This is a genomic window from Fervidibacillus halotolerans (assembly GCF_026547205.1).
Taxonomy (GTDB): Bacteria; Bacillota; Bacilli; order Bacillales; family Caldibacillaceae; genus Fervidibacillus; species Fervidibacillus halotolerans.
In genome coordinates, this window is sequence record NZ_CP106877.1 from 2468502 (window position 1) to 2526172 (window position 57671).

53 protein-coding genes (2 of these 53 cut by a window edge) are annotated in these 57671 nt (G+C 39.7%); 16 read left to right on the forward strand and 37 right to left on the reverse strand.

The genetic code is table 11. The features are described from left to right. A protein-coding gene (locus OE105_RS11575; protein WP_275420332.1) for a class II fructose-bisphosphate aldolase crosses the window boundary here: on the reverse strand, positions 1 to 638 show its 5' portion. It extends 220 nt beyond the left edge of the window; only the first 638 of its 858 coding nucleotides appear in the window; the start codon lies at positions 636 to 638; the stop codon falls past the left edge of the window. A gap of 182 nt (positions 639 to 820) precedes the next feature. Then, complete coding sequence (locus tag OE105_RS11580) at positions 821 to 1183, reverse strand: response regulator (protein WP_275420333.1); 363 nt, start codon at positions 1181 to 1183, stop codon at positions 821 to 823. A 174-nt stretch (positions 1184 to 1357) separates the two neighbouring features. Between OE105_RS11580 and OE105_RS11585 the strand changes: the two genes are divergently transcribed. Continuing rightward, positions 1358 to 1882 carry a DUF2529 family protein gene (locus tag OE105_RS11585; protein ID WP_275420334.1) on the forward strand — a complete coding sequence of 175 codons (525 nt, stop codon included), beginning with the start codon at positions 1358 to 1360 and terminating at the stop codon, positions 1880 to 1882. A gap of 231 nt (positions 1883 to 2113) precedes the next feature. Here OE105_RS11585 and OE105_RS11590 read toward each other — a convergent pair whose 3' ends face one another. The 11 genes from OE105_RS11590 to OE105_RS11640 all read right to left on the reverse strand — a co-directional run bounded on the left by OE105_RS11590 (position 2114) and on the right by OE105_RS11640 (position 18538). After that, positions 2114 to 3721: a CTP synthase gene (locus OE105_RS11590; RefSeq protein WP_275420335.1), complete on the reverse strand. Its 1608-nt coding sequence runs from the start codon at positions 3719 to 3721 to the stop codon at positions 2114 to 2116. 272 nt (positions 3722 to 3993) lie between these two features. Then, a complete protein-coding gene (gene rpoE / locus OE105_RS11595) occupies positions 3994 to 4590 on the reverse strand; it encodes a DNA-directed RNA polymerase subunit delta (protein WP_275420336.1) in 597 nt (198 codons plus the stop codon). Positions 4591 to 5330: 740 nt separating this feature from the next. After that, positions 5331 to 8609, reverse strand: a complete 3279-nt coding sequence (gene icmF, locus OE105_RS11600) for a fused isobutyryl-CoA mutase/GTPase IcmF (RefSeq protein WP_275420337.1) — start codon at positions 8607 to 8609, stop codon at positions 5331 to 5333. A 40-nt stretch (positions 8610 to 8649) separates the two neighbouring features. Then, positions 8650 to 9282, reverse strand: coding sequence for a TetR/AcrR family transcriptional regulator (locus tag OE105_RS11605; RefSeq protein WP_275420338.1), 633 nt, complete (start codon positions 9280 to 9282; stop codon positions 8650 to 8652). Between the two features lie 56 nt (positions 9283 to 9338). Beyond that, positions 9339 to 10472, reverse strand: a complete 1134-nt coding sequence (locus tag OE105_RS11610) for an acyl-CoA dehydrogenase (protein ID WP_275420339.1) — start codon at positions 10470 to 10472, stop codon at positions 9339 to 9341. A 35-nt stretch (positions 10473 to 10507) separates the two neighbouring features. Next, positions 10508 to 11608 carry an acyl-CoA dehydrogenase gene (locus OE105_RS11615; protein ID WP_275422178.1) on the reverse strand — a complete coding sequence of 367 codons (1101 nt, stop codon included), beginning with the start codon at positions 11606 to 11608 and terminating at the stop codon, positions 10508 to 10510. 71 nt (positions 11609 to 11679) lie between these two features. Continuing rightward, complete coding sequence (locus tag OE105_RS11620) at positions 11680 to 12525, reverse strand: 3-hydroxybutyryl-CoA dehydrogenase (protein ID WP_275420340.1); 846 nt, start codon at positions 12523 to 12525, stop codon at positions 11680 to 11682. Between the two features lie 58 nt (positions 12526 to 12583). Further along, entirely contained in the window at positions 12584 to 13771 is a 1188-nt protein-coding gene (locus OE105_RS11625; protein WP_275420341.1) for an acetyl-CoA C-acetyltransferase, read from the reverse strand. A gap of 311 nt (positions 13772 to 14082) precedes the next feature. After that, positions 14083 to 16188 (reverse strand): heterodisulfide reductase-related iron-sulfur binding cluster, encoded by a 2106-nt coding sequence (locus OE105_RS11630; RefSeq protein ID WP_275420342.1) that lies wholly within the window; start codon positions 16186 to 16188, stop codon positions 14083 to 14085. Between the two features lie 245 nt (positions 16189 to 16433). Further along, a complete protein-coding gene (gene argS, locus OE105_RS11635) occupies positions 16434 to 18104 on the reverse strand; it encodes an arginine--tRNA ligase (RefSeq protein WP_275420343.1) in 1671 nt (556 codons plus the stop codon). Next, a complete protein-coding gene (locus tag OE105_RS11640; protein WP_275420344.1) occupies positions 18101 to 18538 on the reverse strand; it encodes a YwiB family protein in 438 nt (145 codons plus the stop codon). The genes argS and OE105_RS11640 overlap by 4 nt, the downstream gene beginning before the upstream one ends. 306 nt (positions 18539 to 18844) lie before the next feature. Here OE105_RS11640 and OE105_RS11645 point away from each other — a divergent pair, with 306 nt between their 5' ends. After that, the gene (locus OE105_RS11645; protein WP_275420345.1) at positions 18845 to 20908 is read left to right on the forward strand and encodes a transglycosylase domain-containing protein; all 2064 of its coding nucleotides are present in this window, start codon (positions 18845 to 18847) and stop codon (positions 20906 to 20908) included. Between the two features lie 140 nt (positions 20909 to 21048). Here OE105_RS11645 and OE105_RS11650 read toward each other — a convergent pair whose 3' ends face one another. The 5 genes from OE105_RS11650 to OE105_RS11670 all read right to left on the reverse strand — a co-directional run bounded on the left by OE105_RS11650 (position 21049) and on the right by OE105_RS11670 (position 24761). Next, positions 21049 to 21573 (reverse strand): YwhD family protein, encoded by a 525-nt coding sequence (locus OE105_RS11650; protein ID WP_275420346.1) that lies wholly within the window; start codon positions 21571 to 21573, stop codon positions 21049 to 21051. A gap of 110 nt (positions 21574 to 21683) precedes the next feature. Beyond that, on the reverse strand, positions 21684 to 22364 hold the full coding sequence (locus OE105_RS11655) for a site-2 protease family protein (RefSeq protein WP_275420347.1): 681 nt from the start codon (positions 22362 to 22364) through the stop codon (positions 21684 to 21686). A gap of 130 nt (positions 22365 to 22494) precedes the next feature. Beyond that, entirely contained in the window at positions 22495 to 23004 is a 510-nt protein-coding gene (locus tag OE105_RS11660) for a YwgA family protein (protein WP_275420348.1), read from the reverse strand. A gap of 47 nt (positions 23005 to 23051) precedes the next feature. Then, entirely contained in the window at positions 23052 to 24356 is a 1305-nt protein-coding gene (locus OE105_RS11665; protein ID WP_275420349.1) for an HD domain-containing protein, read from the reverse strand. A 183-nt stretch (positions 24357 to 24539) separates the two neighbouring features. Next, entirely contained in the window at positions 24540 to 24761 is a 222-nt protein-coding gene (locus tag OE105_RS11670; RefSeq protein ID WP_275420350.1) for a YuzB family protein, read from the reverse strand. 277 nt (positions 24762 to 25038) lie between these two features. Here OE105_RS11670 and OE105_RS11675 point away from each other — a divergent pair, with 277 nt between their 5' ends. Continuing rightward, on the forward strand, positions 25039 to 25746 hold the full coding sequence (locus OE105_RS11675) for an RsfA family transcriptional regulator (RefSeq protein WP_275420351.1): 708 nt from the start codon (positions 25039 to 25041) through the stop codon (positions 25744 to 25746). A gap of 125 nt (positions 25747 to 25871) precedes the next feature. On the opposite strand, the gene lipL is transcribed toward OE105_RS11675, so the two are convergent. Both lipL and pta read right to left on the reverse strand, forming a co-directional pair. Then, positions 25872 to 26723, reverse strand: coding sequence for an octanoyl-[GcvH]:protein N-octanoyltransferase (gene lipL / locus OE105_RS11680; RefSeq protein ID WP_275420352.1), 852 nt, complete (start codon positions 26721 to 26723; stop codon positions 25872 to 25874). A 121-nt stretch (positions 26724 to 26844) separates the two neighbouring features. After that, complete coding sequence (pta, locus tag OE105_RS11685) at positions 26845 to 27819, reverse strand: phosphate acetyltransferase (protein ID WP_275422179.1); 975 nt, start codon at positions 27817 to 27819, stop codon at positions 26845 to 26847. Between the two features lie 219 nt (positions 27820 to 28038). Between pta and hemQ the strand changes: the two genes are divergently transcribed. The 3 genes from hemQ (at position 28039) to gerQ (ending at position 29976) form a co-directional block, all read left to right on the forward strand. Beyond that, the gene (gene hemQ / locus OE105_RS11690; protein ID WP_275420353.1) at positions 28039 to 28794 is read left to right on the forward strand and encodes a hydrogen peroxide-dependent heme synthase; all 756 of its coding nucleotides are present in this window, start codon (positions 28039 to 28041) and stop codon (positions 28792 to 28794) included. A gap of 181 nt (positions 28795 to 28975) precedes the next feature. Next, on the forward strand, positions 28976 to 29398 hold the full coding sequence (locus OE105_RS11695) for a cell wall hydrolase (protein WP_275420354.1): 423 nt from the start codon (positions 28976 to 28978) through the stop codon (positions 29396 to 29398). A gap of 113 nt (positions 29399 to 29511) precedes the next feature. Next, entirely contained in the window at positions 29512 to 29976 is a 465-nt protein-coding gene (gene gerQ / locus OE105_RS11700) for a spore coat protein GerQ (RefSeq protein WP_275420355.1), read from the forward strand. Between the two features lie 47 nt (positions 29977 to 30023). On the opposite strand, the gene OE105_RS11705 is transcribed toward gerQ, so the two are convergent. Both OE105_RS11705 and OE105_RS11710 read right to left on the reverse strand, forming a co-directional pair. After that, positions 30024 to 30395 (reverse strand): DUF423 domain-containing protein, encoded by a 372-nt coding sequence (locus tag OE105_RS11705; RefSeq protein ID WP_275420356.1) that lies wholly within the window; start codon positions 30393 to 30395, stop codon positions 30024 to 30026. A gap of 25 nt (positions 30396 to 30420) precedes the next feature. Then, positions 30421 to 30774, reverse strand: a complete 354-nt coding sequence (locus OE105_RS11710) for a YwdI family protein (protein WP_275420357.1) — start codon at positions 30772 to 30774, stop codon at positions 30421 to 30423. Between the two features lie 40 nt (positions 30775 to 30814). Between OE105_RS11710 and speE the strand changes: the two genes are divergently transcribed. Continuing rightward, positions 30815 to 31675: a polyamine aminopropyltransferase gene (speE, locus tag OE105_RS11715; protein ID WP_275420358.1), complete on the forward strand. Its 861-nt coding sequence runs from the start codon at positions 30815 to 30817 to the stop codon at positions 31673 to 31675. 127 nt (positions 31676 to 31802) lie between these two features. On the opposite strand, the gene OE105_RS11720 is transcribed toward speE, so the two are convergent. The 5 genes from OE105_RS11720 to OE105_RS11740 form a co-directional block, all read right to left on the reverse strand. Further along, positions 31803 to 32552, reverse strand: a complete 750-nt coding sequence (locus OE105_RS11720) for a DUF4230 domain-containing protein (protein WP_275420359.1) — start codon at positions 32550 to 32552, stop codon at positions 31803 to 31805. A 441-nt stretch (positions 32553 to 32993) separates the two neighbouring features. Beyond that, positions 32994 to 35270 carry a glycoside hydrolase family 65 protein gene (locus OE105_RS11725; protein ID WP_275420360.1) on the reverse strand — a complete coding sequence of 759 codons (2277 nt, stop codon included), beginning with the start codon at positions 35268 to 35270 and terminating at the stop codon, positions 32994 to 32996. A gap of 84 nt (positions 35271 to 35354) precedes the next feature. After that, positions 35355 to 36188: a carbohydrate ABC transporter permease gene (locus tag OE105_RS11730; protein WP_275420361.1), complete on the reverse strand. Its 834-nt coding sequence runs from the start codon at positions 36186 to 36188 to the stop codon at positions 35355 to 35357. Between the two features lie 21 nt (positions 36189 to 36209). Beyond that, on the reverse strand, positions 36210 to 37424 hold the full coding sequence (locus OE105_RS11735; protein ID WP_275420362.1) for a carbohydrate ABC transporter permease: 1215 nt from the start codon (positions 37422 to 37424) through the stop codon (positions 36210 to 36212). A 156-nt stretch (positions 37425 to 37580) separates the two neighbouring features. Continuing rightward, complete coding sequence (locus OE105_RS11740; RefSeq protein ID WP_275420363.1) at positions 37581 to 38831, reverse strand: extracellular solute-binding protein; 1251 nt, start codon at positions 38829 to 38831, stop codon at positions 37581 to 37583. Between the two features lie 102 nt (positions 38832 to 38933). Between OE105_RS11740 and OE105_RS11745 the strand changes: the two genes are divergently transcribed. The 4 genes from OE105_RS11745 to bshB2 all read left to right on the forward strand — a co-directional run bounded on the left by OE105_RS11745 (position 38934) and on the right by bshB2 (position 41880). Then, the gene (locus OE105_RS11745) at positions 38934 to 39683 is read left to right on the forward strand and encodes an AraC family transcriptional regulator (protein WP_420842534.1); all 750 of its coding nucleotides are present in this window, start codon (positions 38934 to 38936) and stop codon (positions 39681 to 39683) included. A gap of 130 nt (positions 39684 to 39813) precedes the next feature. Beyond that, complete coding sequence (gene pdxK / locus OE105_RS11750) at positions 39814 to 40653, forward strand: pyridoxine/pyridoxal/pyridoxamine kinase (protein ID WP_275420365.1); 840 nt, start codon at positions 39814 to 39816, stop codon at positions 40651 to 40653. Positions 40654 to 40825: 172 nt separating this feature from the next. Continuing rightward, positions 40826 to 41173 (forward strand): YojF family protein, encoded by a 348-nt coding sequence (locus OE105_RS11755; protein WP_275420366.1) that lies wholly within the window; start codon positions 40826 to 40828, stop codon positions 41171 to 41173. Between the two features lie 35 nt (positions 41174 to 41208). Next, on the forward strand, positions 41209 to 41880 hold the full coding sequence (gene bshB2 / locus OE105_RS11760; protein WP_275420367.1) for a bacillithiol biosynthesis deacetylase BshB2: 672 nt from the start codon (positions 41209 to 41211) through the stop codon (positions 41878 to 41880). 223 nt (positions 41881 to 42103) lie between these two features. On the opposite strand, the gene OE105_RS11765 is transcribed toward bshB2, so the two are convergent. Beyond that, positions 42104 to 43153, reverse strand: a complete 1050-nt coding sequence (locus tag OE105_RS11765) for a M42 family metallopeptidase (RefSeq protein ID WP_275420368.1) — start codon at positions 43151 to 43153, stop codon at positions 42104 to 42106. 156 nt (positions 43154 to 43309) lie between these two features. Between OE105_RS11765 and OE105_RS11770 the strand changes: the two genes are divergently transcribed. After that, positions 43310 to 44662, forward strand: coding sequence for a YjiH family protein (locus OE105_RS11770; protein WP_275420369.1), 1353 nt, complete (start codon positions 43310 to 43312; stop codon positions 44660 to 44662). Between the two features lie 45 nt (positions 44663 to 44707). Here the strand turns inward: OE105_RS11770 and OE105_RS11775 are convergent, their stop codons facing one another. From OE105_RS11775 to OE105_RS11795, 5 genes are all read right to left on the reverse strand, one after another. Continuing rightward, positions 44708 to 45058 (reverse strand): SCP2 sterol-binding domain-containing protein, encoded by a 351-nt coding sequence (locus OE105_RS11775; protein WP_275420370.1) that lies wholly within the window; start codon positions 45056 to 45058, stop codon positions 44708 to 44710. A gap of 420 nt (positions 45059 to 45478) precedes the next feature. Then, complete coding sequence (locus OE105_RS11780; protein WP_275420371.1) at positions 45479 to 46570, reverse strand: DUF1648 domain-containing protein; 1092 nt, start codon at positions 46568 to 46570, stop codon at positions 45479 to 45481. Positions 46571 to 46572: 2 nt separating this feature from the next. Beyond that, a complete protein-coding gene (locus OE105_RS11785) occupies positions 46573 to 46962 on the reverse strand; it encodes a GntR family transcriptional regulator (protein WP_275420372.1) in 390 nt (129 codons plus the stop codon). Positions 46963 to 47106: 144 nt separating this feature from the next. Then, a complete protein-coding gene (locus OE105_RS11790; RefSeq protein WP_275420373.1) occupies positions 47107 to 48060 on the reverse strand; it encodes an L-threonine 3-dehydrogenase in 954 nt (317 codons plus the stop codon). A gap of 103 nt (positions 48061 to 48163) precedes the next feature. After that, the gene (locus tag OE105_RS11795; protein ID WP_275420374.1) at positions 48164 to 49357 is read right to left on the reverse strand and encodes a glycine C-acetyltransferase; all 1194 of its coding nucleotides are present in this window, start codon (positions 49355 to 49357) and stop codon (positions 48164 to 48166) included. 247 nt (positions 49358 to 49604) lie between these two features. Between OE105_RS11795 and OE105_RS11800 the strand changes: the two genes are divergently transcribed. From OE105_RS11800 to OE105_RS11810, 3 genes are all read left to right on the forward strand, one after another. Beyond that, positions 49605 to 50255: a LytTR family DNA-binding domain-containing protein gene (locus OE105_RS11800; RefSeq protein ID WP_275420375.1), complete on the forward strand. Its 651-nt coding sequence runs from the start codon at positions 49605 to 49607 to the stop codon at positions 50253 to 50255. A gap of 193 nt (positions 50256 to 50448) precedes the next feature. Continuing rightward, positions 50449 to 51903, forward strand: coding sequence for a succinyl-CoA:acetate CoA-transferase ScpC (locus OE105_RS11805; protein WP_275422180.1), 1455 nt, complete (start codon positions 50449 to 50451; stop codon positions 51901 to 51903). A gap of 156 nt (positions 51904 to 52059) precedes the next feature. Then, a complete protein-coding gene (locus OE105_RS11810) occupies positions 52060 to 52242 on the forward strand; it encodes an SE1832 family protein (RefSeq protein WP_420842535.1) in 183 nt (60 codons plus the stop codon). 73 nt (positions 52243 to 52315) lie between these two features. Here OE105_RS11810 and OE105_RS11815 read toward each other — a convergent pair whose 3' ends face one another. Further along, positions 52316 to 53644 carry a hemolysin family protein gene (locus tag OE105_RS11815; RefSeq protein WP_275420376.1) on the reverse strand — a complete coding sequence of 443 codons (1329 nt, stop codon included), beginning with the start codon at positions 53642 to 53644 and terminating at the stop codon, positions 52316 to 52318. 342 nt (positions 53645 to 53986) lie between these two features. Between OE105_RS11815 and OE105_RS11820 the strand changes: the two genes are divergently transcribed. After that, complete coding sequence (locus tag OE105_RS11820; RefSeq protein ID WP_275420377.1) at positions 53987 to 54412, forward strand: universal stress protein; 426 nt, start codon at positions 53987 to 53989, stop codon at positions 54410 to 54412. A gap of 115 nt (positions 54413 to 54527) precedes the next feature. On the opposite strand, the gene OE105_RS11825 is transcribed toward OE105_RS11820, so the two are convergent. From OE105_RS11825 to OE105_RS11835, 3 genes are all read right to left on the reverse strand, one after another. Further along, a complete protein-coding gene (locus tag OE105_RS11825; RefSeq protein WP_275422182.1) occupies positions 54528 to 55400 on the reverse strand; it encodes an ABC transporter permease in 873 nt (290 codons plus the stop codon). Positions 55401 to 55479: 79 nt separating this feature from the next. Beyond that, entirely contained in the window at positions 55480 to 56484 is a 1005-nt protein-coding gene (locus OE105_RS11830; protein ID WP_275420378.1) for an ABC transporter permease, read from the reverse strand. Between the two features lie 132 nt (positions 56485 to 56616). Beyond that, a protein-coding gene (locus OE105_RS11835; RefSeq protein ID WP_275420379.1) for an ABC transporter substrate-binding protein crosses the window boundary here: on the reverse strand, positions 56617 to 57671 show its 3' portion. The gene runs 568 nt beyond the window's last position; 1055 of the gene's 1623 nt are visible here — the last part of the coding sequence; its start codon lies off the right edge, out of view; the stop codon is at positions 56617 to 56619.

Genomic DNA, 57671 nt, shown 5'->3' on the forward strand with positions numbered 1-57671 from the left:
CCCGTACCTCCGTGAAGGACGAGAGGAAGTCCCGTTAATTTGCTAATTTCTTCCATTTCCTTGAACCCGAGTTTCGGTTCGCCTTTATAAGGACCGTGTACGGAACCTAAAGCAGGAGCCAATGCGTCAATATTCGTACGTTTTGCCATTTCCAAGCATTCTTGTGGATCAGCATAGATGATTCCATCGGATACGACATCATCTTCCTGTCCACCGACCCTACCTAATTCAGCTTCAACAGAAACTCCATGGATATGGGCAAGTTCAACCACTTTCGATGTAATGGCAACATTTTCTTCAAAAGGATGGTGGGATGCGTCGATCATAACGGAAGTGAAACCTGCGTGAATTGCTTTTGCACAAGTTTCAAAGCTGGACCCGTGGTCTAAATGAATCGCAACAGGAACGGTTATTTGATACTCTTCCATCAGTGCTTTAACGATAGCTGTAATAACTTTAAAACCGCCCATATATTTTCCAGCACCTTCAGACACACCGAGGATTACCGGTGATTTTTCTTCTTCAGCCGCTTGGAGAATCGCTTGGGTAAACTCTAAATTGTTTAAGTTGAATTGACCGACTGCATATCCTTCAGATTTTGCCTTTTGCAGCATTTCAGTCATGGAAACTAATGGCATGATTGTTCCTCCTTGAAAGTCAAAATTTTACCATAACAATATGTATAGAAATGGTATCGAACTATTTAGTATGATACCAAATTCATTATTATTTTACCATTACTCGTCAAAATATATTAGATATGAATAGGAAAAATTATGTACAAAATGAAAACTTCTAGTCCCTTTAACCAACATCTTGCCTATGATTCTAAATATTTTTTCACCGTATCTTTAATCTCATCAATATCAAAGGGCTTGGTAAAATAGGAAAGGGCCCCTAACTCCATCGCTTCCTGAATCATATCCAGTTCACCATAAGCTGTCATCATAATCACTTTAATATTTGCATCGATTTCCTTCAGCTTTTTTAAAATATCAATCCCATCCATCCCAGGTATTTTTATATCGAGTAAAACGAGATTCGGTCGGTTATTTTTTACATATTCAATCGCCTTTGCTCCGTTTGACGCTTGAAACGTTTCGTATCCTTCCTTTTGGAACAGTTCATTTAGTAAAATCCGAATACCAAACTGATCATCGACGATTAATATTTTATTTCCCAATTTTTATCCACCTTTCTTTTTCCTTAACATGACCAAGTAGAAAAATGCGTACCTGTATTAAATTATTCGCTCTTTATTATGTAATCCCTTCTTAAAATTCAGACTATTTATGTCAATATGTCTTTTGTCAATTTCATTTCCTTTGTTACAATAGGAAAGAAAGGAGGAAATTCGTTGGAAAAAATATTTACGACCCAATTGATTGGAAAATTAAAGAAAATAGAACAAGAGGAACAAGACGCTGTTGAAGACGGTGCAAGGTTACTTTCACAAGCGCTCGTCGGTGACGGAAACGTATACATATATGCTCAACAAGAAATGACTGGTATTTTTCATGTGGCTGCTTTTGGGGAAGAACCGTTACAGCGGGTAAAATCGTTATCTAATGAAACGATCGATGAAATCTCCTCTTCTGATCGGGGAATTTTATTTTCTAAGACAGCGGATGATGAACAGTTGCTTCATATTGCTCGTATATTAAGAAAAAAGCACGTGCCCTTTGCCGTTGTTTGTTCCACTCATGAAAAGGAACATGAAATCGAAGACCTCGCTGACGTGCTTATTAACTTGCATATCGATCAAGGACTCGTCCCAACCTTTGATGGAAAAAGGGTCGGGTATCCCCATACGATCGCAGCCTTATTCGTGTATCACCATATGAAACTGTTAATCGATGAAATGTTGGAAGACTACGAATAATGGATGTTTCGTACGTTTAAACTTCGATTTTTAGTACAAATACCTCTACAAAAAAGACAGTACAGATCTAATTTTTTACCCATTGTAAGGGGTTAGAGGCCATTCAGCCTTCGATTCACTTTTCCTATATTTAAAATGAAATGGCTTTAGCCCCGTTGAATACAGGACTAAAGCCGCTTTAATAAATTCCACTACCTAGCCAAGGGGCAGGTTATTTTTTATTCAATCTTTTTATTCTTCATTTTTGTTCGTCAAGGATGCTTGGATAAAATCCCTAAATAAAGGATGGGCATGGGTTGGTCTCGATTTAAATTCGGGATGGAATTGGCAAGCAACAAACCACGGATGATCTTTCAATTCAATGATTTCTACTAAGCGATTATCCGGACTAAGGCCTGAGAAGACTAAACCCTTTTGTTCCATCATTTCCCGATATTCATTATTAAATTCATAACGGTGACGATGTCTTTCAAAAATAACCTTTTCCCCATAGGCTTTATAGGCTTTCGTTTCTTCTTTTAATTTACACGGATACAAACCGAGCCTTAAAGTGCCACCCATATCTTCCACGTCCTTTTGTTCCGGTAGCAGGTCGATAATCGGATGTTTTGTATCCGATACGATTTCAGAACTATGGGCATCTGGTAAATGTAATACGTTCCTAGCAAACTCGATAGATGCTAATTGCATTCCAAGGCAAATGCCGAGGAAAGGAACGTTATTTTCACGGGCATATTCGATCGCATTGATCTTACCTTCAATTCCTCTGTCGCCAAATCCGCCGGGTACAAGGATACCATCTGCTCCCTTTAACAAATTAACTGCATTTTCCCTCGTAACATGTTCCGCATTGATCCAGTCAATTTCAATATCCGAATCAAATACATATCCAGCATGTTTCAATGATTCCACAACGGAAATATAGGCATCTTGTAATTCCACATATTTTCCAACGAGAGCGATTTTTACCTTTTTGGACAAGTTCCGAACCTTGTTTACTAAATTTTCCCACTCGTTCATATCCGGTTCATGACTAACGATTTTCAGATGATTACATACGATCTCATCCAACCCTTGTTCTCGCATCGCAAGGGGAACTGCATATAAGGTGTCCGCATCCCGGGACTCGATTACCGCCTCCGATTCAATATCACAAAAGAGGGCAATCTTTTCCTTTAAATCTTGTGAAATTGACTTTTCTGTGCGAACGACGATTACATTCGGTTGAATTCCAAGACTTCTTAATTCCTTCACGCTATGTTGGGTCGGCTTTGTTTTCATTTCCCCTGCTGCTTTAATATAAGGAACGAGGGTACAATGAATATACATAACATTGGAACTGCCAACATCACTTTTCAACTGACGGATTGCTTCCAAAAATGGTAACGATTCGATATCTCCAACCGTACCACCGATTTCAGTAATAACCACATCTGCTCCCGTTTCCCTGCCAGCACGGAACACCCGATCTTTAATTTCATTCGTAATATGGGGAATCACTTGAACCGTTGCGCCTAAATAATCCCCCCGCCGTTCCTTTTTCAACACACTGGAATAAATCTTACCAGTTGTCACATTGGAATACTTATTTAAATTAATATCGATAAATCGTTCATAATGTCCTAAATCCAAATCCGTTTCTGCACCGTCATCGGTCACAAACACTTCCCCGTGCTGATATGGACTCATCGTCCCTGGATCCACATTAATATACGGATCAAATTTTTGAAGGGTTACGTTTAATCCACGGTTTTTCAACAGTCTACCTAATGATGCGGCAACGATTCCTTTTCCAAGGGAAGATACGACCCCACCTGTTACAAAAATATATTTTGTCATGAAAAATCCCTCCAATTATTCTTTCAAATTCCATAGTCAATCATTGGAATATTTAATGTACGAAATGAATGAAAACATCATCCGATCGCCAAATCGTTACCAAAAACGATCATCTGAAAAAGTGTAGTATTTTCAAAAAAATAAAAAATAAAAAAATAAAACTCCGCTTACAGATGTAAGGGAGCGTATTCGTTTCTTTTCATTATTTATAATTTTATTGAGCCCAAAAAGAATAATACAAGTTTCTTGAAAAAAAGTCAAGAAGAGAGTAATTATTCTCTTTTTCCTTTCGGATCATCTTCGAACTCATCATCTAATTCATCGCTTTCCCCATCGTCAACGAAATCTTCGTCGATCAATAAATCTTCGTCATCAATTAATTTATCATCTTCAAAATCATCATCGATTAGTTCATCATCTTCAAAATCGTCATCCTCTTCATCTAAATCTTTTTCTTCATCTTCATCGAGAAACTCATCCTCATCCAACTCTTCAAATTCATCGTCGAAGTCCAAACTTTCTTCATCCATTTCATCAATATCGTCCAAATCATCCACAGGTTTTGCCTTTTTCTTCTTAGGACGAACATTTGGTACAATTTCATCTTCAATTTTGTCCATCGGATACCAGGCTTTAATTCCCCAAGTGTTCGCACCAACATTCATAAAACGCCCATCAAAATTCAAATCCGTATAAAATTGGGCAATTTTTTCATTCATTTCTTCTTTAGATATGTTTTTTATGGCTACAATTTCATCTACCAATTGTGAAAAGGGAAGCGGTTGTTTTTTCTGTGATAAAATTTCATAAGCAATTTCAATTAAAGACAGCTCTTGCAATTGTTCTAAAGATAATTGTTCCAAACTCACTTTCGCACGTCCTTTCTGTTTTTCGAAAACAGTATACTAATTTTATGAGTCCTTAGCAAATCGATTGATGAGCTTTAATCTTTACCGTTTGGATACTAACCATTATAAACAATACCAGTCACTTTATGCCAGTCTGTTGTACAATTTTGTACATCATTATTTTATTGTATACAAATCATTCTCATCGACCCCGTTGTTTCCAAACTTTAATCGCACGGTATAAAAAAAATATTGATAAGAGAAGGAAAGGAATGGCTCCTAGCTGAATGTTGTAAAAGTAAGTGATGATGAAAAAGGACAATAATACGATTCCAATGATGAATAAAATCTTTAAAATAACGATCACTTCCCTTACTAGGAATATAGCCTACTTGCAATATATAATAGTACACATTTCATGACAATACATATTTTTCGACCTTCATCAAAGGCGATCTTTATGAACCGGCCGTCGCCCTTTGACGAGTAAAATGAAAACGTAGAAAAGGTAGGTTGTTTTACTGATACTGTAGAGTTCTAATATTATTATAACAAAAAGGGACTGTCCAACCAGTCCCTAAGTTGATGAAATGCAAGGTGGAGGCGACCCGAGCGGCAACAGCACGAGCTGAAGACCCAGCAGACGAGCTTCCGAGATTAGGGGCCTTAGATCGTACCTGCGGAAAGCACCACAACCGAAATGAAATCAACCGAATTTCATGAATTGGGGCTGTGCTTCTTTGACAGCCCCTTGAAAGGATTTAAATATTTCTTCGATATTGTCCTCCAACTTCATACAGAGCTTTCGTAATCTGACCGAGGCTTGCTACTTTGACGGTTTCCATCAATTCTTCAAAAATATTTCCTCCACTTTCGGCTACTCGTTTCAATCTCTCTAACGCTTCCTCCGCCTTTCCTTCATTGTGTTTTTTAAATTGTTGTAAATTGCGAATTTGCGTTTCCTTTTCCTCTTTTGTCGCCCGTACCAGTTCCATATTATTGATTTCTTCTTCCTTCGGTGGATTCGGATTTAAAAACGTATTGACTCCGATAATCGGTAATTCACCGGAATGTTTTTTCATCTCATATTCCATCGATTCATCTTGTATTTTTCCTCGCTGATATTGATGCTCCATGGCACCAAGAACGCCTCCCCGGTCGTCCAAACGCTCGAATTCTTGTAAAACGGCCTCTTCTACTAAATCGGTTAACTCTTCGATAATAAACGATCCTTGCAACGGATTTTCATTTTTCGTTAAACCGAATTCTTTCGTAATGATCATTTGAATAGCCATCGCCCGACGAACCGATTCCTCTGTCGGGGTCGTAATCGCTTCATCGTATGCATTCGTATGCAATGAATTACAGTTATCATAAAGGGCTATAAGGGCTTGAAGGGTCGTTCGGATATCATTAAAGTCGATCTCTTGTGCATGGAGGGATCGGCCGGATGTTTGAATATGATATTTCAATTTTTGACTCCGTTCATTGGCTCCGTACTTTTCCTTCATGACAATTGCCCAAATTCTCCGTGCTACCCTTCCGATTACGGTATATTCTGGATCGAGACCGTTAGAAAAGAAGAATGATAGATTCGGTGCAAAGTCATCAATATCCATGCCCCGGCTTAAATAATATTCCACGTAAGTAAACCCATTGGCCAATGTAAAAGCGAGTTGGGTTATTGGATTGGCACCTGCTTCGGCAATATGATATCCAGATATGGATACGGAATAATAGTTTCGCACGTTCCAATCGATAAAATATTGTTGAATATCTCCCATCATCCGAAGGGCAAATTCGGTTGAAAAGATACATGTATTTTGTCCTTGATCTTCCTTTAATATATCGGCTTGAACCGTTCCCCGCACCGTTTGTAACGTGTATGCCTTCACTCGTTCATATTCCTCTTCTGTAAGAGGTCTGCCTAAACTTTCCTCTTCAACTTCCACTTGTTGGTCAATGGCCGTGTTCATAAACATCGCTAAAATAATCGGTGCAGGACCGTTAATCGTCATCGATACGGACGTTTGAGGATGACATAAATCGAATCCCTTAAATAGTTTTTTCATGTCATCTAGCGTACATACACTTACTCCACTTTCTCCGATTTTCCCGTAAATATCCGGACGATAATCCGGGTCTTCTCCGTATAATGTTACCGAATCAAAGGCTGTACTCAATCGTTTAGCTTGGTCGTCCTTCGATAAATAATGAAAACGTCGGTTCGTTCGTTCCGGTGTTCCTTCCCCGGCGAATTGGCGCTTCGGATCTTCCCATTGGCGTTTAAACGGGAAAACACCTGCAGTGAAGGGAAAGGAACCCGGGACATTTTCCTTAAACACCCATCGGATAATTTCACCATAATCTTTATACTTTGGCATCGCCACCTTTGGAATCTCAAGGCCGGATAAACTTTTCGTGTATAAATCCGTGACGATTTCCTTGTCGCGAATTTTCGTGACGAATTGATCCTTCGAATACATTTCCTTCGTTTGTTCCCATCGCTGGATAATTTTTTTCGATTCGTCCGTCAATTTATTGTCAATTTCTTGCTTTAATGTTTCAAGGAATTTTAAAAGAACCCCATCCCCATCCTTTTCCTTCGCTAATTTTATCGCCCCATCAAGCTGGAATAATTGCCTTGCATAGTCGACTTGTTGTTCCACCTTCTTATGATATCCCCTTACCGTATCGGCAATTTCCCGCAAATAGTGCCGACGATTCGGCGGAATGATCGTATGACGTTTTTTCGTCTTTTCATATTTCGAAAGGGATGTTTTCCATTCAAATCCGCTTCGTTTATCCAATTTTTCCACCAGGGCAGCAAACAACGCATTCGTACCCGGATCATTAAATTGGTTAGCGATCGTTCCATATACAGGCATGTCTTCATAACGTTCATCGAAACGATTTCGGCTCCGTTGATATTGTTTTTGAACATGTCGCATTGCATCTTCCGAACCTTTTTTATCGAATTTATTTATAGCAATTAAATCGGCAAAATCAATCATATCGATTTTTTCTAATTGGGTAGGTGCTCCGAACTCACTCGTCATGACATATATGGAAACATCGCTAACTTGAACAATGTCCGCATCCCCTTGACCGATCCCGCTCGTCTCAACGATGATTAGATCAAAACCGGCAGCCTTCAAAACCGATAGGGCATCTTGAATTGCCAAGGATAGTTCGCTTCGAGAATGTCTCGTTGCTAGACTACGCATATATACCCGAGGTGAAAAAATCGCGTTCATTCGAATGCGGTCACCGAGTAATGCACCACCTGTTTTTTGCTTCGTCGGATCGATGGATAGGACGCCGATTTTCTTTTCTGGAAATTCGTTTAAAAACCTTCTTACGAGTTCGTCTGTTAATGAGCTTTTCCCCGCTCCACCCGTACCTGTAATTCCGACGATTGGAACCGATTTTTCGTTGTTTTTAATTTTTTCCAGCAGTTGCTCGCCACTAGCTGCAATTTCCAACAATGCACCATTGTGTCGATTTTCCACGATTTGTTCAGTTAACGTAATAAATTTGGCAATTGCCTGCATATCCCCTTGGAAAAGTTTCGGAAGTTCGGAAGTAAGATCATCAGTTACCGTAGGGAAATCGCAAGCTTCTAACATCACATTGATCATCCCTTGAAGCCCGAGTTCCCTTCCGTCATCCGGTGAAAAAATCCGTGAAATTCCATATGCTTCAAGTTCTTTAATTTCCCTCGGGATGATCACACCACCACCTCCTCCGAAGATTTTCACATGGCCTGCCCCCCTCTTTTGGAGCAAGTCATACATATATTTAAAAAACTCCATATGTCCCCCTTGATAGGAAGATACAGCAATTCCCTGTACATCTTCTTGAATAGCCGCTCGGACAATTTCTTCTACGGACCGATTGTGGCCGAGGTGAATGACTTCCGCTCCACTCGATTGGAGAATTCTTCGCATAATATTGATGGCCGCGTCATGTCCATCGTACAAGCTCGATGCAGTCACAAAGCGAATGTTATTTTTCGCCTTATAAATTTCATCCTTCACCCAAATCTCCCCCCTGTTCAAAAATAAAATACGTATCTTCCTATTTGGAAATTTGATCGATTCCATTGATCAAAAGATGAAATTGCCATTCCGTATATTTTTCCAATGTATAATGCTTTCGTAGCGCCCACCGTCGAAATCCCCACATTTGACCTTGGACGATAATGTTATGGGCGTATAGTCGAATTTGTTCATCAGAAACGACCGAGCCCTTTTGGTCAAAATATCGCCTTAATAAATCTTCGAAGACAGCCACCATTTCCAACTCTTTTTTTAAAACGACCGGCAACATTTCCCGTGGCAACGATTTAATCTCCTGATACATTACGAGCACTTCATCCTGCAATTCATCCATGATTTTGAAATATGCAGCAATCCCCTCTTTAATCGTTTCCTTTGTTACGTGTCGAAAATGGAGAGCCCTTTTAATCTTTTCCTGCACTTCGTCGTAAATTTGGTCGCAAACGAGATAGAGAATATCTTCCTTCGTTCGAATGTATTCGTAAAGCGTACCAATACTAAAACCCGATGCTTTTGCGATTTCTCTCGTCGTCGTTCGATGAAAACCCTTTTCCTTAAAAAGCGATATCGCTCCTTTGATCATCTGTTCCCGTCTTATTTGAATTAATCGTGTATCTTTTACCGAAGATGGTACCGTTTGTTTTTCACTCAAGGGACCACTCCTTTTTCTTAGGGATTTTTTCTGACGATTCCACTCCACTCATTCGATTACAACATTCTTGAGATTACGAGGCGTTGGATTTCTTGTGTTCCTTCGTAGATTTGTGTAATTTTCGCATCTCGCATAAAACGCTCGACCGGGTATTCCTTCGTATATCCGTATCCACCGAAAATTTGTACTGCTTCCGTCGTTACTTTCATCGCCGTATCGCCTGCGAATAATTTTGCCATTGCCGATGCTTTTCCGTATGATTTTCCTTCTGATTCCAACCATGCAGCTTGGTACGTTAATAGTCTCGATGCTTCAATATTCGTCGCCATATCTGCCAATTTAAAGGAAATGCCTTGATTGGCCATGATCGGCTTTCCAAATTGATGGCGTTCCTTTGCATAGGAAAGGGCTGCATCAAAGGCACCTTGTGCGATTCCAACGGCTTGAGCTGCAATTCCGTTCCTTCCCCCATCCAATGTCATCATCGCGATTTTAAATCCTTGACCTTCTTCTCCAAGCAAATTTTCCTTTGGAACGATGCAGTCTTCAAATATAATTTCCGTCGTAGGCGAAGATCGAATCCCTAATTTTTTCTCTTTTTTCCCGGTTTTAAACCCAGGAAATCCACTTTCCAAAATAAATGCGCTCACTCCTTTATGTTTTAACGAAGGATCGGTTAAAGCGAAAACGATATAAATATCTGCTATTCCACCGTTTGTAATAAAGATTTTTGAACCGTTCAATACATAATGGTCCCCTTCTTTTCTTGCGGTCGTTTTCATAGCACCTGCATCGGATCCAGATTCAGGTTCCGTTAATCCGTAAGCCCCGATTTTCTCCCCTTTTGCCAACGGGGTTAAATATTTCCTTTTTTGCTCTTCCGTTCCGAATTTAAATATTGGCCAACTCGCTAGCGAAGTGTGGGCAGATAAAACAACACCTGTCGATGCATCGACTCGGGATAGTTCTTCTACCGCGATGGCATAGGCTAAATAATCACTTCCGATTCCTCCATATTCTTCAGGCCATGGGATACCCGTCAAACCTAACTCTGCCATTTGATCGAAAAGAGCACGATCAAACCGTTCCTCTTCATCTCTTATTGCAGCAGTGGGTGCCACCTCATTATTTGCGAAATCTCTTACCATTTTTCGTATCATTTCATGTTCTTCCGATAATTGAAATTGCATCGTTATTCCCCCTTTTCCCCATGTTTTTCACCATTTTATAAGTATTTACTAATGACGATTCGTTGGATTTCATTCGTTCCTTCATAAATTTCCGTCACTTTTGCATCACGGAAATATCTTTCCACCGGATAATCCTTCGTATATCCGTAACCACCGAAAATTTGTATCGCCTCCGTGACAACTTCCATAGCTGTTTGTGTCGAAAATAATTTCGCCATCGACGCTTCTTTACCGACCTTTCTTCCTTGCGTTCGTAATTGGGCTGCTCGATAGACGAGTAGTTTTGCTGCTTCGATTTTCGTCGCCATATCTGCCAATTTAAAGGATACGCCTTGATTGGAAATGATTGGTCTATCAAATTGGTGTCGACTTTTTGCATATTGAAGTGCCTGTTCATAAGCAGCTTCCGCAATTCCGAGGGCTTGGGCAGCAATTCCAATCCGACCGACATCTAAATTGGCCATGGCGATTTTAAACCCTTCTCCTTCCTCCCCAAGACGCTGGGTTTGGGGAATTCGCATATGATCGAAGGTTAATTGAACCGTTCGAGAGCCGTTTAACCCCATCTTTTTTTCATCTTTTCCGATGATCAGCCCCGGTGTGTTTTTCTCAACGATAAACGCTGTAATCCCTTTGTCCTTTCGTCGTTCATCCATCGTGGCAAAGACGATGTAGACGTCCGCTTCTCCTCCGTTCGTGATGAATACTTTACTCCCGTTAATGATGTATTCATTTCCTTCTTTATACGCTTTCGTCTTCAAGGCCGATGCATCGGAACCGGCGCTTTCCTCCGTTAAACAAAAGGCACCTAGATACTTACCGCTAGCCAATTTTGGAACGTAGGTTTCTTTTTGTTCTTCCGTTCCGAAATAGAATATTGGGTTCGTCCCGACGGATGTATGAACAGATAAAATCACACCGAGGGCTGCGCTGACTTTTGAAAGTTCGTGAATAGCGATGATGTATGATGTAAAATCCATACCTGCACCACCATATTTCGTCGGAATCGGAATGCCCATTAAGCCGAGGTCACCCATCTTCTTTAACAATTCCCGAGGGAAAATCCCCTGTTCCATCTTTTCCACAAACGGTGCCACTTCCTGTTCAGCAAAATCGCGAACCATTTTTCGAAGCATGTTTTGTTCATCGGTAAAGGTAAACAATTTCACTCCCCCTTATCGAACGCAATCATTCGCAGAACCCATTTTTACTCGTAAACGTAAAAGCCCCTTCCATTCTTTTTCCCGAGCCAACCGGCATTCACATATTTCCGAAGCAACGGACAAGGTCGATATTTATCATCGCCCAATCCTTGGTGGAGAATTTCCATAATGTATAAACATGTATCCAATCCGATAAAATCTGCTAGTTCCAGCGGTCCCATCGGATGGTTCATGCCGAGTTTCATAATTTCATCGATCGCTTCCTTCGTAGCAACCCCTTCTTGAAGGGCATATACCGCTTCGTTAATCATCGGCATAAGCACTCGATTCGAAATAAAGCCGGGAAAATCATTAACTTCGACAGGCACTTTTCCAATTTGTTCGGTAATCTTTTTCACCGTCAAATACGTTTCGTCGGAAGTGGCTAATCCGCGAATGATTTCCACGAGTTTCATAACGGGAACCGGATTCATAAAATGCATACCGATGACCTTTTCCGGTCGATTCGTAGCAGATGCTAATTCAGTTATGGGTAGAGAAGATGTATTCGTTGCTAAAATAGTCGTCTTCGGGGTAATTTTATCTAATTGTCGAAATATTTGTTTTTTCGTGTCCATTTTTTCAATCGCTGCTTCAATCACGAGATCCCGATCTTTCCCTTTGTGCAAATCCGTAGTTATTTCTATATTTTGAAGAGTTGTGTTCTCGTCTTGTTCGGTTATTTTCCCCTTTTCTCTTTGTCGTCTTACGTTTTCAACAATTCGATCGAACCCTTTTTCAACACGCGCTAAATCGATATCGTGTAAGACGACATGGAAACCTGCTTGGGCGCAAACTTGGGCGATTCCAGCCCCCATTTGCCCCGCTCCTACCACCATGATTTTTTCCATTTCCCTCTGTTCCTCCTTCGTAGTTCCATTGCCTTGAAATGAATGAACTTGGAATCAGCTATTGTTTCGGCACTTCGATGAGCATCGCATCCCCTTGACCGCCACCGCTACAAATGGCCGCAATGCCAAGTCCTCCACCCCTTCTTCGTAATTCATAAGCCAGCGTTAATAGAATCCTTGCCCCACTTGCTCCAATCGGATGTCCTAAAGCGACCGCCCCTCCATTTACATTAATTTTTTCTTCGTCTAAATGGGCGATTTGACTTGAGGCTAACGTAACCGCACTGAAGGCTTCATTAATTTCAAATAAGTCGATATCATCTACTTCTTTTCCCGTTTTCTTTAATAGTTTGTTGATGACTAAACCAGGCGTTTTTGGAAAATCCTTTGCTTCCACTGCAATGGTGGCGCTCGCAATAATTTTTGCCAGCGGTTTTCTTCCTTCCCGCTTCGCCCGCTCCTCATCCATTAAAACGAGGGCACAAGCACCATCATTTACACCGGGTGCATTTCCCGCGGTAATCGTTCCGTCTCGATCAAATGCAGGTTTTAAGGATGCTAGTTTTTCTAAAGATGTATCCCTTCTCGGTGCTTCATCATGAACAATCGTTTCTACTTTTCCCTTTTTCACCGGAACTTCCACCGGTACGATTTCTTCTGCTAACTTTCCAGCATCCATCGCTGCAATTGCACGCTGATGACTACGAAGGGCCCATTTGTCTTGTTTTTCACGGGAAATTTCCAATTCATCGGCTGTAGCATTTCCATAATTACCCATATGGACCCCTGAAAAGCTACAAGTGAGACCATCATAGATCATGGAATCGATGAGTTCCCCATGCCCCATTCGATAACCTTGTCTCGCCTTTTGTATGAAATAGGGAGCATTGGACATGGACTCCATACCTCCAGCAACGATCGTTTCCGCTTCTCTAGAGCGAATATACATATCCGCCATTGCGACGCTTCTTAAGCCAGATGCACATACTTTATTGATCGTTTCCGTCGTCGCGCTCCATGGAATACCGGCAAATCGGGATGCCTGCCTTGAAGGAAGTTGCCCTTGACCTCCTTGTAATACCGTACCCATGATGACATGTTCGACTTCATCAGGACGTACCTTCGCCCGTTGTAAAGCTTCCTTAATGGCTATACCTCCAAGTTCCGGTGCCTTTTTCCCACTTAAAACACCGTTTAATTTCCCAAAGGGTGTTCTTGCCCCTTCTAAAATGACCGTTTTCCCCATTTTTCTTCCCCCTTGTTTCTTAATTCATGTATATGAAGTAGATCTTCCCTGCCCGGTTTTCTTCAACCGAAAGGAAGATACTTGTTAACGCTTACAATTAAGTGAAAATCCCCTTTTCAATATGATCATTATGTTTATGTTGTCAAAGGTCTATGGCGACTGAACGCTCGCTCAATGTACCCGATTTCAGTTCGGGAGTGGGACAATGTTCGCCCCGCTCCCGTCTATGATTATCTTACAATAGGATTCTAAAAAAAGGAATGTATTTTTCAATTTTTTTGAATGTTTAAAAGGAACCCTTCTTTATTCCATTAGGAAACTTGCTTATCCGATTGTCCGCAAACGGCCTTTTCCAAAATTTCCGCAACATCGTATGTTCCTACCGTATCTTCCACTTCCTTCGCCTTCGTTCCATCCGATAGCATCGTCAAACAATATGGACAAGCCGTTCCAATTGTCGTCGGATTTACCTTTAACGCCTGTTCCGTACGGGCAACATTGATTCGATTCCCCGTATCTTCTTCCATCCACATTAAACCACCGCCGGCTCCACAACACATGGCCGTTTCCCGGTTCCGTTCCATTTCGACTAATTCCACCCCTTTGATCGCCTTTAATATTTCTCGGGGCGGATCATACACATCATTGTATCGACCTAAATAACAGGAATCGTGGAATGTAATCCGCTCATTCACTTCATAAATGGGCTTTAAACGACCTTCTTTTAAAAGTTGGAGTAATAACTCGGTATGATGGTAAACTTCCGCTTTTAAGCCAAATTCCGGATATTCATTTTTAAAAATATTATAAGCGTGGGGATCGATGGTAACGATTTTTTTCACACCGTACTTTTCGAACTCTTCAATATTTTTCACTGCCAACTCTTGGAATAAAAATTCATTGCCAAGACGTCTAGCCGTATCTCCAGAATTTTTCTCCCGATTTCCTAAAATAGCAAATTTCACCCCTGCTTCATTTAACAATCGTGCAAAGGAAAGGGCTATTTTTTGGCTTCGGTTATCGAAAGCACCCATGGAACTTACCCAGAATAAATATTCAAAATCCTCTCCCTTTTTCTTTAGCTCCTTAACAGTTGGGATGGATACGTCCTCCCGCAACGTACGCCAATTTTCCTTTTCCTTTCTGTTCAACCCCCACGGATTTCCTTGTCTTTCAATATTTTGCATGGCCCGCTGAGCATCCGGGTTCATTTTTCCTTCTGTCAATACGAGGTATCTACGTAAATCAATAATTTTATCCACATGTTCGTTCATCACCGGGCATTGGTCTTCACAATTCCGACATGTGGTACAGGCCCAAATTTCCTCCTCGGTAATCACATCTCCTATTAAACTTTTTTGATAGAGGAGAGATGCTGCAGATTCTTCTGCGCCTGCCTCCATTGCTTGCATCGCCAACTGGTTGCCCGTTGTTTTCGAAAATAGAAATTGGGGTACCCACGGTGATTTGGATGTGACCGCCGCACCGTAATTCGTTAAATGATCCCTCAGTTTTACGATTAAATCCATCGGCGACAACATTTTTCCTGTTCCAGTTGCCGGGCACATATTCGTACAACGACCACATTCGACACAGGCGTATAAATCGATCAACTGGAGTTGGGTAAAGTCCTCGATTTTTCCAACGCCAAAGGTTTCCTTCGATTCATCTTCAAAATCGATGCTTCTCAATTTACCCGGTTTTTCCAAACGGTTTAAAAATACATTGACCGGTGCTGCGATTAAATGGGCGTGCTTCGATTGTGGGACGTAGACTAAAAAGATGAGCAATACGAGCAGATGGATCCACCAGGCGATATAAAACAGAACGGACGCTGCAAAGGGACTGACCCAGGAAAAGAGATAGGCAATCGATGAGGCGATCGGTTCCGACCATGTGAAGTCATGACCGTGCCAAAGGATTCCCATACCGTTTCCGAAAAGGACAGACAACATTAAAGTTCCGATAAAAATAAGGACGAGACCATTTTTCAACCCTCGTTTCAATCGGACGAGCTTTTCTATATACCGTCGATAAAACGCCCAGACGACCGCGACTAAAATGATAAACGTAACGATTTCTTGGAAAAATGTAAACCAAGCATACATAGAGCCAAAGGGCAAATGGGAGCCTGGCTTAATCCCTTTCCAAATAAAATCGATCGCTCCGAATTGAACGAGAATGAAGCCGTAAAAAAACATGACGTGAATCGTACCGCTTTTTTTATCTTTCAACAGTTTTTTTTGTCCAAATACATTTACCCATATTTTTTGGAACCGTTCTTTAAATTTCCGATCGAATTCTTCCCTTTGTCCTAGTTTAATATAAGTGATTCTTGTTTTAACGACATAGAGGAATAGCCAAACCGCATAAATTGTTACAAGTGCGGCAGCGATCCCGTTCACCCATAGAAACATTATCCCGCATCCCCCTTTAGTTGTTTTTCTTTTTCTACCCCTTTTCAACATAAAACGTACATGTTACCCCTATTATACAATAATGAATGAACATTCAGTCAATGTTTTTGCAAAAAATATTTATTCTTTCTTCGACAAATTTATCACTTCTCTCCTCTAAATCTTTTTTCACGAGAGATTATCTTCATTTGAATAAAAAAAAGAGAATGAAAGGAAATCTTCATCCCTTCATTCTCCATTTCGTTTTACATTTTTTCCGGAGCTTCAACACCTACAAGGGAAAGTGCATTTTTTAACGTGATTTGCGTTGCTTTGACAAGGGCTAATCGGGCCTTCGTAGCCTCTAAGTTATTTTCATCCAACACTTTCACTGCATTATAGAAGCTGTGAAAAGCACTCGATAGGTCATGAATGTAATTTGTAATCCGGTTCGGTGCCCGTTTTTCTGCTGCTTCAATGACCGCTTGAGGAAACTCCCCTAATTTTTTCAATAAATCGTATTCCTTTGTTTCACAAATCGGGGAAAAATCCGTATCCGCGGAAATTTCAATCCCCTTTTCTTCACTTTGGCGTAAAATACTACAGCTTCTAGCATGGGCATACTGAGCATAGTATACCGGATTTTCATTCGACTTGGATACGGCTAAATCTAGATCAAAGTCGAGGTGCGTATCCGGATTTCTCATGGCAAAATGGTAACGTACGGCGTCTAACCCGACTTCCTCTACCAGTTCCCGCATCGTAACGGCCTTCCCTGTCCGTTTACTCATCTTCATTTTTTCGCCGTTTTTATAAAGCTGCACCATTTGTAAAATGATGACTTCTAAATCGTTCGGGTCAAACCCCATCGCTTCTAACCCGGCTTTCATACGGGTAATATATCCGTGGTGGTCTGCTCCCCAAATATTAATGACTTTCGAAAAGCCCCGTTCGAATTTATTTTTATGGTAGGCTAAATCAGGTGTCAAATACGTATACGAACCGTCTGATTTTACTAACACCCGATCCTTGTCATCACCGTATTGGGTCGAGCGCAACCAGACAGCCCCGTCCTTGTCGTAAATTTGTCCCTTATTTCGTAGGAATGATAAAACTTCCTCGATCTTTCCTTCTTCGTATAAAGACGTTTCACTATACCAAACATCAAATAGGACACGGAAATCTTCCAAATCCTTTTTTAATTTATCCATTTCGTATTTTAAACCGTAAGATCTGAAAAATTGATATCTTTCTTCTTCATCTTTATGGACGAGTTCATCTTTAAATTCCTCAGCCAGTCGCTTTCCGATTTGAACAATGTCTTCCCCGTAATATCCATCTTCCGGTAAGTCCTTTTCAATTCCTAAAGCTTGAAAATAACGGGCTTCCACCGATAAAGCGAGATTGTGAATTTGGTTGCCGGCATCGTTTATGTAATATTCCCGAGTCACATCAAATCCGGCCGCATCTAAAATGTTGCAAAGAGAATCCCCAACGGCAGCTCCCCGGGCGTGACCGAGATGCAAGTCACCGGTTGGATTGGCAGATACGAACTCAACTTGGATTTTTTCTCCCTTTCCATAATTTGAATGGCCGTATTTGCTACTTTCTTTTAAGATGGTCGGTATTAAGTCGGTTAAATAACGGTTATCCATAAAAAAATTGATGAATCCCGGTCCAGCAATTTCGATTTTTTCCACATACACCTTCTTTTGATCAAACTGTTGGACGATTCCTTCAGCGATTCTTCGCGGAGCATTTTTAGCAATTTTTGCTAACTGCATCGCTATATTTGTGGAATAATCGCCGTGAATCTTTTCCTTCGGTACTTCCAATATAATGTCAGGTATTTCATCAACACTAGCAAGTTTCGCCCGTTCGATAGCTTTTTGAATTTCATCCTTCAGTTGTTGTTGAATTGACGCAACGATGTTCATGGTAATTGTGCCTCCTTAAAAGTAAACGAAAGTTGATAATACCCTACTTCCATTTGTTCCATGAAAAATTGATAATTAATTTTTATTATACCTTGTTTAATTTTTTGATCCCAGTGAAATTTTAATGAATCGGTTACCGTTTGTAGTAAAAAGGTACCAACATTCGTTTGAAGGGAACCTCCGGACTTTCCTTCCCTTTGGAACGCCAATCTCATATTCACGGCACCCTTTCGTATAATTTGAAGCGTTTCTTTCTGATATTTAACGATTGTACGGACTGTTCCTTCTTCCTTTATTTCATCGTAAATTAAATAAGAGGTACTTCCTTTTTCATAAAATTTTCCAAAAAGAATAAGTTCCATATTCTCGATATTACCTTCTTGTTCCATACGAGTATGTAACGTAATTTTTACTGGAATTCCTAAATTTGACACATCCCCACATCCTTCTATTTTCAAAGGAAGCAGATATATACTCCTTTCCCCTTGTTCCGAACAATCTCTAATATTTCTATTTTGCTATATAAATTCAATAAAAACAAGGGGGGATGATGTGTTCGATTCGTATCATTTCTTCCTCCGACCGTGTATACGTTCAATAAACATTTTGGAAAAATATCTATTCCCACCCGCCTTTTTTCCCTTTTTTACCTTTCCTACGTTTAAGCTCGTATTCTTTTTCCCATAATTTTAAAAAGGTGTTGTCGTCACTTGTATAAAGGTATAAAGGAGGGGAATACTTTGGAACTTTCAATCAATGAACATTTGAAAAAAACGTGGAAATATATAAAAACGACCTCATTTATCGCTTCTTTATTAGTTATTGTTATTTTTTTCTTGATTACCGGAATATATACGACCGCCAAATTCTTTGGACCACCTCCCCTTGAAGTTCCACAAACGACCGTATACTATGCCAATGATGGGCAAATTATAGGTGAAACAAGTAACGGCCAAAAGCGCTATTGGGTCGATTTACAAGATATTTCTCCCCATTTAATCCGTGGGACAATTGCCATCGAAGACAAACGGTTTTATTCCCACATCGGGTTCGATATAAAGCGAATAATCGGAGCCCTCCTAGCCGATTTAAAAGCACTTGCGAAGGTACAAGGGGGAAGTACCATTACCCAACAATACGCGAGAAACTTATTTTTAAGTCATGAAAAAACATGGAAAAGAAAAATAAAAGAAGCGGTTTATACCGTCCGTTTGGAAACGAATTATTCGAAATCGGAAATTTTGGAGGGGTATTTAAATACGATCTATTACGGTCATGGGGTTTATGGGGTAGAGGCAGCGAGTCATTATTATTTTGGAAAAAGTGCAAAGGATTTGACGCTCGCGGAAGCAACGTTATTAGCTGGCATTCCAAAGGGACCTAGCCATTATTCTCCCTTTCTATCAATGGAAAATGCAAAAAAGAGGCAACAGCTTATCCTATCCGAAATGAAAAAAATTGGTTGGATTACGGAACATGAGGCGGAAATAGCAGCAAAGGAGGATATTCAATTAATCGGATTACAAACGGAGGCTCCTGAACCAATCGCCCCTTATTTCCAAGATGTGGTCCGATTCGAATTAAAAAATAAAATTGGACTCGATGACCGGACGATTGCTTTAGGTGGGTTAAAAGTTTATACGACGTTAGATCCACATATGCAAACAATTGCTGAACATACTTTTACGAATATTATCGCTAACGATTCGGACATTCAAGCCGCATTCATTGCGATGGACCCGGAAACCGGTTATGTGAAGGCCTTAATCGGTGGACGAGATTATCGAGAAAGTCCTTTTAATCGGGCAGTCCAAGCGAAAAGGCAACCGGGATCAACGATTAAACCGATTTTGTATTATGCTGCCTTGGAAAAGGGCTATACACCTTCCACCTTGTTAAGAAGTGAAAAAACAACCTTTCACTATGATGACGGAAGGAAGACGTACACCCCCCATAATTTTAATGACAATTATGCTGAAGGGGAAATTACACTAGCTCAAGCGTTAGCCTTATCGGACAATGTATACGCTGTAAAAACCCATCTATTTCTAGGGATGGATACATTAGCCGAATACGGTAAGAAATTCGGTATCACTTCAAAAATCGAAAAGGTGCCTTCCGCCGCCCTTGGAACGTCAAATGTTCGCCTCATTGAAATGGCGAACGCCTACAGTCATCTAGCGAATGGAGGAATGTCCGTCGAACCGGTTTTTATTACAAAAGTTGTCGATTATGAAGGGAATGTCATTTACGAAAACGAACAGGAAAATCAACGTGTGATGAATCCGGACGTGACCTTCGTTATAAATCATTTATTAACTGGTATTTTTGATCCCCGTCTAAACGGCTATGCATCGGTAACCGGTCAATCGATTATTCATCAATTATCCAACGTATATGCCGGAAAATCGGGAACGACGAATACGGACAGTTGGATGATCGGTTACACGCCGACACTCGTTGCGGCCGTTTGGACCGGTTACGATCAAGGTAAGCAAATTACAAAAACGATCGAAAAGCAATTTGCAAAACAAATATGGGCAACATTTATGGAGCAAGCACTCGAAAATGAACGTGTAGGGGAATTTAAACCGACTGAAGGGGTCATTGGCGTCAATATCGATCCGAAAAACGGATTGTTAGCAACGGAACATTGCCCGATCAAGCGGTACACTTATTTTTTAGAAGGAACCGAACCGAACGAATATTGTATCGAACACATTCCATGGGAAGAGGATGTACCAGAGACGACCGAGAATGAGAAAAAACCTTGGTATAAACGATTGTTCGACTGGTTTCGGTAATAAATATATGAAAGACAACTGAAATGCTCTGTCATTATTTTCACCAACTTGAACGATTAAGATGGGGAAATTCCGTTGGGAAATGGATAGAAATGGGAAAGCGCAAAGGTAAAGGACCTCTGCGCTTTTTATTTTCACGTTTATTCATTCGATGTACACTCTAAATCTTCGTGCAATTGTTTATTGGACCGTTCCCACATGTCTTTGCCCTCGGTTTGTAAAAATTCCGCTAATACACATTTCGATGATGGATCCATATGGGAAACGATGATATGGCCTTTTAATGATTTATCCATTCGATTTACATGCTCCGGTAAGGATTTGTAGCCCCTCCGTATACTTCGATCGACCGTTAATTCACAAGCGGTAACCCCGTGATAATAAGGACCCTCCTCATTCCGTTCGATCGTCACCCAAACGAGCCAATAAGGCTTTCCATTCGGTACTTCCTTTTTATCGGGTAAAAACTTAATTCCCTTCTCTACAGCACTTCTTGCATGCATTGCTCCGAAGTCAATAAAGGCCTTTTTCTCTTCCACATCGATAAAAACAGGAGTAACATTTTCCAAATTTAAAGTCCCCGCTCCAAAACTTTTATGGCCGTCCGTCGGATCATTTTTAATAATGGTGAACTGAACGGACTTATTTTTCTTTTTCTCTCCCATAGACGAACCATCCCTCCTTTTTTACCGCCATGTATCTTTTTTTAAGACCGTGATCAATGCCATTTCTTCCAAATCGTTCCAAGGATCTTCCTTCAACTTTTTCAAAGGATTTAACCTAAAAATAGGGATGCAAAAAAGTATTGAATATTTGTAAAGACAAATCCAATTCCATTTCGTAAAATCGGACCGATCGTCATTTCATAAAGGGGATCGATCAATACGAGCACTAAAAAGATAATCGTTCCATATGCTTCAAATTGGGTCATTTTCGCCCTGACGTCATTGGAAACTAAGTCTTCAATAATTCGATATCCATCTAAAGGAGGTAGTGGTAATAAATTAAATACAAAAAGAACGACGTTTAAAAAGGTGAACATGTAAAAAAAGTTATATAACATCGCCATTGCCATTCCATCCGAACCGATGGAAAGGATAAAAAACTGGAAAGCACCGCCAATCAAAGCCAAAAGCAAATTGCTCACCGGTCCTGCCAACGAAATAAGGACACCACCTAATCGGGGATTTGTTAGACGAAAGCGGTTAACCGGTACAGGCCGGGCCCATCCAAATCCTGCAATCAATAATAAAAGGGTTCCAATTGGGTCCAAATGTACAGCGGGATTTAATGTTAGGCGCCCTTCATTTTTTGCCGTTGGATCACCAAATTTATATGCGACATAAGCATGGGCGAATTCATGGACAGAAAAGGCGATCACAAGGGTGATAATAACATAAGGTAAATCTTCCAAATTAAAAGCTAGAAAGCTGAATAGTCTTTCAAAAAATTCCATCAGTGAACTCCTTTTTCATTTGAAATCTTAAAAAAATCCATTGGTACAAATCGCTCATTTCATTTTATCACGAATTGTAAACAACTTCATTTAAATTTTGTGGTTTGCACGGAAGTAATTAAGGAATGGATCAATGGGTAATCTCCCTTTTCAATTTATGAATAAATTGAAAAGCTTCCTCGATTTCTTCCTCCGTGTAATTTTGTTTTCTTTTAACTTTAGCAATTTTTTCGATAATATCATCCTTTGATAATGAATCAAAATACAATACAGTGGATACAAGTTCTAAAAATCGAGCACTTTGTTCATTCATATGAAGGAGGCAAGATTGCAATGCCGGATCGTTTTTAAACTGGACGGTTTTCAGAAACTCTTCCCCATTTTCTGTCAATCGATATCGATATTGGATATATCCCCCTTTTTTTTCTTTTTGTTCCATTAAAAAACCCATATTAATTAATTCTTCAATTTGCAACGTTAGTTCTTCAGAGTAGGGGCCATAAAAATGAAATTCAAATTTTTCTTGAAATGGAAAGGATAGTTTTTTTGCAATATAAATCATTTTTTGTAATTTTTTTCTACCGACCACCTCACCAGTTACTCGGATGGCACCTAATAGTTTCGCATGTTCTAATAACATGTAGATCACTCCTGGCTTCTTGCTTCATTCAATGGATCCGAATTTTTTCAAGTAATATGTAATAAATCGAAAATTTCTTTTCTCACCGATTCATCCATTTGTTTTTCCTTTAGGATGTCCATCGGAAAATACAATTTATGATCCGTCCTTCTTTTCCCACTAATCGCTTCAACAATCTCTGATTCCCTCGAAAGTTCACGAAGTTCTCCCCCGGGCATCAGTAAATGGATCGGGAGTCTTTCTTCTTCTTCACCCGGTCGGTAAAAATCATAAGGCAAATCGGAAGAAGAATCGATTACTAAATAATATTCTGGATTAATATTCGCCTGTTCAAATAGTTTAACGAGCGACATATATTTCTTATATTCATTATTTGACGGTTCGAATTCAATATATTTGAATAGATTACGATTTAAAAAACGGTGACATAAATCTCGTAAAATAGGGTCCTCTTCCTTTTGCCACACTTGGAAGTAATACAATACGACAGCTTCATCCAAATTGAGATGATCTTCTAACGTCAAGTTCCCTTCGAACAAGGAGTAAAAATGTTTCGGTTCGTGTTTAAATTGGTATTTTTGTTCGTATAATTCCTTTGCCCGCTGTAAAATTTTATTTAATATGACTTCTCCACTTCTTGTTACCGGATGAAAATACACTTGCCAATACATTTGATAGCGACTCATAATGTAGTCTTCCACTGCATGCATGCCACTATGTTTGATGACGACCTGATCTTCCCACGGGCGCATAAGGCGTAAAATTCGCTCCATATCAAAATGACCGTAGCTCACTCCGGTATAATATGCATCCCGTTGTAAATAATCCATCCGATCTGCATCGATTTGGCTAGATATTAAACTGACAACGACTTTATTCTCCGACGTTTTTGCAATCACTTCCGCAACCTTTTGTGGGAAATCTTCTTCAACAGCACGTAAAATTCCGTTCACTTCCGTATCCCCTAAAATAATCGCCTGTGTAAAATATTCATGATCGAATTGGAATACTTTTTCAAACGAATGGGAAAATGGGCCGTGTCCTAAATCATGAAGCAGTGCGGAGCAAAGGGCGAGCAGTCGATTCGATTCGTCCCATTCCGTTCTCCCTTTAAACACATCGTCGACGATTCTACGTACGATTTCATAAACACCGAGGGAATGGCTAAATCGACTATGTTCCGCTCCGTGAAACGTTAGGAAAGTCGTACCTAATTGTTTGATTCTCCTCAAACGTTGAAATTCTTTCGTCCCGATCAAATCCCAAATCACTTGATCGCGAACATGTATGTAACGATGTACGGGGTCCTTAAACACCTTTTCTTCACTAAGTTTTTTCGTGGAATAGGACATAATTTCCCCTCTTCCTTGATCATCTTGTATCCATTATATCGGTTTTCCCATCCCATTTCATTACAATGGAGGCAAATTTTCCTCCGTTTTTCTTCCCCTTTTTTCCATATAGGAACTTCATCGTCCACACTTTTCGATTAAAAAGGATAAAAAACGCCCCAATCCGATGAGGCGTCTTCCCATTTATTTCAAACGTCCTTTAATTTTTTCAATCAATTCTTCTTCTGTAAAAGCTGCAACGGGACGATTATTCACAAAAGCGAACGTTTTCTTACGTCCGGGTCCGCAGTAAGATTGGCAACCGATCTGAATCGTTGCTTCCGGATCCAATTTTTTCAGTTTAGGAATTAACGTTTTTAAATTCACTGCCTGGCAGTCATCGCAAACCCGAAATTCGTTTGCCATTTTTTTACAATCCCTTCCGTTTATTTTAAATGAACTATATCGTATTGTACAACCTGTCTAGGATGAAATCAAGAATATCCAATAGACGATCACGATCAGACCCGTTTTTAAATTCGAATTGATCGGAAAAAGAATAACAAAATGTTTTGATGTCGCCTGTTTTAAAAAATTTATAAAAACTATCATCCTTTTATCTCTTATCGTATAAATCACATAAAAGCTGTCCATGATAAAAATAAACCTATGAAAAATTCATAAAGAAATGGGAGTTGAGAAGATGAAAGTACGTCAAGATGCTTGGACCGAAGAAAATGACTTGCTTTTGGCAGAAACGGTTTTGCGGCATGTAAGGGAAGGTAGTACACAATTAAACGCCTTTGAGGAGGTGGGAGATAAACTAAATCGAACGAGTGCGGCTTGTGGTTTTCGGTGGAATGCAGTCGTTCGACATAAGTATGAAAAGGCCCTTCAATTGGCAAAAAAACAACGAAAACAGCGGCAACGACTATTAGGGAAGGATCATAGCGGGAAGAAAAAATTATTGTATCAGCCACCGATGCCATCACCGGAAGAATTGGAATTGACGACAGAGTTTTCAACAGATGGCAATCTACCTTCCGCTCAACATCAATTGGGAAAAAGCGATGAAAATTCGGCGAAAAAAGGACAAAAGTCGTCGATTACGTTACAAGATGTTATTCACTTTTTACAAAACTTCAATCATTCCAATTTACAAATGGAAGTATATAAAACAGAGAATGAAAGATTAAAAAAAGAAATTCAAGAATTGGAAAAGAAAAATAAGGAGTTAGAAAAGAAGGTGGCTGAATTAGAAGAAAATTCTACGACGATGCAAGAGGATTATGAAACGTTAGTGAAAATTTTAAATCGTGCTAGAAAATTTGTATTACTGGAAGATGAGGATAAACCAACGACAAAATTTAAAATGGACCGAAACGGAAATTTGGAAAAATTGGCGGAATAACCCACCCCCCTTTGGAAAAAGGGGAAAGAAAGACGAACAACCATAACCGTACGGATATCAGTGAAAAAAGGTCGGTACAAATGCCCGACCTTTTTTCGATCTCCTTTTCCAAAAATGTATATGATTTATTCGTCTATTTTCGGTAACCATTTATCATTTCTGTCCACAATACGATTCAGATAATGTTCGTAAAGTGTTCGTTCCTTTGCCGTCATTTCACTATTTATGACCGTTGCTTTACTAAAATGTTGGAGGGTACTGAAAAATCGGGTCATACATTGGTCGATCGTTAATTCCATTTGTAATAATTCCGATAGGGAAGCCATGACTTCTGGTCGAACTTGGGGATACTTTCCATTCGTTTGCTGGCCATTGATTGCCCGATTGTAAAATTCCCGGATCAATTCAGCCCTTTTCCCTCCACTGCCGGAAATAGCCATATATATTTGCACGGCCACCCCATGTTTTAACCTCCGTTGGGAAATACCGGCAAATTTTTTCCCATCGATGCTCAAATCGTACGACCCGGGACAGTATGAACCATCGATTTCCCGTGCCTCTATTTGATTCGTCACATCACGAAACATTTTTTGCACGAATTGATACATCGCTTCATAGCCTCGATTAATATCAATACCCCGATCCTTTTCTGGAAAAATGAGGGTCATATTGAAAATCCCTTCATCGAGGACGACCGCCAATCCACCGGATGTACGAACGATATAATCGTACCCTTGTTCTTTTAAAAATTGTAATCCTTCTTTTAAATTTGGCAAACGAACATCTTGAATGCCTAGCGAAATATATGGAAGATGAACCCATGTCCGTGCAACCGCCGGTGAGAGTCCTTTTCCAACAGATTCACATAATGTATCGTCGGTCGCAAAGGAATCGATCGGATTCGATCGTAACCCGATTGTAGAATGATCGATGACTCGCCATCGGTCTTGTATTAAAAGGGACGTCGCTTCTTCCATAGGATCCCCCTTCCGTTTTCCCTTCTACGAAAACTACTTTTATCGATATAGGATTGTTTACGAAAAAGGACAGACTCCAACCAATCGATGTTGCGAGTCTACCCCCATGTCACAGAAGCAATTATATGCTTTGGGCTGCGGATATGATGGCCAATTTATATACATCCTCATCATTACATCCACGGGACAAATCATTTACCGGTGCATTTAACCCTTGGAGAATCGGACCAATCGCTTCAAAGCCACCTAAACGTTGGGCCATTTTATATCCGATATTCCCTGCTTCCAAACTCGGGAAAATAAATACGTTCGCGTCCCCTTTTATAACGGAATCCGGTGCTTTTTTCTCACTTACTTCTGGAACGTATGCTGCATCAAACTGAATTTCTCCATCGATAATCAAGTTTGGGTCCAATTGATTTGCAATTTTGACTGCCTCTGCCACCTTTTCGGTTTCCGGGGATTTCGCCGATCCCTTCGTTGAAAAACTTAACATGGCAATCTTCGGATCAATATCGAACATCTTTGCTGTTTTGGCACTTTCTACAGCAATTTCCGCTAAGTCTTGAGCATCCAAGGAAATATTAATAGCACAGTCGGCAAAAACATATTTTTCTTCGCCTCGAACCATGACAAACGCTCCGGAAGTTTTTTTCACACCCGGCTTCGTTTTAATGATTTGTAATGCAGGTCTTACCGTATCCGCTGTAGAATGGATCGCTCCACTAACCAAACCATCCGCTTCATTTATATAAACAAGCATCGTTCCAAAATAATTGACATCCTTCAACAATTTGCTTGCTTCTTCAACGGTAGCTTTTCCTTTCCGTCGTTCGACGAATTTCTCAACTAATCCGTCAAAATCCGGATAATGTTCAGGATCGATAATTGTTACTCCGTCGATTGATACACCGATTTCTTCCGCTTTTTTTGTCACCTCATCAACATTTCCAATCACGATCGGATTTAAAATATTTTCTTGAGCTAATCTGGAAACGGCTTTTAAAACCCGTGCATCTAATCCTTCAGGAAAGACGATCCTTCGATTTTTTCCTTTGATTTTTTCCTTTGCAATCGTAAAAACATCCACTTCCATCATTTTATATCCTCCTTACTTACATATCCATTTTAAGAATACTACTTGTGAAATAAATTGCAAGGTTTCTATTTAAATAATCATTTCAAATTCCTTCCATCATGGGCTAACAGAAGATATATTATAGCCCTTTCACAAAATTGTCGGAAGTGTTTGAGAAGATTTTTCAATTAGCTATGTGCTATATTATGGTTGAATTAAACAAAGGAGGAATGTTTCATGGGTGAACCTGTACAAACATTGGACGGTTGGTATACATTACATGATTTTCGAACCATTGATTGGGCGAGCTGGAAAGAGCTAACGGAAGAAGAAAGACGATCTGCCCTAGATGAATTTTATGAATTGGTGGACCGCTGGAACCGTACTGCCCAAGAAGAAAAAGGTAGCCACACCATCGCTTCGATCGTCGGTCAAAAAGCAGATCTCATGCTTATGATCTTACGCCCGACGATGGAAGAATTAAATGAGATCGAAACAGAATTTAATAAATTAAAGCTAGCACAATTTCTACTTCCTGCCTATTCCCATGTATCTGTTGTAGAATTAAGCAATTATTTATCCGATGACAATAAGGGGAATCCTTACGAGAACCCGTATATCCGATCCCGTTTATATCCTTCCTTACCAAAGACGAAATATGTCTGTTTTTACCCGATGGATAAGCGTAGACAAGGGAACGACAACTGGTATATGTTGCCAATGGACGAGCGAAAAACATTGATGCAGAGCCATGGACAAATTGGTCGAAGTTACGGAGACCGGGTAAAACAAATTATTACCGGTTCCGTTGGGTTCGATGATTGGGAATGGGGTGTAACTTTATTTTCCGACGATGTTCTTCAATTTAAAAAATTAGTCTATGAAATGCGATTTGACGAAGTGAGCGCCCGATACGGCGAGTTTGGATCGTTTTTTGTCGGTACGATTTTGAATCGGGAAAAGGTTGAGCAATTATTCCACATTGATTCCTAATTTTTCATAAATCGCTTCCTCTATGGGAGCGATTTTTTTTGAAAAAATTTCCCGATAAGCGACCCATCCTATACACGGGAAAAGGTTTTTGGCATAGTCCTAAAAATCCATTCATATAAATAAATGAACATTTTTTCAAAGGGTAATAGAAACGTCATCTATTCGAAATGGGGGAAGCGCATTGGCGGTTATTCAATACAACACAGAGGAGATGAAATTACTGGCCCGTTTAATTCGAGCTGAGGCCGAAAGCGAGGGGAATCTCGGTATGTTAATGGTTGGAAATGTCGCCGTCAATCGGGTTCGATCGACCTGCTTAGATTTTGAAAATATTCGAACCATCACCCAAATGGTGTACCAATCCCCTGGTGGCTTTGAGGCGGTACAAAAAGGATATTTTTATCAAGGGGCAAGACAAAACGAAATCAATTTGGCAAAACGAATTATTCGAGGAGAAAGGTTCCACCCGTCTACTTATTCCCTTTGGTTTTTTCGACCAACAGGTTCTTGTCCTGCCCAATGGTACGACCAGTGGAATACGGGAAGATATAAATCCCATTGTTTTTACTCTCCTACCCAAACGGCTTGCCCGAGCGTTTACTAATTCACGTACTTGTTATCCCTTTCATTTTTTCGCAGCAATACGGTTGAGTACAATTGATTCATGTTTGTCCGTGTTAAGGTGAAGATCATTAAATAAAGGAGGAGTTTCATATCATGGCGAATCAATGGACTTATTATCCGTACTTCCGGCAAATGGGACCATACTTTGGACAATATTATGCCCAACCGGCTCAACAATCATGGATGGGAAATACCCCAAATTTTCCACAAGTTCCGAGCGGTTCTACAATTCAAACTCCCGGAGTAGGTGTAACGGATCCACAAATACCAGGGATGCTCCCCGTCGAACAATCCTATATCGAAAATATTTTTCGACTGAACAAAGGAAAACGGGTAACCGTCTACATGTCCTTTGAAGGGAGTAAAGAATGGAATTCGAAAATATTTCAAGGAATCGTGGAAGCCGCTGGACGAGACCATTTAATTTTAAGTGATCCGAAATCTGGATATCGATATCTACTTCCCTTAGTCTATTTTAATTACGCCGTATTTGAAGAGGAATTAGATTACGAATATCCCATCGGTGCAAATCAAGGAGCAACCTACGCACCTCGATAAAAATTGGGGCTGTTCAAAAGTACAGCCCCCTTTTTCGTCGATTTATTTTAAAATAATTTGACCGAAACGATCATTAACAGGAACCAACCGATTAAAAAGGATACACCACCAAAGGGCGTAATCGCGCCGAGCTTACTGATTCCTGTTAAGCTGAGTACAAATAAACTACCGGAAAATAAAATGATTCCGATGAACATCATCCAACCTGACCACGTCAATAACCCGTTTCCGGGAAATTTATCGATTAAAAGACCGATCGCCAGTAATGCACCGGCATGTAACATTTGGTATGTAACCCCCGTTTGCCACGTATCGATATATTTCGGATCGATTCTTCCTTCCAAGACATGGGCTCCAAAAGCACCGAGGGCAACGGATAAAAATCCATTTAATGCACCGAAAAATAAAAATACATTCACTTCCTATTTCCCCCTTTATCAACGATTAAAAATCAAAGATGGAATCTCCCTCTTCCTTTTCTGTCTCAAAACGGTTGGCCATCGATATCGGTTTTTGTTCAACCATTTTACTTTGGAACGATGTTTGCTTTATTTCCATTTGTTCTTCCAAAAGAACTTCACATAAAGTTTTAATAGCCTGTATGTGTTCTCGTATTTTCACTTCCGATGTTTCTTTTTTCGCCTCTACTACCTTTTCTTCCATTTTTTTAAGGACCGTTTGATAAGAAACTTGCATTTCATCACCTTTTTTCCCATAATGGTTACGTAATTTATTCCACTTTATTTTACAAAAAAATATCGTTACATGGAAATATTCCACCCTTTTATCTTTTCCCATTTCCACCAACGATTCGAATGTAGAAAAAGGAGGTTTTTATATGAAAGACGTAAACTGGATTGAAAACAAAGATGGCTCCCTCTGGTTGACGGAAGATGACCGAGGGAATTTACAAATTCGTTACCGATTAAAAGATATTCTCTTTTCTGAACAATCCCCTTTCCAACATGTAGCCATCGTCGACACAGCCGATTTCGGTCGGACACTCGTTCTCGACGGGGTCGTTCAAACGACTGCAATCGATGGTCATATTTATAATGAAATGATTACCCATGTTCCGATTCACCTCCATCCAAATCCGAAAAAAGTATTAATTATCGGTGGAGGGGATTGCGGTGCTGCCCGTGAATTAACAAAATATGAAGGAATTGAACAGATCGATATGGTAGAAATTGATGAACTCGTCGTGAAAGCTTGTAAAACCCATCTACCGGAAGTTTCCGGGAATTTATCCGATCCAAGGGTTCATTTTATTTTTGACGATGGTGTGAAATTCGTCAAAGAAAAGGAAAATGAATACGATTGTATTATCGTCGATTCCTCCGATCCGGTCGGTCCTGCAGAAGTATTGTTTGAATACGACTTTTACGCAAGTTTGAAACGGGCGTTGAAAGAAGACGGTCTCATGGTATGCCAAAGCCAATCGCCCATTTTTCATCAATCGATTTTAAAACAGACGGTTACGCACATTCGCAACCTTTTCCCTGATTCAAAAACCTATACCGCCGTCGTACCTACATATCCAGGGGGATTATGGAGCTTTACGATCGGTTCTAAAAAATATCCAATCGATCCTAAAGCTGCACGAAAAGAGAACGTGAAAACAAAGTATTTTAATCGGAAAATTTTGGAAAGTTGTTTCATATTACCTGAATTTATGAAAGAGTTATTAAATGAATAAAAAAGAAGGGGCTAAAAGTCGATATTCCTTCGAATAGACGCCCCTTTTCCATATATGACATGTCCTATACCAATGTTTAACGTTTTTTTAACGAGTGAACCTTTTCAAACTTCCCTTTCTCACCGCATTATTTTTCCGACTGAAATTGAATCTTTGTTTCATAACCGAATTGGCGGAAAAACGTCCCGATCACCCTTTCCGCCTGTTCTTCCGCTGATTGAAGCAACCCTTGCTCAATTGCTTCTTGAAGAACTTGCTCCCGAGCGAGTTCAGCCATTTCATATCCTTCTTCTATATCCGCCTTTCCCCGAAATAGCCCTTCCGATGAATACACTTGAGCTTTAGAAAAATCTAAAGACGGCTGTTGAATAATTTCGGCCTTCGGTAAAGTCAACTGGATGATGTTCCTTTCTTCATCAATTTGAACGTCATCTTCCTGAACTTTGCTCAAATCGACCCCTGCTGTCACTTCCCCTGGAATGATGAGTAACGTCTTTCTTTTCGTTCCAGGAATGTTCGCATCGATTTTTCTTCCAAACAATTCATTATCTTCCTGTTCAACAACGGCCTTCATATATGCTTTAGCAGTTGTGAGGGATGATAATTGTTGAATTTGTTCGGCGAAACTGGAAACGGTATTCGTAACCGTTCCTTCCTTCGTCAAGGCGGATCGAATTGAAAAGATTGCAAAGAAAAGAAGAACGATCACAAGCACAATTCCAATGAGAATACTCGTTCGTTTCAACCACCGTAACGAAATTTTATGTCTCGTCTGATCCATCGTGGCTACAGTCGCTGCGGATTCCATCTTCGTCCGTTTCAATTCTTCTTTTATTTGTTCGATTTCTTCTTTCATTTTCTCTTCCTTTGATGTCATATGAACCTCGCCCCCTTGCCTCGTTTATTTTTCTATGAATTAGGCTTTGTTTTTTTAAAATAGTATAATTGATTTCGTGATTTTTCGATGCGGATAGAGATTTTTGCAAGAAGTCGATTTACTAGAAGATGACTTTTCAGAAAATATAGATCGTCACTTGCATATACGGAATTGGAGGCTATTTTTATTCATTTTTTAAGTCAATTTTAGTACAAGGGATGAAAAAAGCCCATTAAAAACGGGGCTGCCAAAACGTACAGCCCCTTTCTTCGTAAATGAAATTCGATAGATTTCATTTCGATGGCGTCCCTTTCCGCGTGCACACCCGACTGGCTAGTTTTCCTGTAGGGTCATCGGCTCGTGCTGTTCCCGCTGGAGTCACCGCCACCTTTCCTTTCATCAACTTCAGGACTGATCGAACAGTCCCGTCTGTTTTTTGGATTATTCATTTGTGGGGATCACTAGCGGCTCTCCTTCTTTTACAAGATATTTTCGCTCGGATACGGTCAATTCCAATGGATTCCCTTTGATTGAGATTTCCGTCCTTTCCTTGAAAACCTTTACTTTTATATATCGGGAACGGAATTGCATATTGCATTCATAACCCGACCACCGTTTTGGTAACCTCGGGTGAAAATGCAATCCGGATTCTTTAATTCGCATACCGGCAAAACCGAACACGATGGCCATCCACGTCCCACCCATATTGGCCAAATGAAGACCGTCTTTCGTATTTTTATGGGTATTATCTAAATCGAGTCGGGCCGTTTCCGTAAAGTAGTGGTAGGCTTTATCCATTTCCCCGATCTTTGCCGCCATAATACTATAGATGCAAGAGGAAAGGGAGGAATCATGGGTCGTGATTTTTTCATAATAATGGTACGAATGACGAATGGTTTCCATACTTTGTTCATCTTCTAAAAGGAAATGGGCCAATACCGTGTCCGCCTGTTTACATACTTGATACCGGTAAATTGTCAATGGATGGTAATGGAGTAAAAGTGGATAGTTTTCCTTCGGGGTTCTGGAAAAATCCCACTTCGCCTTTTGTAAAAATGTATCGTCCTGCGGGTTAATTTTTAACTTTTCATCGTAGGGCAAATACATTTCCTTTGCGGCTTTTTCCCATAGATCCCTTTCTTCTTTTTTCAAATTCAACTTCGTTTTTAACGTGTGAAAATATTTATCTCCCTTTGCATCGAGACGATCGTATAATTTTGTCGCCCATTCTAAATTATATTTTGCCATCACGTTCGTATAGTAATTATTGTTCACGATACATGTATATTCATCCGGACCTGTGACCGCATCGATTCGGAATCCGTCTTCTGCGAAATGACCCGTTTCAATCCAAATTCGGGCCGTTTCAAACAATAGTTCGGCACCATACGTTTCGAAAAATGCTTCATCCCCTGTTGCTAAATAATATTGGACGAAACTATAAGCGATGTCTGCACTAATATGGTATTGGGCGGAACCGGACGGAAAATAAGAAGAACATTCGCTACCGGAAATCGTTCTCCACGGAAATAGAGCTCCCTTTTGATGGCCCATGATTTTTGCGTGTTTTCTCGCTGCATCTAAAATGGAATATCGATACAGTAATAGTTGCTTTGCCAACTCTGGTTTCGTCATGAGGAAGACAGGAACCATATAAATTTCCGTATCCCAAAAATAATGGCCTTCATACCCTTCCCCTGACAGCCCCTTGGCAGCGATGTTCGAGTAGGAATCCCGTCCTGCCGACTGGAGTAAATGGTACAAATTAAAACGGATGCCTTCCTGTACCTTTTCATCTCCGTAAATTTTTACATCAGCATGATCCCAAAATTGTGTAACATATTTCCTCTGTTCAGTTAACAGTTCCTCCATTGACATTTGTTTCCATCGTTCTTGGAGAGATATCCCCTTTTCAATCAGTTCGTCTCCATGTCGAAGTGTATCGACATATACATTTCGTTTTTCAAAAACGGTCGGTTTACTTAATTGAAATACGTTCGTGACCGTTAGTTCATTCCCATTTGTTTCGATCGATTGTTGACCCTCTTCCCACCTATGGGAGGTGACGCAAGCGACTTGAAATTTCGTTTTTTTCGTTTCGTTAACAACGGTTAAATAATCCCCGAGGCGTTCGCAAACTTTCGTATTCAATAATTTTGCATGACCGCTCCCGACGCGGGGATCGTTGCTATTTACATAGTTTGATACATCTCCGTTCACAGATGAAACGACCTTTACTTTGCCAAAAAAATTAACCGGAATGATTTCAACAAAAATCGAAAACAATTCCCTTTTTTGGAAAGAAACAAGTCGAATAAACCGAATCTTTACTTCCTTCCCCTTAGGAGAACGCCACTGAATCATTCGCTCCGAATAGCCTTTATCCATATGCAATATCCGTTCATAATGAATCACATCCCCTTGTAATGGAGAATACGGTTCTTCATCTTCACCGAAAAAAAATTGAATCGACTGGGCATCGATTACATTAACCATTTTTTGTTGCGTGTCTGGAAATCCGTATAATTTTTCTCCATACGGAATTTCAACGACATCGTGAAAGGCGTTTAAATAGGTGCCCTTAATCGATTCATAATTAGAAAGTCCTTCCTCTAGATTCCCCCGAACTCCTAAATAGCCATTGGCTAAAGAAAAGAGGCTTTCTTCAACTAATAGATCTTCAGGTTTCAATGATCGACTGCGAATTTGCCAAGTCATTGTTGCAACACTCCTGTACTAATATGCTTGCTTTGTTCTTAGTATCTTTTTCCTTTCTATTCTTCCATTCAGTAATCGGATAACTTATTCTTTTACCCCTCCGGACGTTAAACCGGCAACAATTTGTTTTTGGAATAACAATACGATAATCAATGTTGGTATCGTCACAATCGTTGTCGCTGCCGTCACTTGACCCCATAAAATTTCAAATTGGGTTCGTAAGAAAGAGATGGCGACGGGAACGGTATGATAAGCCCGATCCGCATTCAATGTAATCGTCAATAAAAATTCATTCCATGCAGCGATAAAAACGATAATGGCAGTTGTAAAAACACCAGGCGCTGCTAAAGGAAAGACGATTCGAAACAATGTTTGTAAAGGAGATGCTCCGTCAATTTTTGCCGATTCTTCCAAAGCGAGGGGAATTTGATTGAAATGGGTCACTAAAATCCAAACGGCTGTCGGTAGCGTGATCGTCGAATATGGTAAAACGATCATATAACTATTCGTCCAGCCCAAGTCCATAAATAAATTGTACACAGGTCCTGTAACGATCATTTGTGGAAACATGGATACGGCTAAAATCAACCCGAGCAATACGTTTTTTCCACGAAATTCGAATCTGGAAATGGCATACGCACTTAACGTTGCAACGAATATAATGTAAATCGTCGTAACGGATGCGACGATAAAACTGTTTTTAATTGCGTTCATAATCCCTTTTTCAAACAGAACGGTCGTATAGTTATTTAAAGTTGGATTTTCTGGAATGATATTAAAGGCACCTGCGCCGTAGATTTCCCCCGTAGTTTTAAAGGAAGTAATAAAAATCCATAGGAACGGGAAAACCATCGCAAACAAGAAGGCAACGATCACGGCGATTCCGAGTGCTTTTAGTTTTCCATTTTGTTGATCCATTTTCGTTCACCACCCTTTTCGTTAATTTTTTTCCATTAAATTCGCACCGAGGAACTTGACGAAAATAATCGCAATGATAGCAACACAAACAAACATAATCATCACGATCACCGAACCGTATCCGAAATTCGTTTGTCCGAACATCGCTTTATAAGCATAGATGGAAAGGGTTTCCGTCGATCCCCCGGGACCTCCATTCGTTAAAACAAAAATCAAGTCAAATACTCGGAAGGCATCGAGGGTCCGAAATAGTAATGCAACTAAAATCGACGGTTTCAAAAGTGGTAGGGTGATTCGGAAAAAGGATTGTATTTTCCCTGCGCCGTCAATGGCACCTGCCTCATACAGACTAGATGGTATTGTTTGTAGCCCTGCCAAAAGTAATAAAGCCATATAAGGGGTTGTTTTCCATACGTCTGCTAGGATCGTCGCAAACATCGCCCCGCTAGCTGATTGTAATAAATCCGTTGAGTTTTCGATCAATCCGATCTTCTCAAAAAAGGCCGCGACAACACCGAAACTTCCGTCGTATAAATACCCCCACATGAGCGCGGCAACAGCTGTTGGTATCGCCCATGGAATTAGTGATGTGGCACGAATGAGTCCTTGACCAGAAATCGCCTTATTTAAAATGAGAGCTAAAGCTAAGCCGAAAATAAATTCAAAAAATACGGAAACGACGGTAAAAAATACGGTGTTCCATAAAGCGGTATGAACCCGTTTGTCTGTTATGGCATCTTTATACGATTTCAGTCCGATAAAATTACTTGGAATGATACTATTTTGGAAATCGTCAATAAGCAGTACAAGGTTCTCACCATTTATCAAGGTATATTTTTCATTGAATTCCGAAATCAAATTTGTTGCTTCATCGTGAAGGTGAACGATTTCCTCCCTTTGCTGGTCGCTAATTTTGATAACTCCTTCTAAATCTGCGTACTGGGCACTTACTTCGTGAATTTGATCAATCATTACCTGTGCACTTTCCTGATCCTCTGCATCCGTAATATTCGGCAAATCTTCTTCCAAAAACATCGTGACGTAAAAGGATGTTTCATTAAATAAATCCGTATTAAACCGTTGGTTCAAATATAGGCCGGATTTTTGTTGATTGTTTAATCGATAATCAAAAAACGTATACGTAAAGGATTGAATAACGGGCCATAATGAAAAGATTGCAATTAATATGAGGGTCGGCAAAATAAATAGGGAGCCCTTCCATCCCATTTTTTTCATACAGGCCACTCCTTTCTATTAGATTGGACATTCGAATGGGCATGTTACTTGATCGTTTCAAACCGTACCCTTATTTTCGAAAACATTCTTGAAAAAAGGGCCCTATCATTTAGAGCCCCTTCCATATATTTGCTCTATCCGTATGAGCATCAATCTTTATTCGCTTAAACCTTCTTCAATGGCTTGAACCGCTCCATCCAAATCTTCCCCAGAACTTAAATATTTGTGGGCATGTACTTGAATCGTATCGGAAATCTTCGAATAGTCTGGTGATACAGGACGAGCAATCGTATTTCCTAAAGCATTTTTAAATCCTTCAAAGCTAAGTAAGGCGTTGGAATCAATCACCGTTTGATCGGACAACAATGGATTGTACCCCGGTAAATATCCGCCTTCTGTAGACATAATCTTTTGTCCTTCTTCTCCAGCGACAAATTTAATAAATTCCCAAGCGCCGTCAATATTTTTCGAAGAGCTATTAATTGCCAATAACCAGCCACCTACTGCACTACCGTTTGGAAGTGGTGCTACGCCAACTTGATCTAAGGAAAGGTTTACACCATCTTCACCGCTTTGAATCCGTCCGTAAGCATAGGGCCAATTCCGTGCAAATACACTTAGTCCTTGTTCAAAGGCCGTATGAGTTTCTCCTTCGGTGTATGTCAATATATCCTCTGGAGTGAAATCAGCCGTTGTAAATTCATACATTTTTTGAAGGCCGCCTTTCAAGTCAGAGAAAGCACCGGTAAATTCGGTTAAATTAACCGTTAAACCTTCATATTGAGCCGATTGATAAACAAAACCGTATTTCGTATCTTGTTCTCCCACATATTTTTCAGCCATGGCAGCCAAATCATCATACGTATAGTTACCACTTTCTAATTTTGCCGCATCTTCCTCGCTCAAGATATCGCTACGGTAATACAATAAACCGAGGTCAGGGAAGAAAGGCAATGTATATTGTTTCCCTTTATAGTTCCCAGATGCCATAGAACCAGCGTTATAATCTCCTTTATTCAAACCTGCATCATTCATAAACGTGTCGATCGGTTCCAAATACCCTGCACCGGCAAATTCACCAGCCCATACAACGTCTAAGGAAAGAACATCGTATTCATCGGAACCGCTCGATAAAGAAGTCAACAATTGGTCATGCATTTGACCCGAGTCATTCGTCATAACTTCCCATTCGACTTTATATTGATCTTGACTGTTGTTAAATGCATCGATTACTGCTTGCGTTGCTGGAGTATTATCGTTTTGAGCGGCGAATTTAATGACGGTTGGTTCAGATGTTTCGTCCGTTCCTCCTTCGTCGCTACCACTTTCATCCCCATTACCTGAACAAGCAGCTAATAGAAAAAGAGCTAAAGAAAAAACCAAAAAACGACTTAACCATTTTTTCATTTTTTTAACCCCCTTATGGTTTTATATGTTGAATAATATACTGAAATCGCTTACAATTATATTAAAAATTTTATATATTTGTTAAAATTTTTATTAAAGTAGGTGGGCCCTTTGGATCAAAAATTACAGCAGGCAATCATTCGACAATTTTACAAAGCAAGAATTGAAAATCGGCAAAATGAATTTTTCCACCCTCCTTTCCAATTGGAAGAAAAATTAGTAAATGCCATTCAATTAGGGAATACGGAGGAAGCGATTGCTGCTTTAAAAGAAATTAACAAACTGGAACGGGCGAAGTTAGCTGCCCATGAAGTCCGTTCTGTAAAAAATTCCCTAATCGCCTCCTGTACCCTTTTTACAAGAGCGATTATCCGCGGCGGTGTTCACCCGGAAATCGCCTATAATTTAAGTGATGTATTGATTCGAAAAATCGAGCAGTTAAATGATGTGGATCAGTTAAATCAATTTGAAATCGATATGGTGTACAGTTTTATCCATACGTTAAAAAGTGAACAAACACCAAACTACAAAAGTATTGTTAACAAAACAATTGCATATATTCATGAGAATATTTTAAAAGATTTATCTTTACAAACCATTGCTGAAGAGCTATATGTCAGTCCGAGCTACTTATCCACAACTTTTAAAAAGGAAACGGGAACCACCTTAACGGATTATATTAACCGGAAGCGAATGGAGGAATCAAAATATTTTTTATTGCATACCGATCTTTCGATTTCCGATATTGCCCATTTATTCCATTTTTGCAATCAAAGCTATTATACGAACTTATTTAAAAAAATAACTGGAATGACACCGAAACAGTTTAAAGAATTCAATGGCGTTTTATAATTATATTAATAAAATTCATCAGACGAATCGAAATTTCCATTTCATTGTAGATTATGAAATAATTGATATAATAATGGTAATTGGAACAAACATCTGATCAAGCTTTGCCTTGATTTAAGGGGGATTTACATTGGTACTGAAAAAAACATTAACGTTAGCTGGTAGCGACACAAGTGGTGGAGCAGGCATTCAAGCTGATTTGAAAACTTTTCAAGAATATGGAGTATACGGAATGACCGCCCTAACCTCCATTGTAACAATGGATCCAAACAATGGGTGGAAGCATAACGTTTTCCCAATCGAAACGAACGCAGTGGATGCCCAATTAGAAACGGCCTTTTCCACTGGAATTGACGCAATGAAAACCGGTATGCTTGGCACGGTGGAAATCGTTGAACTCGGAGCCAAATATATCGATCAATACCATTTGAAAAACGTTGTCATCGATCCGGTGATGGTCTGCAAAGGGGAAGATGAAGTTTTATTACCCGAAACGGTCGATGCATCGAGGGAATTGCTTATACCTCGATCCCTCGTTACAACGCCAAACCTTTTTGAAGCGTGGCAACTATCGAAAATCGGTCCAATTAAAACCGTCGATGATATGAAAAAGGCAGCGGAAAAAATTTTCGATTTAGGTGCCAAACATGTGGTGATTAAAGGAGGAAAACAACTTCCCCACGAAAAGGCAATCGATTTATTTTTCGATGGTAAAGAGTTTGTCATTCTTGAAACGGAAAAAATTGAAACGACATATAACCATGGGGCTGGTTGTACTTTTGCTGCAGCGATTACCGCAAATTTGGCCCTCGGAAAATCCGTCCTTGACTCGGTCGTCCATGCAAAACAATTTGTTTCAGCAGCGATTAAAAACGGTTGGAGATTAAATCAATTCGTTGGACCGGTTATGCATGGCGCCTTCAATCGTTTCCAAGGGGAAAATCCGGAAGTAAAACTGATTTCCCAATAAAGGATTGATTTCATAAATAATGATTTCCTCCCACAGGTGTTCTCCTTATGAACACCTGTTTTTCCTTTCCTTCGAATTATTATCTCTATGTTTGATCGAAACTTTCTTCATTTCTCATTTTTTAGTAAACTATTAATAATAAACCGACTAACGATTCAGGGGGATTGGCTGAATGCAATTGATCGATAAAACCATCGTGCAAAACTATATAGATTCCTTTGCCAACAAGGAGATTTTTATCCATTTAGAAACGACAAACGGTGCCTATGCTTCCCATAAAGACGAATCCTTTCTTAATGCAGGGGCGTTTATTCGAAACGCAAAGATTCGCTTTTCCCTAGGGAAAATTACTGGAGAAGGACCGTATCGAATCGGATTAAAGCTTGATTCAGGGTGGGTTTATGGAGAGGGACTTACCCATTTTGAACGGGATGAAAAGGGGAGGTTATTAATGGCAGGATTAAATTCAAAAGGACAGTTGGCGATCGCCCTTGAATTAAGCGAAACACCTTTTGATTAATTGAACGAATCTTAATTTGGAAAGGGGTAAAATTGATGGAAAAGGAAAGACACGTACTTGTCGTATTTCCCCATCCGGATGATGAAGCTTTCGGAGTTTCGGGAACGATCGCTTATCACGTTCAAAAGGGAACACCGGTAACTTATGCTTGCTTAACTTTAGGAGAAATGGGGCGTAACCTCGGGAATCCTCCCTTTGCCACGAGGGAATCCTTGGCAACAATCCGTAAAAAAGAACTAATGGCGTCTGCAAAAGCATTAGGAATCCAAGATTTAAGGATGCTCGGATTTCGCGATAAAACGATCGAATTTGAAGATGAAAAAACATTAACCGACTTGATTTACAAAATGATCCTTGAACTGAACCCGTCACTTGTCATTACTTTCTATCCAGGGTATTCGGTTCATCCTGATCATGATGCAACAGGGCGGGCTGTCGTCTCAGCAGTTGGACGTCTACCGAAGGAATTGCGTCCAAAACTGTACTGCGTCGCTTTTTCCAACAATTGTGAAAAGGAATTGGGAAGCCCAGATGTCATTATCGACGTATCGGCGTTTGCTGAACAAAAACTTGCAACAATTCGAGCCCACAAAACGCAAACAGCTCTTTTTTACGATGAGTTCTCAAAAAAATTGAATAAAAAGGATCCCGATGCTTTCAAATGGTTACATTACGAACGGTTTTGGTCTTATAAATGGACTGATTGACTCTCCCCCAGAAATGGGAGCTTCCCAAAATTTGAACAAAAACGATAACCATACTGAAAAGGAAGATAAGGACTCGTCTCGGTGAAAACCGATCTTAACCGATACGGGGTAGTTAACTAAAGTAAAACGATCGACCTTTTTCAAATCATATTTTTACTATATACATATTGAAGAACAACAAAAACCCCAGCTTCAAATTGAAACTGGGGGTAAAATATTTTACTCAATCAACCATATCGGATAAGAGATAATAATACAATAGTTGCTCCGTTTGTTCGAGGGAAGATTTATGCGTTCTTTCAAAGGCGTGGGATGAATCGATTCCCGGGCCGACTAAACCGTGGATAATATCATAACCACTTCTAATGGCTGCTGATGCATCGGATCCGTAATAAGGATAAATATCTAGCTTATATTCAATCCCATTTTTTTCAGCAATTTCAACGAGATGCTTCCGAAGGCCGTAATGGTACGGACCGCTTGCATCCTTCACACATATGGATACGGTATATTCATCGGTGGATTGTCCATCTCCCATCGCTCCCATATCGACCGCTAAATATTCTACGGTCTCAGGAGGAATATTTGAATTACCTCCGTAACCAATTTCTTCATTATTAGAAATCAGAAAATGGGTCGTAAAGGGGAGACGAACGTTATTTTTTACCAATTGTTCAATGAGTGCCATCAATATTCCGACACTAGCTTTATCATCGAGATGACGGGATTTAATAAAACCGGAGTCGGTAATTTCGATGCGGGGGTCAAAGGAAACGAAATCTCCCACTTCGATTCCAAGGGCTCGTACATCCTCAGCATTTTCCACCTTTTCATCGATGCGGACTTCCATATTTGTTTGGTTTCGTTCCGCTGTCTTTGCATCTTTATACACATGAACCGATTGTTGGTGCATAAGAATTGTACCGGTATAAACTTTCCCGGATCTCGTTTCAATTTGACAATATTCCCCTTCGATCGAGTTCCAAGCAAAACCACCGATTAAGTCTAAACGGAGTCGACCATTCCCTTTAATTTCCTTAACCATCGCCCCTAAAGTGTCCACGTGGGCGGTTAGCATACGATGTTTCTCGTCATTTTCTCCTTTGATGGTAGCAATGAGTCCACCTTTTCGATTACGTACCGTTTGCACGCCAAGGTTTTGGAAAAATTCCTCTACAAACATGATGACCTTTCCTGTATTTCCTGTCGGACTCGGTATGGAAACGAGTGACTGAATTAGTTCCATCGTCTTTTCACTATTCGGTTGATACATAATCAAAACCTCCAAATTAAATCATTCATATGATCTATCTTCATTTAATCATAATTCGACTGAACAATCATTGATTTATGTATAAAAAGAAATTTTTTCTTTTTTATTTTTTCTTTTATAATAGATATTAGATGTTTGCATTCGAAAGGAGCCATTATGAAAAGGACAAAATCATTACCAACCATTCTAACATTTTTAACACCTTCACTGATCGGAGTGTTTTTATTCATGTTTCCAATCAGTGTTGATGGTCAAATTACGATTCCTATTGCCATATTTTCTCAATCATTGCAAACCTTTTTGTACGGATTGATTCCAAGTATTATGTTAATTTTTATTACGATTACTTTCGTCGGTACCCTCATTGGGAAAATCTGGTCCCCAAATTGGATGGTTCAGTCATCTTTTTGGAATAATTTATTCAATGTTTCACATATTTGGGTCCTCATTCGAGCAATCGCCGTCCTATTCGCTTACGCAACGTATTTCCGTATAGGACCTGAAGCGATTTGGTCTGAAAATACAGGAGGTTTACTGCTTAATGATGAAGGTCTTTTATCGACTCTTTTTTCCGTTTTTTTCTTCGCAGGATTATTTTTACCCTTATTATTAAATTTCGGTTTACTTGAGTTTTTCGGCTCCCTATTAACAAAGGTAATGCGACCGTTGTTTAAGCTGCCCGGTCGTTCATCCATCGACGCCCTAGCATCGTGGATCGGAGACGGGACGATCGGAGTTTTGCTAACGAGTAAACAGTACGAAAGCGGTTTTTACACAAAAAAGGAAGCAGCCACAATTGGTACTACCTTTTCCGTCGTATCGATTACTTTTAGCCTCGTTGTCATATCAACTGTCGGGCTCGAAGATTTGTTTGTTCCCTTTTACTTAACCGTTCTGTTTGCTGGGCTTGTCGCTGCAATCATTATGCCGAGAATCCCCCCTTTATCGAAAAAACCGAACACGTACGTAAATGGAAAAAAGGCCGATCATATGGAAGAGATTCCAAAGGGATATACACCCCTTCGTTGGGGATGGGAATGTGCGCTAAAACAAGCAGAAAAAAATAAAGGAATAAAAGCATATTTTGTTGAAGGTGGAAAAAATATTTTAGACATGTGGCTCGGTGTCGTACCGGTCGTTATGGCCATCGGAACCATCGCTTTAATGATTGCGGAATACACACCCTTTTTTCAATGGATCGGTTTACCTTTTATTCCAATTTTAGAAGTCTTGCAAGTACCCGAAGCAGAGGCGGCGTCTGAAACGATGCTCATTGGCTTTACCGATATGTTTCTCCCTTCAATTATCGGAAGTGGGATTGAAAGCGAAATGACGAGATTTATTATCGCTTCCCTTTCCGTCACTCAATTAATTTATTTATCAGAAGTTGGGGGCTTGCTACTCGGTTCGAAAGTGCCAGTTCAATTTAAAGATCTCGTAATTATTTTCTTGGAAAGAACATTGATTACCTTACCTGTGATCGTCCTCATTTCCCATTTCCTATTTTAATTAAACAGGGTACATATCCAGTTTTACATATGCACCCTTTCCCCTTTACAATGAATACTGCTTAAGAAGGCTTTCTAATTTCATTGCAAGGGAAATATTTCCCTTTATTTTTAACTTCCCGGTCATATAAGCAGTCATTCCCTTCAATTTTCCTGTTAAAAACGACGGGAAATCACTTTCTTTCATTTCCAATACGACATCCGCCCTTCTTTCCACTCCTTCTGACCATTTTGCTACGCCGTTTTCAAAGGACAATTGGTAAATTTCCGTCTGTTCCTTCCCTTGAAGTTCGAATTGATAGACCCCTTTTAAATCTGAAAAAGGTTTTGGGTTATCATTTAATGTTTTTGATATCGTTATCCAAAGATCCTTCATAGACATATTTTCCAAATTCAACCTTTTCCCCTCCTTTGTTTTGAATGAACAATCATTCATTTTCTTTTACTATACCCTTTCTTTCCTTCAATTTCAAACCGATGGAAAAAAGGGAATCTCCCTTCATAATCGATCTTTATTTGATTATCCCTCGACAATAACATCCGTTTTTATTAATATTCGACCATATTAAAAAAGCCTAAGAACGGATTGATTGTTCGTCTTAGGCTCGTTATTTTCCGTTTATAAAGAAAGGACCCATATGAAAATTAGAATCGTGATTACTTCCACCAACAAATGATTTTTGAAGTTTTCCATTTTCTATTCTTACCATAATGGCAATTTTTTGGATTGGATAGATCATTTGGATACTAATTCGCCCGATTTCGAGATAAAAAAGAAACCTTTCCATAATTTTTGATTCATCGGATTATCTTCTTTTTATACTAACAAGATTGTGATTAAAATGGGGACAGCAACAATCAAAATTAATATGATCCATGCGATCGGTCTCGCAAAGTTAACTGTCCAGCCTACGCCAAACCGTTTTTCCACCCAAACCGCCGGGTCTTCCGGATTAAAATAAAACTGACCTAATTTCCAATAACGATCATCATCCCGATTCATGAACTCTTCAGTCCCGCCGTTAACCGATTTTATTCTACTGCCCCCTTGACCTGTTGTTACCGCTAATAAAAGGGCGCCTATAACAATTGATATCGTAATTGCCATTGTTATGACAAATAAAATTTGTGAATCAATTGGATATAAGAAGGATATGGGTGGTATGGAAAATATTAAGACGAGAGCCGTAGATGAGACAATCGTAAATAGAGACCAACGTTTTCGAAAAATCATGTTTTTTTGGATGGAATCTTTTGGATTAGCCGGATCCGTTTGTTGTTTACTTCTTTCAATTACAATATTGATAAATAAAAACAAACCGATTAAAAAAAACTGGATTAACGGAAACAATAGGATCGTTCCAACTGATTTTTCCATCCAATTAACCACTTCTCCATCAAGATTGTACTGCATAGGGATTTTCTCAGGGATATCTTCAAACCGGATTAATAGCCATACTGCTGTAGCGATGGTAATGATGAGTGGAATAATAAACCATATATTTGAATATGTCTTCTTTTTCTTATAAAATTGAATGTCTACTGCTACTACTTCTTTTTTCTTCTCCTTCCAGTTTTCCTTTTCTTTTAATTGCTTCATTTGTCGGTGATAACGGTAATACACAAAAAAGGTGAGAATCAAATACATAAAAATGCCTACAGTATACACAATGACGAAACGATCTGTTCCCATTTCCCCTTCGATGAAAAGAAATAATATAGTGAATACTATGCCTAAGATGAACGATTGGGAAAAATAATGTTTCCGAAAACGGCTGGGAATCGGATGATGATAATAATCGGAAGGGATTGATACGCCGAAACTTTCCGTTTTTCTCGTAATGTACGGGGTAATGGAAGCGATAATAACGATTAAAGCGAAAATGATATACAAAGAAAGTTCCATCATTTTTATTTTCCTCCTTTTTCCATTTGTTTAAAAATGGTCTGACATAAGTTGATGAACGCATCTTCCTTCATTCCCCTACAAATCGACTCACCGATGAGGGGACGTAAATGTTCTTCTAAATTTTTTAAATATTCTTCCGTCAATGTTGGGAATCCTTCCGATTGGATGACAACTCCCCGTTGCCGGTGAATTTGGATAAACCCTTCTTGCTTTAATAATTGATAAGCTTTGTTTATCGTATGCATATTGACGCCTAAATCTTGGGCTAACATTCGTACGGAAGGAAGTGGATCCCCCGGCTTTAATTCTCCCTTTGCGATTCCCTCAATAATTTGATGTTTAATTTGTTTATATATTGGAAAATCCGATTGGAAATCGATCGTTAAAATCATTGTTTTCATCTCCTATGACATCTATCTGTTATATATATTATATAACAATATTCATATTTTATCAATCGTTCGTTTTCTCCCTTTCAAAAAAAATAAAGGACGCTCCTCATTAAGAGAAACATCCTTTTCTAATCCCTGGTTCGGTCATTTTTGATTGAGTTTTACTTTCAACTTTTCCAACATGTCCTTTGTCATTTTTGATAAATCGAACTTAGCTTGAAATCCCCATTCTTCTTCAGCTGCGGTTGTATCAAGGGAATTTGGCCAGCTTTCTGCGATTTGCTGTCTAACCGGATCCACATCATATTCTAAAATAAATTCAGGAATATGTTTCTTGATTTCCGCTTCAAAGTGTTCCGGTGCCACACTCATCGCTGTCACATTAAATGCATTCCGATGGATGAGTTTTGCCGGATCTGCCTCCATCAATTGAATAATCGCCTGTATTGCATCGGGCATATACATCATGTCCATATATGTACCTTGTCCAATAAAGGAAGTATATTTTTTTCGTTTTACCGCTTCATAGTAAATTTCGACTGCATAATCGGTCGTACCACCCCCTGGGGGAGTAACGTAAGAGATCAACCCTGGAAAACGAAGCCCCCGTGTGTCTACGCCGAATTTTTGAAAATAATAATCACATAGTAATTCCCCTGCTACTTTATTTACCCCGTACATCGTATTCGGCCTTTGAATCGTATCTTGGGGCGTGTTGTCCTTAGGTGTCGATGGACCAAAGGCACCGATGGAACTCGGGGTGAAAAACTGCAATTGTAATTCCCTTGCCACTTCCAACGCATTGACAAGTCCACCCATATTAATATTCCAGGCAAGAAGGGGCTTTTTTTCCGCGGTTGCTGAGAGCAAAGCGGCCAGATGAATCATCGTATCGACCTGATATTTGTTCGCAATTTCCGCCATTTTTTTGCCATCTAAAACATCAAGCAATTCAAAAGGACCACTTGTTGTTACCTCATTTTCTTCCCTTCGAATATCGGTTGCCACCACATTTTCTGCTCCATATTGTTTCCTTAATTCTAAAACCAATTCGGAACCGATTTGTCCGAGGGCTCCCGTAACTAGAATTCGCTTCATTCCTTTTCCTCCGTCAGCCTTATATGTTTTCATTTTCAAAGTCACAAATCGATTGTTGCAAAATAACACGTATTCAACTTATATTTTGACGAGTATCGGACCTTTAAGAAATGACACCGAGTTCTTTTCCGACTTTTTCATATATGGAAAGGGCTTGATCGAGCATTTCTTTCGTATGGCTTGCAGTCGGCATATTTCGCACACGACCCGTTCCCCTCGGTACCGTTGGGAAAACGATCGATTTAGCGTATACACCTTCTTCATACAGCCGCTTACTGAACGTTTGGGTCAATTTCTCATCCCCGATAATACAAGGGGTAATCGGTGTTTCACTTTGTCCGATATCATAGCCGAGTTGTTGTAATCCTTTTTTCAAATAATTCCCATTTTCCCATAACCGATCATTTAATTCCGTGCTTTCCATCAAAAGTTCAATCGCCTTCGTTGCTGCCGCAGCATCAGCAGGTGTAACAGCCGTAGAGAATAAAAATGGGCGAGAGCGAACTTTTAACCAGTCGATCAATTCCCGTTTTCCAGCCACATAACCACCGACGACACCGATCGCTTTCGATAGGGTGCCAATTTGGAAATCGACTTCATTTTGAAGGCCAAAATGTTTAACCGTACCTGCCCCCTTGCCTAGAACCCCAGAACCGTGGGCATCATCGACGTAAACCATTAAATCAAATTCATTTGCAATTTCAACGATTTCCGGAAGTTTCGCAATATCCCCATCCATGGAGAAAACCCCGTCTGTAATAACCATTAATTTCTTATAATTTCCAGACTCCTTCGCTTCTTTTGCCTTTTTGCGCAAGTCGTCCATATCGGAATGATTGAAACGAATAATTTTCGCCTTTGACAATCGGCAACCGTCAATGATGGATGCATGGTTTAATTCATCGGATAAAATCGCATCGTTTTTATCCATCACCGCTGAAATCGCTGCCATATTACAATTGAAACCGGATTGATAGGAAATCGCCGCTTCCGTTCCTTTAAATTTTGCAATCGTCTCTTCTAATTTGACGTGAATATCCAATGTACCATTAATTGTTCGAACAGCACCCGCACCTACGCCGTATCGATCGATAGCCTCTTTTGCAACTGCCTTTAATCGTTCATCCGTAGCCAATCCTAAATAATTGTTAGATGATAGATTGATTAATTCTTTTCCTTGAATACGAATGACCGGTCCATTCGCACTTTCCAAAGGATCAATTTCATTATACAGACCCCGATCTTTTAAATCCTGTAAATTTTCTGTAAGGAAGGATTGCAAAGTGTTACTCGACATTCCACATACCTCCTATGGCTTTATTATTTACGAAATGATTATTTCGACATTCCTCTTCGTGGATTATAATTATTGTACCATATTCGAAATTAGATAGGAAAATGGACTCGTGATTTACTTAGAATAAAAGGTTCTCCTATTTGTAAGCAACATCCCGCAAAAAAACAGCCATATATCGTATAATAAACTTGAAAAATTGCTTTTGTTACGAATAATCAATTTTTCTAATGTAAAAGGGGGATAAGGAATGGTTTCCCACTCCATTCAGGGGATTTTAAACACCTTTACGGAACTTTTACCAAAGGAAACATCAATTGCTATTGCTAATCAAAAAAATTTCATCTATTATCAGCCGAGCGATGTCATTGATTTACACATCGAACCTGGAGATGAAATTAAAAAGGGGTCGGCAACGTATCAAGCTCTTTTACTCAAACGAAAAATTTTTACGCTTATTGATGAGTCGGTTTTCGGTACTTCCTATTATGGTCTGTCTGTTCCTATCTTGAACAAAGGAAAACCAAATGTCATCATTACGGCTATTTTACCGGTTATGCGGAAGCTATCCCTCCCACATTTTTTAACGATAAAAAATGATGATCGATGGTTTCCTGTTTCAATGGATAAAATCCTTTATTTGGAAGCAGAAAACCGAAAGGCAAAAGTTGTTACCAATGATTTAAAGGGATTCCATAAATACAGTTTATCGATCTTGGAAACCTTTTTACCAACGGACAAGTTCATTCGCTGTCACCGATCGTTCATTGTGAACATTAATCAAATACAGGAAATTCAACCGGATTTTCACTCTACCTTTTTACTTATTATGAACAATGGCGACCGGGTACCTGTTAGCCAAAAATATGCTAGTTCCTTTCGAAGACATTTAATGTTTTAAAAACCACCTATTTATGTCTTAGTTATCTTTTTTACTATATTAATGCGTAATTTTGTGTTTTGTTCGATTTTTGCAGATTCCCCTCTTTTTTTCTGCTATGATTCGTACAAACTATGCAAAAGAGGGGATTTGCGTGGAGAAAAAAGTGTTAGATGCATTACCGAAAGCGCTTCACGGGAAAATTGTTTCTGCAATGGAAGCGACATCATGGATTGAAGATGGTATGACATTGGGGTTAAGCGGTTTTACACGGGCAGGAGACGCAAAGGCAGTTCCTCTTGCTTTAGTCGAACGGGCAAAATCTAATCCTTTAAAAGTAAACGTTTACACTGGAGCTTCTCTAGGTTCCGATGTGGATAAATTAATGGCGGAACACGGATTAGTGTTAAAAAGATTGCCCTTCCAAGCAGATGCTACGATGCGGAAACGAATTAACAAAGGGGAAATGCTCTTTGTCGACCAACATTTATCCCATACAGCCGAATTGATTCGTGCTGATATTTTGGAAACAATCGACTATGCCATTATTGAAGCCATTTCCGTAACCGAAGACGGGTTGATTATACCAACAACTTCGGTAGGAAACTCGCCTATTTTCGTCGAAAAAGCGGAAAATGTGATTATCGAATTAAATACTGCCCATCCGTCCGAATTGGCAGGTGTTCACGATATTTATGAATTAGGAAAACAAGGGGAAAGAAGTTGGGTACCACTGACAAAAGGAAACGATCGCATCGGGACACCTGGAATTCCAGTAGACTTAAATAAAATAAAAGGAGTCGTAATTACGGATTTACCGGATTCCCCGTCAACCATTGTTCCACCTGATGATGAAACACAAAAAATTGCGGACCATTTAATAGAGTTTTTACGCAAAGAAATTGAGTCGGGCAGATTGACAGAACGATTGGCTCCACTCCAATCGGGAATCGGTTCCGTTGCCAACGCTGTATTACACGGTTTGTTAGTTTCGGAGTTTTCCGATTTAGAAATTTATTCCGAAGTATTACAAGATGCAGTCTTTGATTTAATTGACGCTGGGAAAGTGAAATTTGCTTCTGGATGTTCCATTACGTTGTCGGAAGAAAAGGCAAACCAAGTATATAGTAACTTTGATAAGTATCGAGATCAGTTAGTACTTAGACCACAAGAAATATCCAATTTACCGGAAATCATCCGACGTCTCGGTTTAATCGCTATTAATACCGCCTTGGAAGTTGATATATACGGAAATGTTAACTCAACCCACGTCCTCGGTACGAATATGATGAATGGAATTGGTGGGTCAGGTGACTTTGCAAGAAACGCCCGTCTTTCTATCTTCGTTACAAAATCGATTGCAAAGGACGGGAAAATTTCAAGTATCGTTCCGTTTGTATCCCATGTAGACCATACGGAACACGATGTTGACGTGATCGTAACGGAACAAGGTTATGTAGATTTGCGTGGTTTAGCCCCGAGGGAACGAGCACCATTGATTATCGAAAAACTTGCCCATCCGATGTATAAACAACAATTACTCGATTATTATCAAGAGGCTTTGGCCAATGGAGGTCAAACACCTCATAATTTAGAAAAGGCATTTTCGTTCCATTTGAATTATGCAAAAAATGGAACCATGTTAGAAAAAATGTTACAAATGGCTTAACGATTTCATTGATTATTGCTGCCATCCTCCTTACCCTTTTTTCAAAGGTCGTAAGGAGTTTTTTTATAGGTGATTTTTCTTATTCATGGTATGATGGAAACGTATACGGTTTATAAAAACCAATCTTTCATATGAGAAAACATGGTGGTGAAGGCTTTGACTAGGGAAGAAATTTTCCAGAGGATTGAGGAATTGAAAAGCGATTACGTTCGTATTCAAGCTGATGTAGAAAAGGCAACAGCTGTCGGGGGATCCATAGGTCAAGGAGAAAAGGTTTTGCAAAATATCGAAGAAGAGTTGAGAAAGCTTCGGAAAATGCTTGATGTTTCGTACGAATAGGATGGTCTCTTCAATCGTGGCACCGGTTATCGGTCCTGACGATGGACCATCCTTTTTTATATCGATTTATGATTTATTCCTCCAATTGTGGATCCTTTTTCTTTTCTAATTTCGTAATTAAAATTTTATCTACTCGAACATGATCCATATCGACCACTTCTAATTTTAAATCTTCAATTTCTACTGTATCGTTTACTTTCGGGATGTCACCAATTTGCATCGTTATAAATCCACCGAGAGTATGGAAATTATTCCCACCTCGCAAAAATGGTACATCCTCCAAATCAAAGTATCGACGGAAAGTATCGACGGAAATAAGACCATCGGCTAACCATGAATTGTCATCCCGTTGAACAATTTTCGGTTCTGTATGATCTTCCTTTAAAGGCATATCGCCGACAATATTTTCCATAAAGTCGTGGAGCGTAACAAAACCTTCGATTCCACCGTATTCATCGATCACAATTGCTTCATGTTGACCGGATTTTTTTAATGCTTCAAGAGCTTGGAACACTTTCATCGGCTCTGGGAGGACAAGGGTGTCTTCGATACATTCTTCCAATACAATCGGTTCCTTTGCCAATAGTTTCGGGAGAACGTTTTTTGTATGAATCACTCCAACAAAATCGTCTAAACTCCCTCGAGCTACCGGAAACTTTGAGTGAACACTTTTTGCTATTGTTTTTAAATTTTCCTCCAGCGGTTTTTCCAAATCGATCCAAACGATTTGAGTTCTCGGGGTTAAAATATCCCCGAGCCGTTTATCTCCCATATAAAATACTTGTTCTACTATTTCGTGTTCAATTTCTTCTACGACACCGCTGTAAACACCTTGTTCAATTAATTGGGTAATTTCTTCCTCCGTTATAGCCGGCCGACTCGATTGTTTCACTCCGAGAAGTTTTAAAAGAGATTCCGTTGATTTACTTAAAATCCAAATTAGAGGCTTTCCAACTTTCGAAAAAAAATACATCGGCTTGGCTACTATACAAGCCATCTTTTCCGGATTGGACATACCGATTCTCTTCGGTACAAGTTCTCCAATAACGAGGGACAAAAAGGTACTCAGACCAACGACAATAATGATACTAAATTCGTAGGAAAAGGGAGAAAGAACTGAAATCTGTTCCACGTATTCGGATAATTGATTGGCAATTTTCGCTCCTCCAAAGGCCCCTGTCACAACACCGATCAATGTGATTCCTATTTGAATCGTTGATAGCAACTGGTTTGGATTATTTGCCAATTTTAGTGCATAGTCGGCATTTCGATTTCCCTTTTCCTTTAAAATTTCCAGCCTTCCCTTTTTCGATGTCACTATCGCAATTTCGGTCATCGCAAAAATACCATTTGCAATAATTAATATGAAAACGATCAAAATTGAAGTCCAAAGACTGTCCAAAATGTTTTCACCATTCCTTACCTTTCAATATTTAAGGTTTCCCATTTTCTTCTATTGTATCATATAAAAATGACCTGTTTTTTTAGTCTGTACTAAGATTTACAATTCGTTCAATTTTTTACAAACCCTTCCTTTTCTTATTTTAGCCTGATCCATAAACGTATATGTTATTTTCCCATCAATCGGGTGAAATTATCACTGAAAATCAATTTTTTGTGAATTTTTACACTTTTAATAGGAAATAACGATGTTTTTGTCGAATAATAGAAAAGAGAAGAGAATATATTTTCGGAAGGAGGAAGGGCTTTTACGCAGCTTTGATCCAACATAGGCCCGCAAAATATGAAAAATACGATTCTCGTTCCTGTTGATGATTCTAGTCACTCTTACCGCGCCCTTGATTTCGCCATAAAATTAGCGGAATGTAACAACTTTTCCATCGCCATCTTAAATGTTCAGCCGAATATCCATACACCGAGTACCGAACGATTTCTATTAAAAGAAGAAGTCGATACTTACTTAAAAGAAATGGGTATGGAAGTTTTAAATCGGGCTAAAGAATATATTAAGGAAAGAAATGTTGAAATCAAAGTATTTATTCGCATCGGTTCCCCAAAAATCGAAATTATCAAACTCGCTAATGAGTTGAACGCCTGTTGCATCGTGATCGGCTCCCGTGGATTAGGTCCGTTAAAAGGAGCCGTTTTAGGCAGTGTTAGCTACGGGGTTCTTCATGATGCCCCTTGCCCAGTCACAATCGTCCCATAAAAAAATTTCCGCAACAACCAATTGGCAGGTTGTTGCTTTTTTCATTTGAATCGATGTCCTTTTTTCAAAATAAAACTCTCCAGGCACATCGCCTAAAGAGAGCATTTTGTTTGAATCACGTTTTCATTTTCGGATCTAATGCATCCCGGAGACCGTCACCGAGCAAGTTAAATCCTAAAACGGTGAGTATGATCGCCAATCCTGGAAAAATCATCATCCAAGGAGCGTTAATGAAATAGGCTTGTGAGTCGGCTAACATCCTACCCCATTCTGGTTTTGGTGACCTTGCGCCTAAACCAAGGAACCCTAGCGCTGCCGCTTCAATAATTGCCGTGGCAATCGCCAATGTCCCTTGTACAATAATCGGTGGCATACTATTCGGTAAAATATGGTGAAATAATATGCGGGTATCTTTCATACCAATCGATTTGGCTGCTAATATGAATTCTTCTTCTTTTACACTTAATACCTTCGAACGGATCAACCGTCCGAAAGTTGGAATATTAATGATGGCGATGGCAATTAATGCGTTTTGTAATGACGGTCCTAAAACCGCGACAATTCCAATCGCTAAAAGAATACTTGGAAATGCTAACATAATATCGAAAATACGAGAAATAACCCCATCCACGATTCCGCGATAATACCCGGCTAAAATGCCTAAAAAACTCCCAACGATGATGGAACCCATAACCGAGAAAAAGCCGACAGATAAGGAAATTCTCGCCCCGTGAACCACCCGTGAAAATATATCCCGACCGAAGTCATCGGTACCAAACCAATATTCAGCAGAGGGGGGTTGAAGCCTTGCCTCTGTCAACTTTTGATCATCGATTCCTTCCGGTACGACAAACGGCCCAATAATCGCCAAAAGGATAAAAAATGTAACGATTCCACCACCGACCAATGCTAATTTATTTTTTCGGAAGGTTCGCCACGCTTCCTTCCAAGGTGAAATTACTTGTTCTTCTTCTAAATTGACTTCCATTTTATCCGTTGAAATATCTGCCACATCTTTCACCTACCTGTTGCGAATGAATCGAAATTACCGTAAAAGCTTTTTCGCCTTATCGATATTTAATTCGCGGGTCGATGATCGCATAGAGAATATCGACAATTAAGTTGATCAAGACGAAAAATAAAGCAATGATTAGTATACTTGACTGTACAACCGGATAATCCCGATAATTAATCGCATCGTAAATATATCGACCGATTCCTGGCCAACTAAAGATCGTTTCTGTTAAAATTGCACCGCCGAGCAATAGACCGAGTTGTAAACCGATTACAGTCAAAATCGGAATGGAGGCATTTTTTAAAGAATGTTTATACACGACCCAGAACATCTTCATACCCTTTGCCTTTGCTGTTCGGATATAATCCGTTCTCATTACCTCGAGCATACTCGATCGGGTAATACGGGCAATAATCGCCATTGGGATTGTTGCAAGGGCGACTGCAGGCAAAACTAAATGTCTAATCACCTCGACGAGTTTTTCCGTATCCCCTTGAATAATCGTGTCAATTATATATAGATGGGTAATTGGTTCAACCGGATTACGAACATTATCCCGTCCACCTGTTGGGAACCAATCGAGATTCACTGCAAAAATCCACTGTTCCAATAATCCGAGCCAAAAAATTGGCATGGATACACCAATTAATGCAAGCAACATCAATGCATAATCAAACCAAGAATTTTGAAACCATGCGCTAATAATTCCAGCATTTACACCGATAAAAACAGCAATAAGCATAGCAACGAGGGCTAATTCAATCGTTCCCGCCAAATAGGGCCAAATTTGTTCTGAAATGGGGGAATCGGTCCGTATCGAGTCCCCTAAATCACCTGTCAACAGTCCTCCTAAGTATTTGAAATATTGGACATACCACGGTTGATCTAGACCTAATTTTTTATTTAAAGCTTCGATTGATTCTTCCGTTGCTGCTTGTCCTAATATAATATGGGCAGGATTTCCCGGAATCGCCCGAATCATTAAAAAAACGATTAATGTAAGCCCTAGTAAGACTGGAATCAATGTAAGTAAACGTCTAATTATATAGGCATACATTTCCGATCCCTTCTTTCAAAGCAAATTCACTTGCTGTATATTTACTATAACCGTAAAACGTACGCATATTTGAATGAAAAAAGAACGATAGAGGAAGAAGGGAGCGATTTGCCCCCTTCCTGAAATTATCCGTTAGTTCCCGAATTCCACTTTGTGCAGGCGATCCGAACCGGTCGGATGGGGCAAGAAGTTTTTAATATCTGCTCTTCCCGCCAACAACGGTTGGGAATGAACGAGCGGAATCCAAGGGGCATCCTCTTTAATAATCTCTTGGGCTTTTTTGTACAGCTCAACTCTTTGTTCCTCGTCGGATACCCTTTGTGCTTGAACTAAAATCTCATGTAACTCATCATTGGAGTAATACGTATAATTATTCGTACCTATATTGTCTTTATCTAGCAGTGTATATAAGAAGTTGTCCGCATCACCATTATCGCCTGTCCATCCGAGCATGAAGGCGTCTGCTTCTCCAGCTGCAGTCTTTTCTAAATACGTACCCCATTCATACGAAACGATCTCCACTTTCACACCAATTTGTTCAAACGTATTTGCAATCGCTTGGGCAACCTTTTGACCGTCCGGCATGTATGGACGTGGAACAGGCATCGCCCATAGTTCCATTTCGAATCCATCCGGGTAACCCGCTTCCGCTAACAATTCCTTTGCCCTCTCTAAATCATACGGATAATCCTCGATATCGTCATTATATCCTGAAATAACAGGGGGCATCGGGTTTTTCGCAGGTTCTGCATATCCTTCGTAAAAGGCCGCAATAATTGCTTCTTTATCGACAGCATGGTTCAATGCTTGGCGAACCAATTTATTTTGAAGTGGTCCCCTTGTCGTAGTCAATCCGAGGTAACCGACATTCATCGACGGTCGAGTGAAAATTTGTAAATTGGAATCTGCTTCAATCGCTGCTACATCGCTATAATTAATTCCATCGATTAAATCTACATCGCCTGTTTTTAAGGCATTCAGGCGAGCCGAATTATCTGGAATGGATCTGAAAATAATCTTATCAATTTTCGGATATTCCGAATCCCAATAATCATCGAATTTTTCAATAACGATTCGATCATTTCGTTGCCACTCAACAAATTTGTATGGTCCCGTTCCAACCGGGTTTTCATTGATTTTATCCCCGTATTTTTCCAATGCTGCTGGACTCGTAATAGCGAATGGTG

Excerpts from the sequence above, each read along its gene's own strand:
- bshB2 (WP_275420367.1), top strand. The coding sequence starts at position 41,209 with ATGGAAAAGGAAAGACACGTACTTGTCGTATTTCCCCATCCGGATGAT.
- OE105_RS11755 (WP_275420366.1), top strand. The coding sequence starts at position 40,826 with ATGCAATTGATCGATAAAACCATCGTGCAAAACTATATAGATTCCTTT.
- OE105_RS11590 (WP_275420335.1), bottom strand. The coding sequence starts at position 3,721 with ATGACAAAATATATTTTTGTAACAGGTGGGGTCGTATCTTCCCTTGGA.
- OE105_RS11655 (WP_275420347.1), bottom strand. The coding sequence starts at position 22,364 with ATGGAATTTTTTGAAAGACTATTCAGCTTTCTAGCTTTTAATTTGGAA.
- gerQ (WP_275420355.1), top strand. The coding sequence starts at position 29,512 with ATGGCGAATCAATGGACTTATTATCCGTACTTCCGGCAAATGGGACCA.
- OE105_RS11620 (WP_275420340.1), bottom strand. The coding sequence starts at position 12,525 with ATGGAAAAAATCATGGTGGTAGGAGCGGGGCAAATGGGGGCTGGAATC.
- OE105_RS11820 (WP_275420377.1), top strand. The coding sequence starts at position 53,987 with ATGAAAAATACGATTCTCGTTCCTGTTGATGATTCTAGTCACTCTTAC.
- OE105_RS11790 (WP_275420373.1), bottom strand. The coding sequence starts at position 48,060 with ATGAAGCGAATTCTAGTTACGGGAGCCCTCGGACAAATCGGTTCCGAA.
- OE105_RS11805 (WP_275422180.1), top strand. The coding sequence starts at position 50,449 with ATGGAAGCGACATCATGGATTGAAGATGGTATGACATTGGGGTTAAGC.
- OE105_RS11730 (WP_275420361.1), bottom strand. The coding sequence starts at position 36,188 with ATGGATCAACAAAATGGAAAACTAAAAGCACTCGGAATCGCCGTGATC.
- OE105_RS11800 (WP_275420375.1), top strand. The coding sequence starts at position 49,605 with ATGGTTTCCCACTCCATTCAGGGGATTTTAAACACCTTTACGGAACTT.
- lipL (WP_275420352.1), bottom strand. The coding sequence starts at position 26,723 with ATGGAAGAAGCGACGTCCCTTTTAATACAAGACCGATGGCGAGTCATC.
- OE105_RS11770 (WP_275420369.1), top strand. The coding sequence starts at position 43,310 with ATGAAAAGGACAAAATCATTACCAACCATTCTAACATTTTTAACACCT.
- OE105_RS11670 (WP_275420350.1), bottom strand. The coding sequence starts at position 24,761 with ATGGCAAACGAATTTCGGGTTTGCGATGACTGCCAGGCAGTGAATTTA.
- OE105_RS11735 (WP_275420362.1), bottom strand. The coding sequence starts at position 37,424 with ATGAAAAAAATGGGATGGAAGGGCTCCCTATTTATTTTGCCGACCCTC.
- speE (WP_275420358.1), top strand. The coding sequence starts at position 30,815 with ATGAAAGACGTAAACTGGATTGAAAACAAAGATGGCTCCCTCTGGTTG.
- OE105_RS11665 (WP_275420349.1), bottom strand. The coding sequence starts at position 24,356 with ATGTCCTATTCCACGAAAAAACTTAGTGAAGAAAAGGTGTTTAAGGAC.
- OE105_RS11780 (WP_275420371.1), bottom strand. The coding sequence starts at position 46,570 with ATGATGGAACTTTCTTTGTATATCATTTTCGCTTTAATCGTTATTATC.
- OE105_RS11795 (WP_275420374.1), bottom strand. The coding sequence starts at position 49,357 with ATGTCGAGTAACACTTTGCAATCCTTCCTTACAGAAAATTTACAGGAT.
- hemQ (WP_275420353.1), top strand. The coding sequence starts at position 28,039 with ATGGGTGAACCTGTACAAACATTGGACGGTTGGTATACATTACATGAT.
- argS (WP_275420343.1), bottom strand. The coding sequence starts at position 18,104 with ATGAACATCGTTGCGTCAATTCAACAACAACTGAAGGATGAAATTCAA.
- OE105_RS11610 (WP_275420339.1), bottom strand. The coding sequence starts at position 10,472 with ATGCAATTTCAATTATCGGAAGAACATGAAATGATACGAAAAATGGTA.
- OE105_RS11615 (WP_275422178.1), bottom strand. The coding sequence starts at position 11,608 with ATGCTTCGAAAAATGGTTCGCGATTTTGCTGAACAGGAAGTGGCACCG.
- OE105_RS11675 (WP_275420351.1), top strand. The coding sequence starts at position 25,039 with ATGAAAGTACGTCAAGATGCTTGGACCGAAGAAAATGACTTGCTTTTG.
- pta (WP_275422179.1), bottom strand. The coding sequence starts at position 27,819 with ATGGAAGTGGATGTTTTTACGATTGCAAAGGAAAAAATCAAAGGAAAA.
- OE105_RS11625 (WP_275420341.1), bottom strand. The coding sequence starts at position 13,771 with ATGGGGAAAACGGTCATTTTAGAAGGGGCAAGAACACCCTTTGGGAAA.
- OE105_RS11720 (WP_275420359.1), bottom strand. The coding sequence starts at position 32,552 with ATGACATCAAAGGAAGAGAAAATGAAAGAAGAAATCGAACAAATAAAA.
- OE105_RS11725 (WP_275420360.1), bottom strand. The coding sequence starts at position 35,270 with ATGACTTGGCAAATTCGCAGTCGATCATTGAAACCTGAAGATCTATTA.
- OE105_RS11765 (WP_275420368.1), bottom strand. The coding sequence starts at position 43,153 with ATGTATCAACCGAATAGTGAAAAGACGATGGAACTAATTCAGTCACTC.
- OE105_RS11785 (WP_275420372.1), bottom strand. The coding sequence starts at position 46,962 with ATGATTTTAACGATCGATTTCCAATCGGATTTTCCAATATATAAACAA.
- OE105_RS11630 (WP_275420342.1), bottom strand. The coding sequence starts at position 16,188 with ATGTTTCTATGGGTGAACGGGATCGCTGCCGCACTTGTAACAATTTAT.
- OE105_RS11710 (WP_275420357.1), bottom strand. The coding sequence starts at position 30,774 with ATGGGAAAAGATAAAAGGGTGGAATATTTCCATGTAACGATATTTTTT.
- OE105_RS11830 (WP_275420378.1), bottom strand. The coding sequence starts at position 56,484 with ATGTATGCCTATATAATTAGACGTTTACTTACATTGATTCCAGTCTTA.
- OE105_RS11650 (WP_275420346.1), bottom strand. The coding sequence starts at position 21,573 with ATGGGAGAGAAAAAGAAAAATAAGTCCGTTCAGTTCACCATTATTAAA.
- OE105_RS11660 (WP_275420348.1), bottom strand. The coding sequence starts at position 23,004 with ATGTTATTAGAACATGCGAAACTATTAGGTGCCATCCGAGTAACTGGT.
- OE105_RS11740 (WP_275420363.1), bottom strand. The coding sequence starts at position 38,831 with ATGAAAAAATGGTTAAGTCGTTTTTTGGTTTTTTCTTTAGCTCTTTTT.
- OE105_RS11825 (WP_275422182.1), bottom strand. The coding sequence starts at position 55,400 with ATGGAAGTCAATTTAGAAGAAGAACAAGTAATTTCACCTTGGAAGGAA.